55 protein-coding genes (2 of these 55 running past the window's edge) are annotated in these 55,595 nt (G+C 62.3%); 24 read left to right on the top strand and 31 right to left on the bottom strand.

Translation table 11 applies throughout. From position 1 onward, the window contains the following. Positions 1-81 carry the start of a protein meaA gene (locus K3724_RS03830; protein ID WP_259990234.1) on the bottom strand. It extends 1,887 nt beyond the left edge of the window, so 81 of the gene's 1,968 nt are visible here — the first part of the coding sequence; it begins with the start codon at positions 79-81; the stop codon falls past the left edge of the window. 205 nt (positions 82-286) lie between these two features. Between K3724_RS03830 and K3724_RS03835 the strand changes: the two genes are divergently transcribed. From K3724_RS03835 to K3724_RS03865, 7 genes are all read left to right on the top strand, one after another. Further along, positions 287-1,375 (top strand): acyltransferase, encoded by a 1,089-nt coding sequence (locus K3724_RS03835; protein WP_259990236.1) that lies wholly within the window; start codon positions 287-289, stop codon positions 1,373-1,375. Positions 1,376-1,456: 81 nt separating this feature from the next. Next, a complete protein-coding gene (locus tag K3724_RS03840) occupies positions 1,457-2,887 on the top strand; it encodes a 1-acyl-sn-glycerol-3-phosphate acyltransferase (RefSeq protein ID WP_259990238.1) in 1,431 nt (476 codons plus the stop codon). A gap of 112 nt (positions 2,888-2,999) precedes the next feature. Continuing rightward, positions 3,000-4,286, top strand: a complete 1,287-nt coding sequence (gene ccrA, locus K3724_RS03845; protein WP_027256384.1) for a crotonyl-CoA carboxylase/reductase — start codon at positions 3,000-3,002, stop codon at positions 4,284-4,286. 354 nt (positions 4,287-4,640) lie between these two features. Then, the gene (locus K3724_RS03850) at positions 4,641-5,360 is read left to right on the top strand and encodes a LuxR family transcriptional regulator (RefSeq protein ID WP_259990241.1); all 720 of its coding nucleotides are present in this window, start codon (positions 4,641-4,643) and stop codon (positions 5,358-5,360) included. A gap of 93 nt (positions 5,361-5,453) precedes the next feature. Continuing rightward, the gene (locus tag K3724_RS03855) at positions 5,454-6,095 is read left to right on the top strand and encodes an acyl-homoserine-lactone synthase (RefSeq protein ID WP_259990243.1); all 642 of its coding nucleotides are present in this window, start codon (positions 5,454-5,456) and stop codon (positions 6,093-6,095) included. Between the two features lie 63 nt (positions 6,096-6,158). Beyond that, the gene (locus K3724_RS03860; RefSeq protein WP_259990245.1) at positions 6,159-7,697 is read left to right on the top strand and encodes an ATP-dependent RecD-like DNA helicase; all 1,539 of its coding nucleotides are present in this window, start codon (positions 6,159-6,161) and stop codon (positions 7,695-7,697) included. After that, on the top strand, positions 7,694-8,431 hold the full coding sequence (locus K3724_RS03865; RefSeq protein ID WP_259990246.1) for an SDR family oxidoreductase: 738 nt from the start codon (positions 7,694-7,696) through the stop codon (positions 8,429-8,431). Before K3724_RS03860 ends, K3724_RS03865 begins: the two co-directional genes overlap by 4 nt. A gap of 178 nt (positions 8,432-8,609) precedes the next feature. Here K3724_RS03865 and K3724_RS03870 read toward each other — a convergent pair whose 3' ends face one another. The 21 genes from K3724_RS03870 to K3724_RS03970 all read right to left on the bottom strand — a co-directional run bounded on the left by K3724_RS03870 (position 8,610) and on the right by K3724_RS03970 (position 26,435). Continuing rightward, on the bottom strand, positions 8,610-9,395 hold the full coding sequence (locus K3724_RS03870) for a TIGR02186 family protein (RefSeq protein ID WP_259990248.1): 786 nt from the start codon (positions 9,393-9,395) through the stop codon (positions 8,610-8,612). A 2-nt stretch (positions 9,396-9,397) separates the two neighbouring features. Continuing rightward, positions 9,398-10,321 carry a sulfite exporter TauE/SafE family protein gene (locus tag K3724_RS03875; RefSeq protein ID WP_259990250.1) on the bottom strand — a complete coding sequence of 308 codons (924 nt, stop codon included), beginning with the start codon at positions 10,319-10,321 and terminating at the stop codon, positions 9,398-9,400. Between the two features lie 286 nt (positions 10,322-10,607). Then, on the bottom strand, positions 10,608-11,573 hold the full coding sequence (locus K3724_RS03880; RefSeq protein ID WP_129369911.1) for an ABC transporter permease: 966 nt from the start codon (positions 11,571-11,573) through the stop codon (positions 10,608-10,610). Further along, positions 11,573-12,667 carry an ABC transporter permease gene (locus K3724_RS03885; RefSeq protein WP_259990252.1) on the bottom strand — a complete coding sequence of 365 codons (1,095 nt, stop codon included), beginning with the start codon at positions 12,665-12,667 and terminating at the stop codon, positions 11,573-11,575. The genes K3724_RS03880 and K3724_RS03885 overlap by 1 nt, the downstream gene beginning before the upstream one ends. After that, complete coding sequence (locus tag K3724_RS03890; protein WP_259990254.1) at positions 12,668-14,197, bottom strand: ABC transporter ATP-binding protein; 1,530 nt, start codon at positions 14,195-14,197, stop codon at positions 12,668-12,670. Next, positions 14,194-14,547: a nuclear transport factor 2 family protein gene (locus K3724_RS03895; protein ID WP_259990256.1), complete on the bottom strand. Its 354-nt coding sequence runs from the start codon at positions 14,545-14,547 to the stop codon at positions 14,194-14,196. Before K3724_RS03895 ends, K3724_RS03890 begins: the two co-directional genes overlap by 4 nt. A gap of 17 nt (positions 14,548-14,564) precedes the next feature. Continuing rightward, positions 14,565-15,560 carry a BMP family protein gene (locus K3724_RS03900; RefSeq protein WP_259990258.1) on the bottom strand — a complete coding sequence of 332 codons (996 nt, stop codon included), beginning with the start codon at positions 15,558-15,560 and terminating at the stop codon, positions 14,565-14,567. Positions 15,561-15,715: 155 nt separating this feature from the next. Further along, positions 15,716-16,141 (bottom strand): GNAT family N-acetyltransferase, encoded by a 426-nt coding sequence (locus tag K3724_RS03905; RefSeq protein ID WP_259990260.1) that lies wholly within the window; start codon positions 16,139-16,141, stop codon positions 15,716-15,718. After that, positions 16,134-16,730: a tRNA (adenosine(37)-N6)-threonylcarbamoyltransferase complex dimerization subunit type 1 TsaB gene (gene tsaB / locus K3724_RS03910; RefSeq protein WP_259990262.1), complete on the bottom strand. Its 597-nt coding sequence runs from the start codon at positions 16,728-16,730 to the stop codon at positions 16,134-16,136. The genes K3724_RS03905 and tsaB overlap by 8 nt, the downstream gene beginning before the upstream one ends. Before the next feature lie 21 nt (positions 16,731-16,751). Beyond that, the gene (locus K3724_RS03915) at positions 16,752-17,318 is read right to left on the bottom strand and encodes a NifU family protein (RefSeq protein ID WP_259990264.1); all 567 of its coding nucleotides are present in this window, start codon (positions 17,316-17,318) and stop codon (positions 16,752-16,754) included. Positions 17,319-17,387: 69 nt separating this feature from the next. Further along, positions 17,388-17,987 carry a 2-hydroxychromene-2-carboxylate isomerase gene (locus tag K3724_RS03920; protein ID WP_259990266.1) on the bottom strand — a complete coding sequence of 200 codons (600 nt, stop codon included), beginning with the start codon at positions 17,985-17,987 and terminating at the stop codon, positions 17,388-17,390. Between the two features lie 27 nt (positions 17,988-18,014). Then, the gene (locus K3724_RS03925; protein ID WP_259990268.1) at positions 18,015-18,470 is read right to left on the bottom strand and encodes a universal stress protein; all 456 of its coding nucleotides are present in this window, start codon (positions 18,468-18,470) and stop codon (positions 18,015-18,017) included. 316 nt (positions 18,471-18,786) lie between these two features. Continuing rightward, positions 18,787-19,650: a branched-chain amino acid aminotransferase gene (locus tag K3724_RS03930; RefSeq protein WP_259990269.1), complete on the bottom strand. Its 864-nt coding sequence runs from the start codon at positions 19,648-19,650 to the stop codon at positions 18,787-18,789. Positions 19,651-19,992: 342 nt separating this feature from the next. Continuing rightward, positions 19,993-20,754: a Phenylacetic acid catabolic protein gene (locus K3724_RS03935; RefSeq protein WP_259990271.1), complete on the bottom strand. Its 762-nt coding sequence runs from the start codon at positions 20,752-20,754 to the stop codon at positions 19,993-19,995. 24 nt (positions 20,755-20,778) lie between these two features. Next, the gene (locus K3724_RS03940) at positions 20,779-21,852 is read right to left on the bottom strand and encodes a 2Fe-2S iron-sulfur cluster-binding protein (RefSeq protein WP_259990273.1); all 1,074 of its coding nucleotides are present in this window, start codon (positions 21,850-21,852) and stop codon (positions 20,779-20,781) included. 10 nt (positions 21,853-21,862) lie between these two features. After that, complete coding sequence (gene paaD, locus K3724_RS03945; protein WP_102853985.1) at positions 21,863-22,336, bottom strand: 1,2-phenylacetyl-CoA epoxidase subunit PaaD; 474 nt, start codon at positions 22,334-22,336, stop codon at positions 21,863-21,865. A gap of 122 nt (positions 22,337-22,458) precedes the next feature. Beyond that, entirely contained in the window at positions 22,459-23,232 is a 774-nt protein-coding gene (gene paaC, locus K3724_RS03950) for a 1,2-phenylacetyl-CoA epoxidase subunit PaaC (protein WP_102853986.1), read from the bottom strand. After that, positions 23,232-23,516, bottom strand: a complete 285-nt coding sequence (gene paaB, locus K3724_RS03955; protein WP_014879084.1) for a 1,2-phenylacetyl-CoA epoxidase subunit PaaB — start codon at positions 23,514-23,516, stop codon at positions 23,232-23,234. The genes paaC and paaB overlap by 1 nt, the downstream gene beginning before the upstream one ends. Before the next feature lie 73 nt (positions 23,517-23,589). Beyond that, positions 23,590-24,567, bottom strand: a complete 978-nt coding sequence (gene paaA, locus K3724_RS03960) for a 1,2-phenylacetyl-CoA epoxidase subunit PaaA (protein WP_014879085.1) — start codon at positions 24,565-24,567, stop codon at positions 23,590-23,592. A 23-nt stretch (positions 24,568-24,590) separates the two neighbouring features. Beyond that, positions 24,591-25,793 carry a 3-oxoadipyl-CoA thiolase gene (gene pcaF, locus K3724_RS03965; protein WP_259990300.1) on the bottom strand — a complete coding sequence of 401 codons (1,203 nt, stop codon included), beginning with the start codon at positions 25,791-25,793 and terminating at the stop codon, positions 24,591-24,593. Between the two features lie 174 nt (positions 25,794-25,967). Next, positions 25,968-26,435: a GNAT family N-acetyltransferase gene (locus K3724_RS03970; RefSeq protein WP_311200200.1), complete on the bottom strand. Its 468-nt coding sequence runs from the start codon at positions 26,433-26,435 to the stop codon at positions 25,968-25,970. A gap of 193 nt (positions 26,436-26,628) precedes the next feature. Here K3724_RS03970 and K3724_RS03975 point away from each other — a divergent pair, with 193 nt between their 5' ends. Together K3724_RS03975 and K3724_RS03980 are read left to right on the top strand one after the other, a co-directional pair. Beyond that, positions 26,629-28,254 carry a sulfatase-like hydrolase/transferase gene (locus K3724_RS03975; protein ID WP_259990303.1) on the top strand — a complete coding sequence of 542 codons (1,626 nt, stop codon included), beginning with the start codon at positions 26,629-26,631 and terminating at the stop codon, positions 28,252-28,254. Between the two features lie 131 nt (positions 28,255-28,385). After that, positions 28,386-29,036 carry a GntR family transcriptional regulator gene (locus K3724_RS03980; protein WP_259990305.1) on the top strand — a complete coding sequence of 217 codons (651 nt, stop codon included), beginning with the start codon at positions 28,386-28,388 and terminating at the stop codon, positions 29,034-29,036. 74 nt (positions 29,037-29,110) lie between these two features. Here the strand turns inward: K3724_RS03980 and K3724_RS03985 are convergent, their stop codons facing one another. Next, complete coding sequence (locus K3724_RS03985) at positions 29,111-29,821, bottom strand: type 1 glutamine amidotransferase (protein ID WP_259990307.1); 711 nt, start codon at positions 29,819-29,821, stop codon at positions 29,111-29,113. Between the two features lie 80 nt (positions 29,822-29,901). Between K3724_RS03985 and K3724_RS03990 the strand changes: the two genes are divergently transcribed. Continuing rightward, entirely contained in the window at positions 29,902-31,161 is a 1,260-nt protein-coding gene (locus K3724_RS03990) for a cytochrome P450 (protein WP_259990309.1), read from the top strand. A gap of 108 nt (positions 31,162-31,269) precedes the next feature. Beyond that, the gene (locus K3724_RS03995; RefSeq protein WP_259990312.1) at positions 31,270-32,559 is read left to right on the top strand and encodes a glutamine synthetase family protein; all 1,290 of its coding nucleotides are present in this window, start codon (positions 31,270-31,272) and stop codon (positions 32,557-32,559) included. Positions 32,560-32,757: 198 nt separating this feature from the next. Here the strand turns inward: K3724_RS03995 and K3724_RS04000 are convergent, their stop codons facing one another. Both K3724_RS04000 and K3724_RS04005 read right to left on the bottom strand, forming a co-directional pair. Further along, entirely contained in the window at positions 32,758-34,113 is a 1,356-nt protein-coding gene (locus tag K3724_RS04000) for an aspartate aminotransferase family protein (protein ID WP_259990314.1), read from the bottom strand. Between the two features lie 47 nt (positions 34,114-34,160). After that, on the bottom strand, positions 34,161-34,940 hold the full coding sequence (locus K3724_RS04005) for an IclR family transcriptional regulator (RefSeq protein ID WP_259990316.1): 780 nt from the start codon (positions 34,938-34,940) through the stop codon (positions 34,161-34,163). A gap of 173 nt (positions 34,941-35,113) precedes the next feature. Here K3724_RS04005 and K3724_RS04010 point away from each other — a divergent pair, with 173 nt between their 5' ends. The 6 genes from K3724_RS04010 to K3724_RS04035 all read left to right on the top strand — a co-directional run bounded on the left by K3724_RS04010 (position 35,114) and on the right by K3724_RS04035 (position 43,327). Continuing rightward, positions 35,114-36,061 carry a tripartite tricarboxylate transporter substrate binding protein gene (locus K3724_RS04010; protein ID WP_259990318.1) on the top strand — a complete coding sequence of 316 codons (948 nt, stop codon included), beginning with the start codon at positions 35,114-35,116 and terminating at the stop codon, positions 36,059-36,061. A gap of 72 nt (positions 36,062-36,133) precedes the next feature. Then, positions 36,134-36,664: a tripartite tricarboxylate transporter TctB family protein gene (locus K3724_RS04015; protein ID WP_259990320.1), complete on the top strand. Its 531-nt coding sequence runs from the start codon at positions 36,134-36,136 to the stop codon at positions 36,662-36,664. Between the two features lie 9 nt (positions 36,665-36,673). Further along, complete coding sequence (locus K3724_RS04020; protein WP_259990322.1) at positions 36,674-38,293, top strand: tripartite tricarboxylate transporter permease; 1,620 nt, start codon at positions 36,674-36,676, stop codon at positions 38,291-38,293. Beyond that, positions 38,200-39,642: an aldehyde dehydrogenase gene (locus tag K3724_RS04025; protein WP_259992551.1), complete on the top strand. Its 1,443-nt coding sequence runs from the start codon at positions 38,200-38,202 to the stop codon at positions 39,640-39,642. Before K3724_RS04020 ends, K3724_RS04025 begins: the two co-directional genes overlap by 94 nt. Positions 39,643-39,769: 127 nt before the next feature. Further along, positions 39,770-40,993: a Tm-1-like ATP-binding domain-containing protein gene (locus K3724_RS04030; RefSeq protein WP_259990324.1), complete on the top strand. Its 1,224-nt coding sequence runs from the start codon at positions 39,770-39,772 to the stop codon at positions 40,991-40,993. A gap of 243 nt (positions 40,994-41,236) precedes the next feature. After that, positions 41,237-43,327: a 3-hydroxyacyl-CoA dehydrogenase NAD-binding domain-containing protein gene (locus K3724_RS04035; protein WP_259990325.1), complete on the top strand. Its 2,091-nt coding sequence runs from the start codon at positions 41,237-41,239 to the stop codon at positions 43,325-43,327. Positions 43,328-43,511: 184 nt separating this feature from the next. Here the strand turns inward: K3724_RS04035 and rpe are convergent, their stop codons facing one another. Further along, the gene (rpe, locus tag K3724_RS04040) at positions 43,512-44,201 is read right to left on the bottom strand and encodes a ribulose-phosphate 3-epimerase (RefSeq protein ID WP_259990327.1); all 690 of its coding nucleotides are present in this window, start codon (positions 44,199-44,201) and stop codon (positions 43,512-43,514) included. A 215-nt stretch (positions 44,202-44,416) separates the two neighbouring features. On the opposite strand from rpe, the gene phnC reads away from it, so the two are divergent. The 5 genes from phnC to K3724_RS04065 all read left to right on the top strand — a co-directional run bounded on the left by phnC (position 44,417) and on the right by K3724_RS04065 (position 49,199). Next, on the top strand, positions 44,417-45,235 hold the full coding sequence (phnC, locus tag K3724_RS04045; protein ID WP_259990329.1) for a phosphonate ABC transporter ATP-binding protein: 819 nt from the start codon (positions 44,417-44,419) through the stop codon (positions 45,233-45,235). Positions 45,236-45,301: 66 nt separating this feature from the next. Then, on the top strand, positions 45,302-46,204 hold the full coding sequence (phnD, locus tag K3724_RS04050; RefSeq protein WP_259990331.1) for a phosphonate ABC transporter substrate-binding protein: 903 nt from the start codon (positions 45,302-45,304) through the stop codon (positions 46,202-46,204). A 115-nt stretch (positions 46,205-46,319) separates the two neighbouring features. Further along, positions 46,320-47,189, top strand: a complete 870-nt coding sequence (phnE, locus tag K3724_RS04055) for a phosphonate ABC transporter, permease protein PhnE (protein WP_259990334.1) — start codon at positions 46,320-46,322, stop codon at positions 47,187-47,189. After that, positions 47,186-48,559 carry a phosphonate ABC transporter, permease protein PhnE gene (gene phnE / locus K3724_RS04060; RefSeq protein WP_259990336.1) on the top strand — a complete coding sequence of 458 codons (1,374 nt, stop codon included), beginning with the start codon at positions 47,186-47,188 and terminating at the stop codon, positions 48,557-48,559. The genes phnE (K3724_RS04055) and phnE (K3724_RS04060) overlap by 4 nt, the downstream gene beginning before the upstream one ends. Positions 48,560-48,584: 25 nt before the next feature. Beyond that, on the top strand, positions 48,585-49,199 hold the full coding sequence (locus K3724_RS04065; RefSeq protein ID WP_259990338.1) for a chloramphenicol acetyltransferase: 615 nt from the start codon (positions 48,585-48,587) through the stop codon (positions 49,197-49,199). A gap of 221 nt (positions 49,200-49,420) precedes the next feature. Here K3724_RS04065 and K3724_RS04070 read toward each other — a convergent pair whose 3' ends face one another. From K3724_RS04070 to K3724_RS04080, 3 genes are all read right to left on the bottom strand, one after another. Further along, the gene (locus tag K3724_RS04070; RefSeq protein ID WP_259992552.1) at positions 49,421-50,494 is read right to left on the bottom strand and encodes an Mrp/NBP35 family ATP-binding protein; all 1,074 of its coding nucleotides are present in this window, start codon (positions 50,492-50,494) and stop codon (positions 49,421-49,423) included. 278 nt (positions 50,495-50,772) lie between these two features. Then, positions 50,773-51,801, bottom strand: coding sequence for a type I glyceraldehyde-3-phosphate dehydrogenase (gap, locus tag K3724_RS04075; protein WP_259990340.1), 1,029 nt, complete (start codon positions 51,799-51,801; stop codon positions 50,773-50,775). Beyond that, a complete protein-coding gene (locus K3724_RS04080) occupies positions 51,798-51,938 on the bottom strand; it encodes a hypothetical protein (protein WP_259990342.1) in 141 nt (46 codons plus the stop codon). Before K3724_RS04080 ends, gap begins: the two co-directional genes overlap by 4 nt. 6 nt (positions 51,939-51,944) lie before the next feature. Here K3724_RS04080 and K3724_RS04085 point away from each other — a divergent pair, with 6 nt between their 5' ends. After that, entirely contained in the window at positions 51,945-52,949 is a 1,005-nt protein-coding gene (locus tag K3724_RS04085) for a LacI family DNA-binding transcriptional regulator (RefSeq protein WP_259990344.1), read from the top strand. A 147-nt stretch (positions 52,950-53,096) separates the two neighbouring features. Continuing rightward, the gene (locus K3724_RS04090) at positions 53,097-53,312 is read left to right on the top strand and encodes a hypothetical protein (protein WP_259990346.1); all 216 of its coding nucleotides are present in this window, start codon (positions 53,097-53,099) and stop codon (positions 53,310-53,312) included. A 69-nt stretch (positions 53,313-53,381) separates the two neighbouring features. Here K3724_RS04090 and K3724_RS04095 read toward each other — a convergent pair whose 3' ends face one another. Continuing rightward, positions 53,382-54,527: an iron-containing alcohol dehydrogenase gene (locus K3724_RS04095; protein WP_259990347.1), complete on the bottom strand. Its 1,146-nt coding sequence runs from the start codon at positions 54,525-54,527 to the stop codon at positions 53,382-53,384. Between the two features lie 64 nt (positions 54,528-54,591). Beyond that, positions 54,592-55,595, bottom strand: partial view of an aldehyde dehydrogenase family protein gene (locus tag K3724_RS04100; RefSeq protein ID WP_259990349.1) — the 3' portion only. The gene runs 379 nt beyond the window's last position; the window shows 1,004 of its 1,383 coding nt (coding positions 380-1,383); its start codon lies beyond the right edge, outside the window; it ends in the stop codon at positions 54,592-54,594.

Consider the following 55,595-nt stretch of genomic DNA (forward strand, 5'->3'; position numbering starts at 1 on the left):
CAGCGCGTTGGACGCCGATGCCGTGGAGTGGCCGGCATAGGTGCGGATCAGCCAGGGGCGGTCTTTTTGCATCTGCGGCATGTCGGGCCTCGCGAGTCAGTGTGATGGTAATTTTATTTCGTCACGCAGATGTAAACTGCAATTTTCGACCCGTGTCAATTCGCTGCGTTGCGGCATTGCCCTTAGCGGTACCACTTTTCCCAATTTCTCCAAAAGGTAGATTGCGGCAAAGCCGCCTCCCGCATAGGGTCCGCGGTATTTATGTACAATTTTCATTGAGGGCATTATGGCTGAAACCAGCAGGCTGAGCGAATTTGACGGGTTGCGCGCCATTGCCTTGCTGTCTGTCGTTCTGTTCCACTACTTTCAGCGTTTTCCAGAATTCTACCCCTACGGAGACAGTCTTCTGCCCGTGACGGGATACGGCTACCTTGGTGTCCACCTGTTCTTTGTCATTTCCGGTTTCGTCATTTCGGTCTCGCTCAGGTCCGGAAGCGGCTTGCACGTGTTTCTGCTCAAGCGCCTGCTGCGGCTGTGGCCGCCTCTTGCGGTCTGCGCGGTCATCACTTTTATAGCCATGCACCTCATCGACAGCGCATACAGCAACTCTGTGCAGACCGGATTCAGCGGCTTTGCGGCATCGCTAAGCTTTATTCCCCCAGCCTTTTGGCGGTTCAATTTCGGCTTCGACGGCTACATTGACGGGGTGTACTGGACATTGACCTGTGAAGTGCTGTTTTACCTCTGGGCGGCGGTTTTGTTTGCAGTCTTCGGGCCCCGCCGGTTTGCTGAACGTGCAGCCCTGGTGCTTTTGGCCGGGCAATCTGTCTTGTTAGCGGCAGAAGTCGTTTTTCCGGATCTTGTGCCTTCACAGCTGAACATGCTGATGCTCGTGGGCTACGCGCATTTATTTGCGGCCGGTGTCCTTTTTGCCCGGGTATACAGCCATGGCGCCTGCACCCGTACCCTTGCGCTGCTGGGGGCAAGTGTTGCGGTGGCGCTGGGCATGGCGCAGGACGCAGGAGAGGCCGCAATTCTGACGCTGATCTACCTGATCGTTGCCGCCTGCGCCTGGCGCCTGCCTGCGGCGCGGCTGCTGGGATGGCGCCCCTTGTCCTGGATCGGGCTGGTCAGTTATTCGGTTTATCTGCTGCACAACAATATCGGCATCACGCTGTTGTCCCTGTTACCCCCGGGCCTGCCCGGCGCGGTGTATTTTGCCAGCGCTGCGGGGGTGCTGGGCGGGATAGTGCTGCTTTCCTGGGGTGTCTTCACCTGGGTCGAGAAGCCCTCGCAATCTCTTGCCAGGCGATTGGGCGCGTGGTTCCGGGAACCCAGACCGGCAGGTCTGCCGGACGGCCTGCAACAGGAGTAATGCGCGATAGCATTGCGGCAGGTCCGGCGCCCGCCCTCAATTTCCCTTGTAACGCCCTGCGGCCTGCGCAACTGTCCTGATATGACGCAAACCGTGGAAATTCCGCTGTGGTTATTCATGCTGGTCGTGGGCTTCGCCGCGGTGACTTTTGCCTCGCATTTTCTGTTTCCCTCGGTGCGCTGGTTTTTCCGGCGGCGTCTGGAGCGTGCCGTGGCGCGGCTGAACCAGCGGCTCGAACGCCCGATTGAGCCGTTCAAGCTGGCCCGGCGCCACGACATGATCCAGCGGCTGATCCATGATCCGCAGGTGGCCCAGGCGGCGGCGGATCACGCGGCCGCAGAAGGCATCCCCGAAAACGTGGCGTTTGAACAGGTGCGCCGCTATGCCCGCGAGATCGTGCCCGGATTTTCCGCTTTTGCCTATTTCGGCCTCGCCATCCGCGCGGCGCGGCTGTTGTCCAATGCGGTCTACAGGGTGCGGCTGGGCCATCAGGACGAGGCGGCGCTGCGCGCCATCGACCCGAATGCAACGGTGGTCTTTGTGATGAACCACCGTTCGAACATGGACTATGTGCTGGTCACTTATCTGGCGGCGGATCGCACTGCGCTGTCTTATGCGGTGGGGGAATGGGCGCGGGTCTGGCCGCTGTCACGCCTGATCCGGGCGATGGGCGCCTATTTCATCCGCCGCCGTTCGCGCAATGATCTCTACCGCAAGGTGCTGGCCTCCTATGTGCGGCTGGCAACCCGCGGCGGATCCACCCAGGCGATGTTCCCCGAAGGGGGCCTTAGCCTGGACGGTGCCATTGCTGCGCCCAAACTGGGCCTGCTGAAGTATATTGTCGAAGGCTATGACCCGGAGGGGCGCGATGTGGTCTTTGTGCCGGTGGCGTTGAATTACGACCGGGTGCTGGAAGACAGGATCCTGACCTCTGCTGCCAAGGATGGCGACCGCAGGTTCCGGGCCCGGATCGGCCTGGTGGCGCTGCGGCTGCTGCGGCTGTTGTGGCTGTGGATGACCGGGCGTTACCACCGTTCGGGCTATGCCGGAGTGAACTTTGGCCGCCCCCTCAGCCTGGCCGCGTTTGGTGCCGGGCGGCAAGGGGACATGACCAAGCCGCTGGGTCGTGAGCTGATGGCACGGATCAGCGCCATTGTTCCGGTTCTGCCGGTGCCGCTGATTGCCGCCATTCTGCAGCAGCACGGTCCCCTTAGCCGTGCCGCCGTTGAGCATCAGCTGGCGGATCTGATTGCGGCGATGCCGCTGGCCCATGTCCACATGCCGCGGGAAAACCTGGGCTATGCCGCGGACGCAGGGCTGCGGCAGCTGGTGCGGCGCGGTCTTGTCACCGAGGACAACGGGCGGTTCAGCCCGGTTGCGGCGCGGCGCGATCTGCTGGCCTTCTATGCCAATTCCATCCGCCACCTGTTGCCTCGAAACGGCTCGAACGCGGATGGCGGCGATGGTTTTTCTGCACCTGCCAAGGACAATGCTGCATCTGCAGGGTCATAAAATTACCCATACTTGCCAAAAGAGGTTGCAATATTACCTTCTCAATCCTATCCCTCAGGTAACCGCTGCGATTCTGCACCGCGGCAATTGACAGGATGCAAAGGAGGCCATCATGGCATTGGATACCCAGACTGACGTCATGTCGTACGAGGCGCCCGAGAAAGATCTCTATGAGATGGGCGAAATGCCCCCGATGGGATATGTGCCCAAGAAGATGTACGCATGGGCGATCCGCAAGGAGCGCCACGGCGAGCCGAACACTGCGATGGAGCAGGAAGTGGTCGACGTGCCCGAGCTGGACAGCAACGAAGTGCTGGTTCTGGTGATGGCGGCGGGCGTCAACTACAATGGTGTCTGGGCCTCCCTCGGCACGCCGATCTCGCCCTTTGACGGCCACAAGGCGCCTTATCACATTGCCGGCTCCGATGCTGCCGGCATCGTTTGGGCCGTTGGTTCCAAAGTCACCCGCTGGAAAGTCGGCGACGAGGTGGTGATCCACTGCAACCAGGACGACGGCGACGACGAGGAATGCAACGGCGGCGATCCGATGTTCTCGACCAGCCAGCGGATCTGGGGCTATGAGACTCCGGATGGTTCGTTTGCTCAGTTCACCAACGTGCAGGCCCAGCAGCTGATGCCGCGCCCCAAGCACCTGACCTGGGAAGAAAGCGCCTGCTACACGCTGACGCTGGCCACCGCCTACCGGATGCTGTTCGGCCACGAACCGCATGACCTGAAGCCGGGCCAGAACGTTCTGGTCTGGGGCGCTTCGGGCGGCCTGGGGTCCTATGCGATCCAGCTGATCAACACGGCGGGCGCCAACGCCATCGGCGTGATCTCGGATGAAAGCAAGCGCGACTTTGTCATGGGCCTGGGCGCCAAGGGCGTTCTGAACCGCAAGGACTTCAACTGCTGGGGGCAGATGCCCACAGTGAACACCCCCGAATACGCTGCCTGGTTCAAGGAAGCGCGTAAATTCGGCAAAGCGATCTGGGACATCACCGGCAAAGGCGTAAACGTCGACATGGTGTTCGAGCATCCCGGCGAGAGCACTTTTCCTGTCTCGACTTTCGTCTGCAAAAAGGGTGGCATGGTTGTGATCTGCGCGGGCACCACCGGCTATAACCTGACCTTTGACGTGCGCTACATGTGGATGCATCAGAAACGTTTGCAGGGCTCGCATTTTGCCCATCTCAAGCAGGCCGCGTCTGCAAACAAACTGATGGTCGAGCGCCGCCTGGATCCCTGCATGTCCGAAGTCTTTACCTGGAACGATCTGCCGGAGGCGCATATGAAGATGCGGCGCAACGAGCATCTGCCCGGCAACATGTCGGTACTGGTTCAGGCGCCAAAGACCGGCCTGCGCACCCTTCAGGATGTGCTCGACGCCAAAGGCTGATTTGCCGGCGCTTCCAAGATGGACTGAAATCTCCCCGCGAATCATATCTGTGCTTCGCGGGTTTTTTTGTAATTTTATCTTTTTCAGGAAGTTAACTGCTGCGCCCTCCCTATTTCTGGGGAGGCGCGGTTCGGAGGCCGCGTAATTAAGTTGTTGGTGTTGCGCTCCCGGCGCAATTCCCGCGCAATCGGATGCCTTGCAGCAGTAAACTGCCCAAACCCTTGAGGTTGTCATTGACCGCACAAAGCCCCGCACTGCAAAAGAACAACAGTTGTCTGCAACGAACCCCGAGACAGCCTTGCTGGTTGTGAATAGCCGGATCGGGCAGGCTCTGGACTGAACTGGTATACGGCAATGGCACATAAGGCAGAGTTGGACCGCATTCTGGAGGCGCTTGACGCCACCAAGACCCTTGACGGGCTGCAATCGATTATTGACCAGGTGCGCGGCGTGTTCGGGGTTGATCATGCCATGTATCATTGGGTCGACAGCGCCGGCGACCACTACCATTTCGGCACCTATCCGCAGGCTTGGGTCGAGCGCTACCAGGAAATGGCCTATGTGCGGGTCGATCCGGTGGTGGCCGGCTGCTATCAGCGGTTCCACCCGGTTGACTGGAAGCGGCTGGACTGGTCGCCGAAACCGGCTCGCGAATTCCTGAAAGACGCGCTGGAGCATGGGGTCGGCAATCAGGGTTACTCCATTCCGATCCGCGGGCCGAACGGGCAATTTGCGGTGTTTACCGTCAGCCATAATTGCGACGACGAGACCTGGGAAAAGCTCACGGAACGCTGCAGCCGCGATATGATCCTGATGGCACATTATTTCAACCGGAAGGCGCTTGAGTTCGAGCCGAGCCGCAGCCCGGAGCAGGCTCAGCCGCTGTCGCCGCGTGAAGTGGACGCACTGACATTGCTGGCCATCGGTTACAGCCGTGCACAGGTGGCAAAAACCCTGTCAATCTCTGAGCACACGCTGCGTGTCTATATTGAAAGTGCCCGGTTCAAGCTTGGCGCAATCAATACGACGCACGCCATTGCCCGGGCCATGACACTCGGTTTTATTGTAGTTTAACGTCAGAGTGTGGCGGCCATTGTAAATACACTCTGAAATTGCATTATGCAGGCGTAATCTGTCCCCACTGATCTACCAGAAGGGGACTAATCAATGCTTCGCTATATCTACGGCCATGATCTTCACAACCATGCAGACCTTGCACACTCTATGTTCCGCGACCGTGCGGATCAATTCCAGGCCCGGCTGGGCTGGGAGGTGCAGGTGGACTGCAAGGGTGAGGAGCGCGACCGCTACGACCAGCTGGATCCGCTCTATGTGATCTGGGAAATGCCGGATGGCAGCCATGGCGGCTCGATGCGGTTTCTTCCGACCACTGGCCCGGTGATGGTCAATGACGTCTTTCTTGATCTGGCCGGCGGGGTGCCGATCTGCAGCCCGCTGATCTGGGAATGCACCCGGTTCTGCCTGTCCCGCGACGCGGGCGGCAATGTGGCGGGGGCGCTGACCCTGGGCGGGGTTGAGATCATGCGCAATTTTTCCGTCGCGCATTTCGCCGGGGTCTTTGACCGCCGCATGGTGCGGATCTACCGCAGCCTCGGCTTCAGCCCGGACATCATCGGCACCCAGGGCGAAGGCCGTGAACGGATCTGCCTCGGCTTGTGGGAATACACGCCCGAGGTCTATCTGAACGTTGCCTCCAAGGCCGGGATTGCCCCCGATCTGTCGCAGCTCTGGTTCGATCGGTCCTTTGGCAGTGCCGGTGCGGCAGCGCCCATGGCTCTCACTGGCTGATTGAGTCGAAATCCGGGGCCGGATCCTCTGGCGGACCCGGTCCCGCGGCTGTAGGGTCGCGCAATGACAGCTCTGCCCGTACAGTTCTCCGACGACCAGGCCACCGCTTTTGACAGCGTGACCGAGCTCCTGCGCAAGGCAGGGGTGGATCTTGATGACGGGTTGCTGCACCCGCCCCGCGGTGACGCCGGGGTGATGGCAGTGATCGGCAAGGCAGGATCGGGCAAGACGCTGCTGCTGGCCGAATTGTACAAGGCGCTGGAGCAGGCCGGGGTCGAGGTCGTCTCGGGCGACTATGAAAGCCGCAAGAAAAGCGACGACCGCCGCACCCTGGCGATCCTGGCGCCAACCAACAAGGCCGCCAGCGTGCTGCGCCTGCGCGGCGTGCCGGCCACCACAATTCACCGCATTCTTTACACACCGGTCTATGACCCGGAATACGAACGCATCGCCGAATGGCTGGCGGGGCAGGGGGACAAGCCCGAGATTGAAGGGCTGACCGAGGAAGCCCTGGCCCGCGCGGCTGCGTTCTTTGAGAAAAACAAATCAATCCCCGGCGCCCTGGCCGCCGCGGGCCTGCGCGGCTCGGATTTCATCACCGGCTGGAAACGGCGTGAGGAGCCGCTGGACATCGGCTTTGTTGACGAAGCCTCGATGCTGGACGACCGCCAGTTCGAGGACCTGAAGGAGATTTTTCCCAATCTGGTGCTGTTTGGCGACCCGGCGCAGCTGGCCCCGGTCAATCAGTCAGGCTCAATGGTGTTTGATACCCTGCCGGAGCCGCAGCGCCTGATCCTGAACCGCATCCACCGGCAAGAGGCTGGCAATCCGATCCTGGATCTTGCCCACGCATTGGCCGACCCGGAGCTGCGGTTCGAGGATTTTGAGCGGATGATCGAAGACACCGCCCGGCGCGACGACCGTGTGGTTTGGGGCCAGCGGGTTGAGGTTGACCTGATGGCGCGCTCACCGGTGCTGGTATGGCGCAACAATACAAGAATCCGGCTGATCAATGCCTTCCGGAATGTCCACGGCGCTCCGGAGGATGCGCTGATCGCCGGAGAGCCATTGATCTGCGACGGTATCGAACTGCCGATGAAACACCGCAAGAAACGCTTGGACTTGGAGGCACGCGGGCTGATCAAGGGCGCCCAGGTGATCTTTCTCGGGGCCGGCCGTAAACCCGGATTCTCCCGCTTGCATGTGATGGGGGCCGAGGATCCGCAGGTCTCTGCGGCCTCTATCGTGAAAATCGAAATGCCGGATGAGGAAGAGCCGTTCATTCCCTACGCCGCCCGTATGGGCGCTACTTTCCTGCATGGTGCGGCGGTGACCATTCACAAGGCGCAAGGCTCGCAATGGGACACCACTCAGGTGTTTGCTCCGGATATCTATGCCGCCGCCCGCATGGGCCGGGTCGAAGCAGGCCAGCCGCTGTGGAAGCGCCTCGCCTATGTGGCGATCACCCGGGCGCAGGAGCGGCTGATCTGGGTGGTGCGCAACCGATTGGCCAAACCGTCGGGCCCATTGCAGGTGGATGACCTGAAGGCGGTGCCAGCCGCCGCGCTGACGCTGGAAACGCAGGAGAATACCCCGGCATGAGCAAGTCCATCCTGATCACCGGCGCCAGCTCAGGCATCGGCCGCGCCGTGGCAGAATTGTTCCTCGCCGAAGGCTGGCAGGCTGGTCTGATTGCACGGCGGGCGGACAAGCTGCAGGAGGTGGCGCAGGGCCACTCAGGCGCCCATGTGCTGCCTGCCGATGTCACTGACCCGGCGGCTGTGGATCATGCGGTGAACAGCTTTGCCATGGCGGCGGGGCGGCTGGATGTTCTGTTCAACAACGCAGGCATTTTCACCCCGTCCGGCACCATTGATGAAATCCCGTTGGAAGATTGGTTTGCCTCCGTCAATGTGAACCTCACCGGCATGTACCTGACGGCCCGTGCGGCCTTCCGCCAGATGCGGCAGCAATCGCCGCAGGGCGGGCGGATCATCAACAACGGCTCAATCGCCGCCCATGTGCCGCGGCCCCATTCGGCGCCTTATGCGGTCACCAAGGCAGCGATCACTGGCCTCACCAAAAGCCTGTCGCTGGATGGGCGCCCTTTTGATATTGCCTGCGGACAGATCGACATCGGCAACACCCGGACCCCGATGGTCGAAGACCTGAGCCAGCGTCATGCCGACGCCAACCCTGGTGCAGAACCGATGCATACATTTGCGGTGAAGGATGCAGCAAACTCAGTGCTGCATATGGCGAATTTGCCGCTAGAGGCAAATGTTCAGTTCATGACGGTGATGGCGACCAAGATGCCCTATATCGGCCGCGGCTGAACTCTCCCGTCCGTCACCGGCGCATTAGATATGCGCCGCTCCCGTTGGGCGTGGCGCTGCGCTGGCGCGCAGCGTGCCTCCGGCGGGAGTATTTTCGCAAAGGAGAAACAGGGGGGTTCATCTTTCCCAAGTACTCCGGGGTGAATTGGCCGCGAGGCCAAGAGGGGCAGCGCCCCTTTTACCGGTTCCGAAGCAGGCTGAAAGCGGCTGAGGCGCCCCAGCCGGAGGCAATTGCAATGGCCAGTGCCATCAGGCCATAAAGAAACGGCTGCTCGCGGGACATCGAAAACAGGAACCGTTCCAGCCCCACTTTACGCACATCGATTGTGGTCTCGTAACTGGAGACAACCTCGCCGCCGCGGGTTAGAAAGATGCGGGTCTGGTAGTCGCCCTCAGTCAGGTCCGCCGGCATCTCGATAGCGGTGCGGAACAGGGTCTGCTCATCCACTGCGACAGTGTTTTCCCGCAGCGAATAGAGCCCGTTGTCCTCGCGGATGCGCACCACCGCGTCAGCAAAGGACTGGGCGCCGCGGATGTGCATCGCCGCACCGACCGAACGGATAGCCCGTTCGATGGACACCCGGAAACGCAAATCTTCGGTATCCGTCAGCACCTGGTCAAACGGTGCGCTGGTGGCCACCGCATAGAACGCCGGGGCCGAGTCCACCAGCACGCTGTCCACATTGACCCAGATCCCCAGCTTCTTTTCCTTGCGGCGCACCATCACCGCCGGGGCAGGGCCGGACACTGTGACAATCACTTCCAGCGGATCCTCCGACGGGATCGGGGTTTCGCGTTTCACCGCGCCGAAGATCAGAATCTCCGAACCATCGAAAGTGGCGGTGATCGCGACCCGGTCCTGGCTGAGGCCCAGAACAACTTCTTCCTTGGCGGCCTGGGCGGCAGACTGCGGCAGCAGTGCCAGGGCGGCAGCTGTGAGGGCGGACATAAGCAGCTTGCGCATGATCAGTGGCCTCCCGCAGCGCCGAGCGAGTACAGCTCAGCCGGTTGCAGCAGCAGCTCAAGCCCCAGCTTGGCGCAGACGATGATCACCATCAGCGCCAGCAGGATCCGCAGCTGTTCGGCCTTGAGATAGACACCGATGCGGGTGCCGATCTGGGCGCCGATCACGCCGCCGACCAGCAGCAGCACTGCCAGAACGATGTCCACCGTATAGTTGGTGGTGGCATGCAGCATGGTAGTGAAAGCGGTGACCGTGATGATCTGGAACAGCGAGGTGCCGACAACCACTTTGGTCGGCATGCCAAGGATGTAGATCATCGCAGGCACCATGATGAAACCGCCGCCGACACCCATGATGGCGGCCAGAATACCGACGCAAATGCCGACCAGCACCGGCGGGATCACTGAAATGTACAGGCCCGAGGTGCGGAACCGCATCTTGAACGGCAGGGCATGTACCCAGCTGCGCTGGCGCCGTGCTGCAGGGGCCGCGCCGCCCGCTTTCTTGGACTTGCGGATGGCGTTCAGGCTTTCGACGAACATCAACCCGCCGACCACACCCAGGAAGACGACATAGCAAAGCTTGACCAGCAGATCGACCTGGCCAAGCGCCTTGAGGTAGTTGAACACCACCACCCCAAGCGCCGCGCCCATCAGGCCGCCGGCCTGCAGCACAAGCCCCATCTTGATATCGACCGTGCGCCTTCGAAAATGCGCCAGCACGCCGGAAAAGGACGAGGCGACAATCTGGTTCGCTTCCGTAGCCACCGCCACGGCCGGCGGGATGCCGATGAAAAACAACAGCGGCGTCATCAGAAAGCCGCCGCCGACTCCGAACATGCCCGAGAGAACCCCGACCATTCCCCCGAGGCCCAGGAGAAGGAAGGCATTGACCGAGACCTCAGCTATGGGAAGGTATATCTGCATGGTCCTTGTTAAACCGCAGTTCGTTCAGAAATCAATGATCTATGCCGCTCTGCAGCGTGCAGGACTGATTTGACGCATCAAACTGGACTTATCGTTGGGTTTGCGGAACGGGGGCAGGCGGGACGCTCCCGCGCCCGCAGGAGATGGCTGCGCCATCCCCTTGGCGGCCTTGGGCCGGGCACCGCACTGCGTGCGCTGCAACAGGGGTCTGCTGTGACGCCTCTGATGGGCAGAAAGGGAAACACCCGGCGCGGGGCCGGGTGTTTCAGCAGGGCAGACGCAGGGCTTAACGCTCTTTGACGTAAGGCTCGCCGCCAGCGCGGGGCGGGATTGCCTTGCCGACAAAACCTGCAAGAATCACCACCGTCAGCACGTAAGGCAGTGCGTCCATCGCCTGCACTGGAATGGTGATGCCGCCCAGTTCGATGTTCTGGAACCGCAGCGCGACGGCCTGCAAAAGGCCGAACAGCAGGCAGGCGCCCATCGCGTGCCAGGGCCGCCACTTGGCAAAGATCAGCGCCGCCAGCGCAATGAACCCGCGGCCCGCTGTCATGTCCTTGACAAAGCCTGCCTGCAACGCGGTGGCCAGATAAGCACCGGCAATGCCGCACAACAGGCCGCAGATCATCACTGCGGCATACCGCAGGCCAACTACGGAAACACCTGCAGTATCCACCGCCGCCGGGTTTTCCCCCACCGCACGCAAGCGCAGGCCAAAGCGGGTGCGGAACAGCACCCACCAAGTGGCAGGCACCGCCAGAAAGGCGATGTAGACCAGGATCGAATGGCCAGACAGCAGCTCGGAATAAACCGGCCCCAGTCCCGGCACGCCGGACAGGCTGTCGGCAAACGGCAAGGAGACCGGGCCAAACCGGCCGCCGCTGATCAGCGAAGGTGTGCGGCCGCCTTGCTGGAACCAGTCCTGTGCGATCAGCACGGTCATGCCTGCCGCGAGAAAGTTGATCGCCACGCCGGAAATCAGCTGATTGCCGCGGAAGGTGATCGACGCCACCCCGTGCAGGCCCGCCAGCACCAGCGAAGATCCGATACCGGCAAGCAGCCCCAGCCAGACATTGCCGGTGACGGCAGCGACAGCGGCGGAAAAGAAGGCCGCCATCAGCATCTTGCCTTCCAGGCCGATGTCGAAGATGCCCGCGCGTTCGGAAAAGAGGCCCGCGAGACAGGCCAGCAACAGCGGCGTCGCCAGACGGACGGTGGAGTCCAGCAGTTGGATGATCGTCAGGAAATCCATCAGCTCCGCCCCTTCCGCACCGCCAGAAAGATCTTTTCAAGCGGCATCCGCACCATGTTGTCCAGCGCGCCGGTGAACAGGATCACCAAGGCCTGGATCACCACGATCAGCTCGCGCGGGATTGAGGTCCAGAGCGCCAGCTCGGCGCCGCCCTGATACAGGAACCCGAACAGGATCGCCGCCAGGAATACGCCGAACGGATGGTTGCGGCCCATCAGTGCCACCGCAATGCCGATGAAACCGGCGCCTTCGGTGGCGTTCAGCACCAGCCGTTCGGCCTCGCCCATCACGTTGTTGACCGCCATCATGCCGGCCATCGCGCCGGAGATCAGCATCGCGATCATGACAGTCCGGACCGAGGAGATGCCGGCATAACGCGCTCCGGGTTCCGATTTGCCAAGCGAGCGGATTTCATAGCCCAACGGAGTGCGCCAGATCAGCAGCCAGATAAACAGGCAGGCGCCGACAGCAACCAGCAGGCTGACATTGGCCGGCGCCGATTTGGAAAAGCTGATGCCGACCGGGGCCAGCAGCTCATGCAAAGACGGCAGATGCACAGCTTCGGGAAACCGCGCGGTGGCCGGGTCCATCGAGCCTTGGGGGCGCAGCACGTTGACCAGCACATAATTCAGCACCGCCGCGGCGATGAAGTTGAACATGATGGTGGTGATCACGATATGGCTGCCGCGTTTGGCCTGCAGGTAGGCAGGGATTGCGGCCCATGCGGCGCCGAAAATCCCGGCACCCAAGGCGGCAAAAACCAGCGCCAGCGACCAATGCGGCCAGGGGATCAGCAGGCAGACCAGCGCCACGCCAAGCCCGCCCAGCATCGCCTGGCCCTCGCCGCCGATGTTGAACAGGCCGGCATGGGCAGCAACCGCCACGGCAAGGCCTGTGAACATGAAATTTGTGGCGTAATACAGCGTGTAGCCCCAGCCATAGGTCGAGCCTAGGGCGCCATCAACCATCAGTTTGACCGCGGCGACCGGGTCTTCGCCGATCCCGAGGATTACCAGGGCTGACAGGATCGCGGCCAGCAAAAGACTGATCAGCGGGATCAGGACCACATCGGCCCATTTCGGCATCTTTTCCATTTACGCGGCCTCCCCCGCGACACCGGCCATCAACAGGCCCAGCTCTTTCTCGTCGGTCTGATCGGCGGGGCGTTCCCCCATGATCACGCCGTCGAACATCACCGCAACCCGGTCCGCCAGCGACAGGATTTCCTCCAGCTCAACCGAGACCAGCAGGATCGCCTTGCCTTGATCGCGCAGCTCGACGATCTGTTTGTGAATGAATTCGATGGCGCCGATATCGACACCGCGGGTCGGCTGGCCGATCAGCAACAGCTCGGGGTTCCGCTCAATCTCGCGCGCGACGACGATTTTCTGCTGGTTGCCGCCGGAAAAGCTTTTGGCGGCCAGCCAGGGATCCGGCGGGCGCACGTCGAACTTCTCCATCTTGGCTTCGGTATCCGCCCGCAGGGCGGCGTTATCCATCAGCAAACCATTCCTGTAAGCCGGATCGCGGTGATAGCCAAAGGCCACGTTCTCCCAGGCGTGGAAGTCCATGATGAGGCCCTCGCGCTGGCGGTCCTCCGGCACATGACCGATATGGGCGTCCCGCCGCGCACGGGCGTCTGCGCCCTGGCCGCGCAGCGGCAAGGGGCTGCCATGCAGTTTTATGCTGCCGCTGCCTGCGCGCATGCCGCCCAGAACCTCCAGCAACTCTGACTGGCCATTGCCAGCCACGCCTGCGATGCCGACAATCTCGCCCGCGCGCACGGTCAGGTTAATCCCCTTGACGCGTTCAACGCCGGCCTCATCCACCACCCGCAGGTTCTCAATCTCCAGGATCGGGGCACCGGGCCGGGCAGGCACCTTGTCCACCCGCAACAGCACCTTGCGGCCGACCATCAGCTCGGCCAGATGTTCGGGGCTGGTCTCAGCCGTTTTGACGGTGGCGGTCATCTGGCCGCGCCGCATCACCGAAACGGTGTCGGTATACTCCATGATCTCCCGCAGCTTGTGGGTGATCAGGATGATGGTTTTGCCTTCGGCGCGCAGCCGGTCGAGGATACGGAACAGCTGGTCGGCCTCGGAGGGTGTCAGCACGCCGGTCGGCTCGTCCAGGATCAGGATCTCGGCCTTGCGGTACAGTGCCTTGAGTATCTCAACCCGCTGCTGCATGCCGACACCGATCTCGTCAATGCGGGCATCTGGGTCCACAAACAGCTCGTATTCCGCCTCCAGCGCCTTCAGCTCCTTGCGGGCGCGGCGCAGCGAAGGCATCAGCATGCCGCTGTCCTCGGCGCCCAGCACGATGTTTTCCAGCACGGTGAAGTTCTCCACCAGTTTGAAATGCTGGAACACCATGCCGATGCCGGCAGCAATCGCCGCCTGGCTGTCGGGGATCGCGGTGCGTTGCCCCTTGATCCAAACCTCGCCTTTGTCGGCCTTGTAGAATCCATAGAGGATCGACATCAGCGTTGATTTTCCCGCACCGTTTTCCCCGATGATCCCGTGAATGGTGCCGGGGGCGACGCTGATCGAGATGTCCTTGTTCGCCTGGACCGGGCCAAAGGCCTTGGAAATACCTTTGAGTTCAATGGCGGGGGCGGTCAATCGGGCTCTCCCATGCCTGTAAATCCAATCAGCCGCACCACCTTGCCGTCCTCAAGATCAGCAAAATACTGGCCGCGCACCATGCGCTGGCCGTCCTTTTCGAAATCCACCGTGGCGCGCACGTGGCCATGGTGTTCCGAGACGGCAACCACCTTGGCCGCGCCACCGGGCATCATCGCGCTGAACTGCGCGACATATTCCAGATAGGCATCACGGCCTTCGATTGGGGCAGGAGAGTTGGGATCGGAGTAGTAAAAACGAGGCCCGATGGCCGCGTCCGTTTTTGCAGCGCGGCCTTCAGGCGTTGGGTCGCCCCAGGCCGCAAACAGAGTGTGAAGTGAATCCGTCATGGCCTGGGGCTTTCTCTTTAGAAGCTCAGCGCGGGGCAGCTGTCATCCGACATGTAATCGTGCACCTTGATCTCGCCCGAGGCGATTTTGGCGGCAGCTTCATCCACGGCGGATTGCATCTCGGCAGAGACCAGGGAGGCGTTGTGCTCGTCCATGGCATAGCCGACACCGCCGTTGGCCAGGCCCATGACAGAGAAGCCGGTTTCCATGTCCGTGCCGTCGGTGAAGGCCTCAAACACGGCGTTACCGACCTTTTTGGTCATCGAGGTCAGCACCTTGCCCGGATGCAGGTGGTTCTGGTTGCTGTCCACGCCGATCGACAGGATACCTTCGTCAGCTGCGGTCTGCAGCACGCCGACGCCAGTGCCGCCTGCCGCGGCATAGACCACGTCAGCGCCCTGGCTGATCTGCGCCTTGGTCAGCTCGGATCCCTTCACCGGGTCGTTCCAGGCCGCCGGCGTGGTGCCGGTCATGTTGGAGATCACGTTGGCGTCCGGATTGGCCGCCTTGACCCCTTCGGCATAGCCGCAGGCGAACTTGCGGATCAGCGGAATGTCCATGCCGCCGATAAAGCCGACAGTGTTCGATTTCGACGCCATCGCCGCCATCATGCCAACCAGATAGGAACCTTCGTGCTCGTTGAACACAACCGAGCGCACGTTGTCGCCTTCAACCACCATGTCGATGATGGTGAATTTGGTGTCAGGATAATCCGCAGCCACCTGGCCCAGGGCATCGGCAAAGGCAAAACCGACCATCACAATCGGGTTGGCGCCGGCCTCGGCAAAGCGGCGCAGCGCCTGCTCGCGCTGGGCTTCGGACTGCAGCTCGATCTCGCGGTAGTTTCCGCCGGTCTCATCGGCCCAGCGCTGGGCGCCGCCATGGGCCGCCTCGTTAAAGCTTTTGTCGAACTTTCCGCCCAGGTCGAAGATCAGCGCAGGCTCGGCCAGCGCGGCACCTGCGGTCAGGGCCAGCGACGCGGCTGCGCCCATCAGCGATTTCATCAGGGTCATCAGGTTAACTCCCACTGTCATTATTGTTGGATGCAGCGGGGGTTTTCCGCTGCCCGGCCCCGTTCAGGCCTTAAAGGGTGCGGCAATTTAGCCTGCAGGTCGGGGAGGGGGTCAACCGCTTTTTGACCAAATGGTGCGGAATCCGCGCAACTGGCCTAAGGTAACGCTTTCCGCATCAGGATCGCGTCCGCTGCGGCGGCACCCTGGCGGGGGTAGTAGCCCTTCCGGCGGCCGCACTCCGCGAATCCGCCGGCCCGGTAAAGTGCCTGCGCTGGGGCATTGTCCTCGGCCACCTCCAGGAAGGCTTCGGCGGCACCTCGATCCAGGACGGCTGTTTCCCACTCGGCCATGCAGCGCCGCGCCAATCCCTGGCGCTGATGCGCAGGATCGGTGGCAATTGTCAGCAGTTCCGCCTCATCGGCAATTACCCGCACCAGGGCAAAACAGCGGGCATCGCCGGCGGCGAAAACCAGCGGGCTGTCCAGCAGTGCGGCAAACTCTGCCGCGTTCCAAGGGCGGGACCGGGTAAAGGCCGCGGCATGGGTCGCGGCCATCTTCTTTGGTGTCAGCGGTTCACTCATCAATCAGCGCAGGCGGAACATCACTGGAAGGCGCCGCATCTGCAGCGCGCAGGTACAGCGGTGCAGGCGGCTCAGTCACGGTGCGGAACTGTGCAGCGGCAATGCGTGCAACAGCTTCGGCAATCCCCGCCGGGCTTGCCTCGGGCGCAAAGGCCAGCCCGGCACCGCGGGCGGCATCTTCAGCCTCCTGGCGCGGCATCAGACGCGGTGCCTCGCCGGGCAATGCGGCATAGATCTGATCGCGCGGGGCGGGCACGGCGGGCAGGGTGCCTTCGGCAGCGCGGGCCTCAAACCCGTCGACGCCCACCGCCGGCACCTCCAGCCCCAGCGCCAGCCCGCGGGCGGCGGAAACGGCAATGCGGATGCCGGTGAAATTGCCGGGGCCGATGCCAACGCCAATCGCATCCAGATCCTGCCAGGTGGCACCGCCTTCGGCCAGCACCTCCTCCAGCAGCAGCATCAGCCGCTCAGCCTGGCCGCGGGTCATTTCCTCGAGCCGGGAGGCCAGCACCACATCGCCGCGCAGCAAAGCGGCCGCACAATGCGCGGCCGATGTGTCAAAACCCAGAACCAGCGGTTCGGACGTCATGGTTTGCCCTTTCGCAGCCAGTCAGACAGCAACCGGGCGCACCTCGGTGACTTCCGGGATGTAATGGCGCAACAGGTTCTCGATACCCATCTTCAGGGTCAGGGTCGAAGACGGGCAGCCGGCGCAGGCGCCCTGCATATGCAGATAGACCACACCGCGGTCAAAGCCGTGGAAGGTGATGTCGCCACCGTCCTGAGCCACCGCCGGGCGCACCCGGCTGTCCAGCAGCTCCTTGATCTGGTTGACGATCTCGGCATCCTCGCCGGAATGCTCGGCATGGCCGGAGGCTGGGTCGGCCGAGCCGTCCGCCATCACCGGCTGGCCGGATTGGAAATGCTCCATCACCGCGCCCAGGATAGCGGGCTTGATGTGGTCCCACTCAACGCTGTCCGCCTTGGTCACGGTCACAAAGTCATTGCCGAAAAAGACGCCGGTCACGCCGTCTACCGCAAAGATACGCGAGGCCAGCGGCGATTTGCCTGCGGCATCAGCACTTGGGAAATCAGCGGTGCCTGCTTCCAGAACGGTCTGGCCCGGCAGGAATTTCAGCGTCGCCGGGTTGGGCGTGGATTCAGTCTGAATGAACATGTCGGGTCTCCGTTAAGCGTGCCCCCGATATGCGCCCTGCGGCCCGCCAAGTCAAGATTTGGAACTATTCTAAATCGTTCGGGCTGCGGCGTGATCCAAAGCCTGTTCCAGCCGGTCGTCGCCCCAGAACAGTTCTGTGCCGCTGGTGAAGCTGGGCGCGCCGAAAATGCCTGCGGAGCTGGCCGCCTCGGTCTGTGCGCGCAGTGCCGATTTGATTTCAGGCGATTGCGCGCGGTCCAGCAGGTCCGCATCCAGTCCAGCTTTGTGCAAACAGTCCAGCAGAACGGGTTCGGCGGAGATATCGGCCCCGTCGCCGAACTGGGCCAGATACACGGCCTGTGCAAAAGCTTCGGTCCGGTCCTGCTCCGATGCGGCCAGCGCCAGCCGTGCAGCCATCAGTCCGTTTTGCGGAAACGGATCGGGGTGGCGGAACCGCAGACCGCGGGCTGCGCAGATCCGCTGCATGTCGCGCCACATATAGCGCCCTTTGGCCGGGTAGAGGTTGAACGGCGACGTGTCCCAGCCCTGGGCGGCAAAGATAGGACCCAGCAGAAACGGCTTCCAGATAACAGCAATGCCGCGCGCTTTGGCGGCGCTGCTGATCCTCATCGCGCTGAGATAGGAGTAGGTGGAGGCAAATTCGAACCAGAAAGCGACACTGCGTTCCATTGGCTTTACCCCCCCAAAAAAAAACTGTCAGGTAATGGCTTCCAGTTTTTCTTTCGACAGATCGCCTGGCACGATGGTGATCGGCACCGGCAGGGCGCCGGATGTTTTGGTCAGCTGAGTGACCAGCGGTCCCGGCCCTTTGCGCCCGGTGCCGGCACCCAGTACCAGCACGCCGATTTCCGCGTCGTCCTCAATGTACTTCAGAATTTCGGGCACCGGTTCGCCTTCGCGGATCACCAGATCGGGGTCGACGCCTTGGCGGTCGCGCATCCATTTGGCAAAGACCTCGAAATGGGCGTGGATCCGCTCGCGCGCCTCTTCCCGCATCACTTCGCCGACTCCGATCCAATGGTTGAACTCATCCGGCGGGATGACTGACAGGATGGTCACGCCCGCACCGGTATGCGCCGCCCGCATCGCGGCAAAGCGCATCGCGTTCAGGCATTCGCGGCTGTCATCCAGGACCACTAGGAATTTGCGCATCTTCGCTCTCTCGTTGTTCCGCAGCGGATCATGAACCAAGCGGGCGCATCAGGCAATAGAGCCACAACTGCCTGGCCGTTGCGTTCATCTGGCTCTAGGCATACCGCCAGTCAGGCTTGAGGGGGCGCTCCCGCTCCCGCAGGAGTTTCCGGCTGTGCCGGAACCCCCTTGGCGGCATTGGGCCGGGCGCCGCGCAGATGCGCGGCGCGGCACCGTGCGCAGGCACGGTGCAATGCCCAACCGCATCGCGGGCTTTTGCAAAAAAAGGCCGCAGGCGGACGGGAGCCTTGGCCGGCAGCGCTGTGCGCGCAGAACGTTACCGCTGGCCGGACGCCCAGTCCCAGTACATATCGCGCACCAGCTTGGCTACGGGACCGGCCTGATACTGGCACGCGTCAAAGGCGGTGACTGGGGTGATCTTGCTCATATTGCCGGAGAGAAAGACCTCGTCGGCCTCTTCGAAGTCCTGATAGCCTAGCACGCACTCATGTACCTTGATACCGTCTGCGCGCATGTGGCCGATGTGGCGGGCGCGGGTGATGCCGGCCAGAAACGTGCCGTTTGGGATCGGAGTGAACACCTCGCCATCGCGCACCATGAAGACATTGCTGGTCGCGGTTTCCGCCACATTGCCCATCGCATCCAGCGCCAGCGCATTGGAGAACCCTTTGCTGCGTGCCTCCCGCAGCATCCGGGCGTTGTTGGGGTACAGGCAGCCGGCCTTGGCATTCACCACCGCGTTTTCCAGGACGGGACGGCGGAAGCGGGTGCGGGTGAGCGTTGCCGCAGCAGCTTCCGGCGCCATCGGGATTTCCTCCAGACTGACCGCAAAGCAGGTGCTGTCCGCCTTGGGCGCGATCAGGGTTTCATCCCCGTCGGCCGCCCAGTACATGGGCCGGATATAGACCGCAACACCAGCCGCAAACCCCTCCAACCCTTCGCGGACTACCTCCACCATCTGCTCTGCCGAAAGCGTAGGCGTCATCATCAGCGCCTGGGCCGAAGCATTGGTGCGGGCGCAGTGCAGGTCCAGATCCGGGGTCACCCCGTCAAAGAACCGGGCGCCGTCAAACACCGAAGACCCCAGCCACATCGCATGATCCGCGGCCCGCATCACCGCCAGGTTGCCGTCATGCCATTTGCCGTCAAAATAGGTCCGGATAGTGCTGCCCGCTGCCATTTCATTGCCCTCGCTTTACGTGGCGAAACCTAGGCAGAGTTGGTGCGGCCGTCCAGACGGGCTTGCGGTCCAGACGGGTGGAATAGCGACCTTGAGATGCGCAAGTATCATGTTTTTCAGTGCCTTATGCGGCGGGCGTCGCGGATCTGACGTGGCGTCTTGTAGGTCAGTATTGCTGCCCATTTGTTTCGCGCGCGAAACATTCGGACAGTAATGCTGACCTGATCAACTCTTGCGTGTGCTGCCGGCAGGGTCCTGCGCGCCGCAAGGCGCGCCCGGCCCAACCGGGCAAGCGCATCTTGATGCGCGCAGGCCCGGACGGGAGTGCCTGGCTCCGGTTTGCTACGCAGCCGGTTTCAGCCCGGTCTTGCCAAGAATGGCCCCAGCGTCCTGCTGCCATCGGGCTTTCAGCCCGGCATTCGGGGTGCGGCGCAGACCCATGGCCTTGAGCCCTTCGAACTTCTCCGATGCTTCCTGGCCAAAGCTTGCGGCCACGCGCGGCCACCAGTAATCTGCCAGCTCCTGCAGGGCATCAGTACCTTGCGCCTCCACCAGCACCATCAGGCCTTCTTCGGCCAGTTCAGCATGGTGTGCCTCGACGGGCAGAATAGCGCGGAAGGCTTCGGCCAGCGGCTGGTAGGAGACATGGGACAGCTCCTCCAGCTGCAGTGCCACCGCACGGCCCATCAAGAGGTTCATCATCACCGCATCCGCCCAGCCTTCCAGCGGGTAGTTGAACACGGCCAGCCGCATGTCGTGCTTGGTCCGGCTCTGGCCGATATCCGCGCCGCGTTCCAGCCGGGCAGTCCAGGGGTGGTGGTCGGCATAACGCTCAATATCCGCGCCGAAGTCACCCATAATGCGCAGGACTTTTTCGGCGCTGTCGCTTTTCTCCAGCACGATCTTGGCGGCGGCGATGCGGGCCTTGATGCCCGGACCTTCGTTGATGATGTCGGCAAAGCCCGCGGCGCCCGCCAATTCGCTGTCAACAAAGGTTGCCATCATCTTCATCAGTTCGGCGCGGTAGCGCGGCGGCACGTTGGAAGGGTTGCTGAGCACGCCGCCCTGAGCCAAGTAGTTCTCAATACTCATGTCATCAGTCATGATCCGTTCTCCCTTGGGCAGGCGTTACTGGTCGTAATCGACCACGACGTTGTCAGTGACCGGATAGGCCTGGCAGGACAGCACATAGCCCTTCTCTACCTCGTAATCCTCCAACGCATGGTTGGCGACCATCTCGACTTCACCCTCCAGCACCTTGCAGCGGCAGGTGGAGCAAACGCCGGCCTTGCAGGCATAGGGCGCATCCATTGCGTTTTCCAACGCTGCATCCAGCAGGGTCATGTCCTTGCCCATCTCGACGGTCTGGGTGGCGCCGTCCAAGGTGATCGCAGCCTTGGTCTGATTGGCGCTGCTGGCAGCATCACTTGCGGCGGCCTTGCGTTTGGCGCGGCCCGGCTGGGCAGAGGCGAACAGCTCAAACTTGATCTGGCTGTCGTCCAGACCGGCAGTGCGCAGCGCGGCGGCGATGCCCAGCATCATCGGTTCCGGGCCGCAGATGAAGGCGGTGCCGACCGATTTGATATCTATCCAACGCTCAAACAGCTGGGCGCATTTCTCCTCGGTCACCAGACCGGTGAACAGGTCGATTTCCTGCGCGTCCGATTCCAGCACATGGATCACGTTGAAGCGGCCCATGTAGAGGTTCTTGAGATCCTCCAGCTCCTCGCGGAACATGATCGTGTTCACGCCCTTGTTGGCGTAGACCAGTGTGAAGGAGGCGTTCGGCTCTGCCGCCAGCGTGGTCTTGAGGATCGACAGTACCGGGGTAATGCCGGAACCGCCGGCAAAGCCCAGGTAGTGCTTCTCGGCCGCCTCATTAAGCGGGGTGAAGAAACTGCCCATCGGCGCCATCGCCTGCAGGGTGTCGCCGGCCTTCAGGTCGGTGTTGGCCCAGGTTGAAAACGCGCCGCCGTCGACGCGCTTGATGCCGACCTGCAGGATGCCCTCATCGCGTCCGGCACAGATCGAGTAGCTGCGGCGCAACTCCTCGCCGTCGAAGTCGCGGCGGAAGGTCAGGTACTGGCCTTGGGTGAAATCGAATTCTTCTGCCGCGCCGCCCGCGGGCTTCAGGGTGACAACCACCGCATCGCGGATGGTTTTACGGACGTCGGTGACTTCAAGGTCGTGAAAGCGCGCCATCAGGGTCTCCTCAGATGCACTTGAAATAATCAAAGGGTTCAAGGCAGTCCTGGCAGCGCCAGTGGGCCTTGCAGGGGGTCGAGCCGAACTGGCTGACCTTGGTGACATGTGTACTGCCGCAGTTGGGGCATTTTTCCGGGCCGCCTGCGGCCTGGGGCGGGGCGATGCCGTAGTCCTCCAGCTTGGCGCGGCCCTTGTCGGACAGCCAATCGGTGGTCCAGGCGGGGGAGATCTGGGTTTCCAGTCTCAGATCGGTAACACCGTGGCCGCGCAGGGCGGTTTCGATATCCAGGGCAATCACTGCAGTTGCCGGGCAGCCGGAGTAGGTCGGGGTGACGCTGACCACGAGGGTTTCCCCTTCCCAAGCGACATCGCGGATGATGCCCAGATCCACCAGCGAGATCACCGGGATCTCCGGATCGGGCACAGCGTCGAGCCACTCCCAGATCTGGTTGATGCTTGGCTGAGTTGTCACTTGGCTCATGCGGTTTATCCTTGCTATGCACCGCCCGGACGATAGGCCGGGCAGCCCCCGACCTCCCCCACGGGAGGGGGCTTCACCCCCACCCGAGGCCGGGGGCCGCCCTCAGTTCTTTGGCCGTGGCCTTACCACTTGGCGCCGGGATAGGCGCGCTGCAGCCATTGCATCTGGGTCAGCAGATGGCCCAGGTGCTCGGTATGCATCGCGCCGGTGCGGCCGCCCTTATGGGCAAAACGGCTTTCCGGGATGGTCAGCGTTGCGTCGCCCAGGATGCGGGTGATCAGCGCGTCGTATTCCTCACGCAGGGAGGCCGGGTCGGGTGCGATGCCCGCTTTGACCATTTCCGCGTCCACGCTGTCGGACTGGAACATCTCACCCGCGTAGGGCCAGAGATAGTCCAGTGCTTCCTGCATGCGGCGGTGGCTTTCCTCAGTACCGTCGCCCAGGCCCACCACGGTATCGGCGGAACGTTCCAGGTGATAAGCCACTTCTTTCGAGGCCTTCTCGGCAATCGCGGCGACGCGTTCGTCAGAGGATTTCATCAGCCGGCCCAGCTGGATCGAATGCCAGGCATCGAACAGGAACTGGCGCATCAGCGTGCGGCCAAAGTCGCCGTTCGGCACTTCCACCAGCAGCACGTTGCGGAAATCCCAAGCATCGCGCAGGAAAGCCAGATCGTCGGCGGATTTGCCGTCTCCCTGCACCTCAGCCGCGAGGCCGAGCCACATCTGGGTCTGGCCGATCATGTCCAGCGCGGTGTTGGCCAGTGCGATGTCCTCTTCCAGCACCGGCGCATGGCCGCACCATTCGCTGACCCGGTGGCCGAGGATCAGGGTGTTGTCACCCATCCGCAGCAGAAACTGGGTGAATGCCTCATCTTTGTTAAGCGGGCGGGTCATTACATTGCCCCCACTTCTTCGGGGATGTCGAAGAAGGTCGGGTGGCGATAGACCTTGGACTCGGACGGCTCATAAAGCGGGCCCTTGTCGCTGGGAGACGACGCGGCGATGTGGTTGGCCTCAACCACCCAGATCGACACGCCTTCGTTGCGGCGGGTATAGACGTCGCGGGCGTTCTTGATCGCCATCTCGGCGTCCGGCGCGTGCAGGGAGCCGACGTGGCGGTGGCTCATCCCGTGCTGGCCACGGATGAAGACTTCCCAGAGGGGCCATTCGTTTTTCATGTCTTAAATCCTCCTGGCTGAGGGGGCGCCGCCGCAGTGTTCGAAAACGGGCAGAGCGCCGGAATGCTTGGGGTTATTCGGCAGCGTGCTTTTGCGCGGCCTTCTTTTTGGCATGCGCCAACAGCCCGTCGCGGACCCATTCGCCGTCGTCCCAGGCCTTGTTGCGGGCGGCAAGGCGGTCCACGTTGCAGGGGCCGTTGCCCTTGATCACGTCAAAGAACTCGTTCCAGTCCGGGTCGGTGTAGTCATAATGGCCGCGCTCCTCGTTCCACTTCAGATCCGGGTCGGGAACGGTGAGGCCAAGGTATTCGGCCTGCGGCACGGTCTGGTCGACAAACTTCTGGCGCAGCTCGTCGTTGGTGTTCATCTTGATCTTCCAGGCCATCGACTGGGCGGAATGGACCGAGTCCTTGTCGGACGGGCCGAACATCATCAGCGACGGGTACCACAGGCGGTTCAGCGCATCCTGGGCCATCTTCTTTTGCGCCGGAGTGCCTTCGGCCATCTTGCGGATGGCGTCATAGCCCTGGCGCTGGTGAAAGCTTTCTTCCTTGCACACCCGGATCATCGCGCGCGAATAGGGGCCGAAGGAGGTCCGCTGCAGCGGCACCTGGTTCATGATCGCCGCACCGTCAACCAGCCAGCCGACCGCACCGATGTCGGCCCAGTTCAGCGTCGGATAGTTGAAGATCGACGAATACTTCATGCGCCCGTCCAGCAGCATCTCGGTCATCTCGTCGCGCGACACGCCCAGCGTTTCCGCCGCACAGTACAGATACAGACCGTGGCCTGCCTCATCCTGAACCTTGGCAAGCAGGATCGCCTTGCGCTCCAGCGTCGGCGCGCGGGTGATCCAGTTGCCTTCGGGCAGCTGGCCGACGATTTCCGAATGCGCGTGCTGGCCGATCTGGCGGATCAGCGTCTTGCGGTAGCCTTCGGGCATCCAGTCCTTGGGCTCGATCTTCTCGCCCGCGTCGATGCGCGCCTGAAAGGCCGCCAGCTGTTCCGGATCGTCCTGGGTCGCTTCGGATTTGACCATCTGAGCATACATGTCTGGGACCTCCCTTGGGTTTGTTACACGCGTTCGAGGATCAGGGCGGTGCCCTGTCCGACGCCGACGCACATGGTGCAAAGCGCATAACGCCCGCCGGTGCGTTGCAATTGATAGGCGGCAGTCAGCACCAGCCGCGCGCCGGACATGCCAAGCGGGTGGCCCAGTGCAATTGCACCGCCGTTGGGATTAACATGGGGCGCGTCGTCCTGAAGGCCAAGTTCGCGCAGCGTGGCGAGGCCCTGGGAGGCAAACGCCTCGTTCAGTTCGATCACGTCCATCTGGTCGATGGTCAGGCCGGTGCGGGCCAGCACCTTGCGGGTCGCAGGCACCGGGCCGATGCCCATGATACGCGGCTCAACCCCGGCGGCGGCCATGCCGACGATGCGCGCCATCGGTTTCAACCCGTTTTTCGCGGCCGCGGCTTCATTTGCCATCAGGATCGCCGCAGCACCGTCATTGACGCCGGAGGCGTTGCCTGCGGTGACGGTCTTGTCCGGTCCGTTGACGCCCTTGAGGCCCGAGAGCTTTTCAGCCGAGGTGCCGGGGCGCGGGTGTTCGTCGGTGTCCACCACCAGGGCTTCACCCTTGCGCTGGGGGATCGTCACCGGGGTGATTTCGTCGTTGAAAAGGCCCGCCTCATGCGCTGCGGCCCAGCGGGCCTGGCTGCGGGCAGCAAAGGCGTCCTGATCGTCGCGGGAGATGCCGTAATCCGCCGCGACGTTGTCGGCAGTCTGCGGCATGGAATCAGTGCCGTACATCTCGTGCATTTTCTTGTTCACGAAACGCCAGCCGATGGTGGTGTCATAAACCTCATTGGCGCGGGTGAAGGCGGAGGTTGCCTTGGGCATCACAAAGGGTGCGCGCGACATGCTCTCAACACCGCCGGCGATGGCCATGTCATAATCACCCGCCTTGATACCGCGCGATGCCATGCCGACCGCATCCATGCCGGAGGCGCAGAGGCGGTTGATGGTGGTGCCGGGCACGGTGGCAGGCAGGCCTGCCAGCAGGGCGGCCATGCGGGCGACATTGCGGTTGCTTTCGCCGGCTTGGTTGGCGTCGCCCAGGATCACGTCATCCAAGGTACCCCAGTCCGCATCCGGGTTGCGCGCCGCCAGGGCGGCAATCGGCAGGGCGGCAAGGTCATCGGTCCGCACCTGGCTCAGCGCGCCGCCGTAGCGGCCGATCGGGGTGCGGGTGGCATCGCAGATGAAAGCATCCATGGGTGTTCGCGTCTCCTGTGGCGGCGGCAGGGATAAGCCGACCGTTGGGTCGGTGATACGCCGGAAGATGATTCGCGGCAAGTTAAATGTAACGGAAAAATTCCAAGAGCTGAAATTGTGTAACGAGTCCTGCTGACTTCAATCCTTCGCCGGTACATGCGCTGTGATCCGGTTTTAAAAATCAATGCAGTGCAGGACGTCGTTGGGGTAGCGTCTGTCCTGAACCTGAAAATGGGTGAGGCCCGATTTTTCAAAGCCGTGGTTGAGATAAAAGGCGATGGCGCCTTTGTTTTCTGAGTTGGTGGCCAGCCACGGGGCGTCCCAGCCGTTGGTGCGGCACGCCTCTATCCCCGCAGCAAGCAGGGATTGTCCCAGGCCCTTACCCTGGTGCCGGGGCTGCACGTAGAGAGTGGAGATCTCAGTTTCTGAGCTGCTGCTGCCTGGGCACGGGTTGCCGTGTGACACCCGGATATAGCCGTCTATTCCTTCCCTGTTTTCTGAAACCAGCAGCGTTTCTGCAGGGCGGTTCACAAGATCAAGAAAGTGTTCGCGGGTGAATTGGCCAAGCGCATAGTCCGCAAAGAAGCTGCTGATGCCTTGGCGCAGATATGTGCCAATCCACACTTCGATGGACAGGGCCACAAGACAGGAGGCGTCTTCGCTCCGGGCGGTGCGGATGGTTCCGGGATCGGGTGTATCGGTCATGTTATGTCTTGCCTTTGGAAAAACTGCGGGCGGGGAGTGCGCCGCGGGCGGGGCTTGGCTGTTGAGGTAATTCATCCTCGCCATTTTGCTTCACGTGTTCAATAATTCCGGAACTTAACGGGAGGTGCCGATGAACATTCTTTACATCATGTTCGACCAGTTGCGGTTCGATTATCTAAGCTGCGCTGGCCATCCGCATCTGCACACGCCCAACATTGATGGGCTGGCGGCCAGGGGCGTGCGCTTTACCCGCGCCTATGTGCAATCGCCCACCTGCGGTTCGTCCCGGATGTCGAGCTATACCGGGCGCTACCCTTCCAGCCATGGGGTGCAGTTCAACAGCTACCCCCTGCGGGTGGGGGAATGGACCATGGGCGACCATCTGCGCAAGGCGGGCATGGGCTGCCACCTGATCGGCAAGACGCATATGGTGGCTGATGCGGAAGGGATGCAGCGGCTGGGGCTGGCGCCGGACAGCGTGATCGGCGTGCGCCAGTCGGAATGCGGGTTTGACCCGTGGGTGCGGGATGACGGGCTGTGGGCAGAAGGGCCGGACGGGTTCTATGACCAAAAACGCAGCCCCTATAATGAGTACCTGAAAGGGAAGGGCTATCCGGGCGATAACCCCTGGAACGACTTTGCCAACGCCGGGGTGGAAGGCAATGAAGTCGCCTCCGGCTGGTTCATGATCAATGCGGACAAGCCCGCGAATATCGCCGAAGAAGACAGTGAAACCCCATGGCTGACAACTCAGGCGATGGCGTTTATTGATCAGGCCAACGGCCCTTGGTGTGCGCATCTCAGCTATATCAAACCGCATTGGCCCTATATCGTGCCCGCGCCGTATCACAGTATGTACGGGCCAGAGCATGTGCTGCCGGTGGTGCGCTCGGACAGTGAACGCGCGGATGCCCACCCGGTGTTTGACGGCATTATGAACAACCGGATTGGCAAGACCTTCAGCCGGGATGAGGTGCGAAACAAGGTGATCCCCGCCTACATGGGGCTGATCAAACAGGCCGACGACCAGATGGGCCGCTTGTTTGCCTGGCTGCAAGATACCGGGCGGATGCAGGACACGATGATCGTGGTGACCTCGGACCATGGCGATTATCTGGGTGATCATTGGCTGGGCGAGAAGAACCTGTTCCATGACCCCTCCATCAAGGTGCCGCTGGTCATCTATGACCCGCGGGCAGATGCGGATGCTGCACGTGGAACAACCTGCGATGAACTGGTGGAGGCGATCGACCTGTTGCCGACCTTCTTGGAGGCGTCGGGCGGCGATCCGGCGCCGCATATCCTGGAGGGGCGCTCGCTGATGCCGTTCCTGCGCGGTGAAACCCCGGCCTGGCGGGAGTATGCAATTGCCGAGTTCGACTATTCCACCATGCCGCTGTGCGAAAAGCTGGGGCTGGAGCCCAAGGATGCGCGGCTGTTCATGGTGACGGACAAGCGCTGGAAGTTCATGCATGCCGAAGGCGGGCTGCGGCCGATGCTGTTCGACTTGGAAAGCGACCCGGAGGAATTGGTGGACCTGGCCAAGGGAGATGCGCATCAGGAGATCATTGATCTGATGTATGACCGGCTGCTGGAATGGGGTCTCAGGATGTCGCAGCGGATCACCCTGTCGGATGGGCAGATCAAGGCGCGCCGTGGGAAATCAGGGCGCAAGGGCATTCTGCTGGGCGTCTATAAGGCGGATGAGGCGGCGCCGGAGCTGACAGAGAAATACCGCGGGCCGGTGCCGCAATAACTGCGCTGCACATTCACCTTTGCACAAATACTCCGGGGGAGCCCGCAGGGCGGGGGCAGGGCCCCCCATTGCGCGTTGCCATGCAAGGAGCGCAGGCATAAATTGGCCGCAAACGCATCAAAGGCGGCGCAATGGCAGGTCAGACAGAGCAGGTTCTGAACGCAATCCTTCAGGACATCGAGGCGGGCCGGCTGGTGCCCGGCGCGCCGCTGGAGGAGAGCGAGCTGGTGGAGCGTCACAGTGTCTCCCGCACGCCGGTGCGAGAAGCCTTTATCCAGCTGGAAGCAATTGGGCTGATCAAACGGCTGCCGCGCAAGGGCGCGGTGCTGTTCAAGCCGACGCTGGAGGAGTTTCTGGCAATTCTGGAAGTCCATGCCCGGCTTGAGGGCCAGGCGGCGGCGCTGGCAGCACGGCGGCTGTCTCCGGTTCAGGCCAGGGAGCTGGAGGCGGCGGTTGCGGCATGTGAAAAGCATGCAGCGGAAAAGGGCGATGGTGATCCGGCAGGCTATTACCAGCTGAACCTGCGGTTTCATGCCTGTGTGGCCGAAGGATCGGGCAACCCCTTTCTGGTCGAGATGATCAAAACCAATGCACGCAAGCTGATGGCGTATTACCGGGCGCGCTACCGTTACCCCGGCGCCATTGCCCAATCCGCCAAGGAACACCGGGAGATTGCTGTGCTGATCACTGCCCATGACTGTGAGGGAGCGGAGGCGGCGATGATTTCCCATGTTCAGTTCGATCAGGTCACGGTGATGGACCTGCTCGCCGCATTGGGCTGACATTTGAGTTGAACGGGACCTGGCGGTCCCGTGCCTCCGGCGGGGGTATTTTTGACCAGAAAGAAGCCGGCGGGTCAGGGTTGCCGGGCTTGCTCGAAGAAGCGGGCGAGGCTCTCGGCAAAGGCTTGCTGGTCTGAGCGCCCGGTAAGGCTGTCCAGCGCGCGGGCGTGTGCTTCGGGGCCGAGGGTCTGCTGCATTTCTTCGGTCAGCGCTGTCATGAAGCTGCGGGACATTTCCGGGTGGTGCTGGGTGGTGAAGATGTGGCGTCCCAGGGTGAAGCCAGTGTTCATGCCATTCCATTCACTGAGCGGGGTTGCGTCTTGCGGCAGTGTGCGGACGCATTCGCAGTGGGAGCCGTAAAGCTTCACCTCATCCGGCAACGGTGCGGCCCAGTCCGGGCGGTTCAGCAATTTGTTGCGGGTCAGCCCGTGCACCCAGCCGTCTGGGTTGAGATCCAGGCCGCCGCCAAGGGCCAGCGCGATGGCCTGATGGCCGAAGCAGGCGCCGAACAGCGGAAACCGGCGGGTGTGGGCGTCGCGGATCAAGTCCAGCAGCTGCGCCACCCAGGGGGCACCGGAGCGGACCGAGGCCGGGCTGCCGGTGATCATTGCGCCGCCAAAAGCAAACAGGTCCTGCGGGAAATCTCCGTCTTTCACGGCAAACACCGAAGTACGCCAGTCTGGCCGGGCTATCCGGATCAGATCGGTGAATTTTTCCCCGTCCTTTGGATGCCTTTGGGCAAATTCGCTTTCGTCGGTGTTGGTCATCAGAATGGCCAAATGCATGAGAGCGCTCGCAAGATTATTATTTACATATTTAAGGTCACCATTAATATACATCCGTAAGCAAGTTAGGGAAGCCCGCAATGACAGTTTGGACCCCCACCGATGACGGCTATGCGGATCTGAGCAGCCATGACGTCTTTGCCGATGGTGCGCCGCACAACACCTTTGCGCGGCTGCGGCGCGAGGACCCGCTGCATTGGACCGAATATGCGGGCGGCAAGAATTTCTGGTCGGTCACCCGCTATGAAGACATCACGGTGATGAACAAGAACACCGAGGTGTTCTCCTCGGCCCGCGGGATCCGGATGGAGGACCAATCCTACGAGGAATACCTGGCGCGGCGCACCTTTCAGGAAACCGATCCGCCGGATCATTCCAAGGTGCGGATGAAATTGCTGAAGGCGTTCTCAAAAACCACCATGGCGCAGTATGAGCAGGATATCCGCGACCTTTGTGCGGAGATTCTGGATCAGGCGCTGGCCAAAGGGGAATTTGACGCCACCAAGGAGATTGCCCGGCAGCTGCCGATGCGGATGCTGGGCCGGGTGGTGGGCCTGCCGGAAGAAGACCTGCCCTGGCTGGTGGAAAAAGGCGACGCGCTGATTGCCAATACCGATCCGGATTTCACCTCGCATGTGCTGGACAAGATGCAGACGGACGAATTCCGGATGATGCCCTTCAACTCTCCCGCCGGGGCGGAGCTGTACGTCTATGCCAAAGAGCTGATGGAGGCAAAAGCGCGCAAGGGGGATACATCCGGTGTGCTGGATCTGATCCTGGAACCGGCCAAGGATGGTTCGGTCATTACTGAGACCGAGTTCCGCAATTTCTTCTGCCTGCTGGTTGCGGCGGGCAATGACACCACGCGGTATTCGATTGCCGCCGGCATTCAGGCGATGTGCCATCAGCCGGAGCTGCTGGCGCAGATGCAGGCGGGCGGCGCGGTATGGGAGACGGCGGCAGATGAGATCATCCGCTGGGCCACGCCCGCGCTGTACTTCCGCCGCACCGCGACGCGGGATGTGGAGATGCATGGCAAGACCATCCGGCAAGGCGACAAGGTGCTGTATTGGTTTGCTTCGGCGAACCGGGATGACGGGTATTTCGAAGATCCATTTCACGTGAATCTTCACCGCAGCCCGAACCGGCATCTGTCGTTCGGCCAGTTCGGTCCGCATGTCTGCCTCGGCATGTGGCTGGCGCGGCTGGAGGTGACGGTGCTGTTTCAGGAATTGGCCAAACGGATCACCCATATCGAGGCGGCGGGGCCGCATAAGTTCCTGCGTTCAAACTTTGTCGGCGGACTCAAGTCGCTGCCGGTGCGGGTGGAGGCTGGATAATGCCTAGGCCTGCGCGCAGGAAAGACTCTGCGAAAACCGTTAAATATGTTAAGAAATAAGATGCGGTGCACGATGCCGACGACTGTTCAACTGGGAAGGGCTTGAGCCATGAAAACCCGCCTGCGCGCGATGTTTTGCGATCACCTCAGCATCATGCGGGGGAAATACCTGCCTAACTCCAAGATCGGCGATGACTCGACCCGGTTCTGCCGGTCGGTCTTTGGCACCCATTATGACAGGGACCTGCTGGATGCGCCGGGGGCGATGGTCAAACAGGGTCTGCCGGATATGGAGCTGAAGTGGTTGCATGACGACATCCGGGACAGTTGGCATGCCTCGACCAAAGTGGTGCTGGGGGATTTGTATGATGATGAGGGTCAGCCGCTGCCGCTGTGTCCGCGCTGGGCGTTGAAGCGGGCGGTCGCGGATTGGCAAAAACACGGGCTGACGCCGAAAGTCGGGATCGAGCTGGAGGCCTTTGCCCTGCAGGCGGATGACCGCGGGCGGCTGATGCCCTATGATGCGCCGGGCGGGGTGGTCTATGGCACCGGGCCGTTTGCCGATCCGTTGCGGTTCAACGACCGGATCTGGGCGATGGCTGATGATATGGGTTTTTCGCTCGACATGATCACTGCCGAATTCGACAGCCCGCAGTTTGAATACACACTGACATTTGATGATGCGGTGAAGGCGGTGGATGACATCGTGCTGTTCCGCCTGATGGCGCGGGAGGTGGCGCTGGAATACGGCATTATCCTGACCTTTATGCCGAAACCGGTGGCCGAGGCTGGCGGCTCGGGTATGCATATCAACTTCTCCTTTGCCGATGAGGCGGGCGGCAATGCGCTGTCTTCAGGGCCGCGGGGCGGGCCGGAGCATATGAATGATCTGGCCCGCGGCTGTCTGGCGGGGCTGTTGCATCACCACAAGGGGCTTGCGGGACTGATTGCGCCAACCGCCAACAGCTATATGCGGCTGCAGCCGGGATCGCTGTCGGGGTATTGGCAGAACTGGGGCGGCGATCATCGCAATGTGACCACGCGGATCAGTTCCGAAGGCGGCTCCAAGGCGCGGCTGGAGCACCGGATGGCGGATGCGTCGGCCAATCCCTACACGGCGGTGGCGGCGGTGCTTCATGCTGCACGGTTAGGGGTGGAAAACAGCCATCAGCTGCCGCCGATGGAAACTGGCGACGGCTTTGACCGGACTGACGCACGCGACGGCACGGCGGCTGATCTGAAAGGGGCAGTGAGTGATCTGGAGAAGGACACCGTTCTGGCAGAGGCTGTCGGGCCGGAGCTGGTCGCCAACCACGTCTTCATGAAACGCAAAGAAGTGCGCAAGACCCGTGATCTGGAAGGCGATGGGATGCGTGATTTCTACGTGCATTTCATCTGATATTCGCAGCGGGATCCCTGCAAGGGACATGGAAACGGGCGCGGCTGCGGCAGCTGCGCCCGTTTCCGTATCCCGCAACCGCGCCGCGTCAGCGGCGCCGCCGAAGGCGCGGGCCCGAAGCATATGCTTCGGGCCCGCCATGGTATTTGGTGGCGCCCGGACCTGGCGGTCCGGGCGGGGAAGCGTCTGGCGCGGGTGTCAGCTCACCGCCGCCAGGCCTGCGTCCAGGGCGGAGAGGATGGTTGCGGCCTCAGCCTCGCTCAGCACCAGCGGCGGTGACAGGATGATGTTGGGGCCGGAGACCCGTACCATCGCGCCGGCCTCATAGGCCGCTTCCTGCAGCGTGCCGGTGGTTTTCTTGTCAGCCGGCGCCTTGGTGCTGCGGTCTGCCACCAGCTCAAGTGCACTCATCAGCCCGTGGCCGCCGCGTACGTCGCCGATCAGCTCGTATTTCTGCTGCAGGTCCAGCAGCCCCTGATGGATCTGGGTGCCGCGGGCGGCAGCGTTTTCGGGCACGTTCAGGCGCAGGGTTTCGGCAAGGCAGGCCAGCGCTGCTGCAGCGCCTACAGGATGGCCAGAGTAAGTGTAGCCATGGCCGATGGCGGCCTTTCCGCTGGTGTCCTTTTCGAAGGTCTCCGTCATGTGGTCCGCGATCATCACGGCACCAAAAGGGAAGTAACCGTTGGTGATCGCCTTGGCCGTTGCCATCATATCCGGTTGCACACCCCAGAGTCGCGAACCGGTCCAGGAACCAGTGCGGCCGAAGGCGGTGATCACCTCATCTGCAATCAGCAGAATACCGTTTTTGGAGCAGATCTCGCGAACGCCCGGCATGAAGCTGGCATGCGGCGGGATCACCCCGCCGGCGCCCAGGATGGGCTCCATGATGAAGGCTGCGATGGTGCCGGCGCCTTGGAAGGCAATCTCATCCTCCAGCGCCTGCAGGCAGAGCTGGGCGAGGCGTTCGGGGTCGGTCTCGTTGAACGGATTGCGGTATGTATAGGGCGCGGGGATCTGGAAGCAGCCGGGCAGCAGCGGTTCGTACTGGGTGCGGAAATTGGCGTTTCCGTTCACCGAGGCGCCGCCCATGTGGGTGCCGTGGTACCCTTTTTTCAGGCTCAGGAACTTGGTGCGGCCCTCCTCGCCGCGGATCTTGTGGTACTGGCGTGCCAGCCGCAGGGCGGTTTCCACCGAATCCGATCCGCCTGAGGTGAAGAAGGCGCGGGTGAGGCCATCGGGCACGAAGAACTTGCGAAGCTCCTCGGCCAGCTGGATCACCTGGTCGTTGGTGGTGCCGCGGAAGGTGGAGTAATAGGGCAGCACGTCCAGCTGCGCGGCAATCGCGTCTTTCACGGGCCGGCAGGAAAAGCCGAGGTTCACGTTCCACAGGCCCCCGACCGCGTCCACCACCTCATGCCCGTCGATATCGGTGATTTTCACCCCTTGGGCCGAGGTGATGATGGCAGGCGGGTTGGCCAGGCTGTCGCCGGGATGCGCCATCGGATGCCAGAGGGATTTGGCGTTGTGCTCTTTCAGGAAGTTGGAGTCTTTCATGGGGTCAGCTCCTGGATGCGGCCCGCGCCGGGCCGGAGAGGGGGAAGTCAGGCGGCACCGTCCTGCGGATATTCCGCAGGCGCCGAGCCGCCGATGCGATGGGTAAGGGTGGCGCCCGCGCGGCGCAGGGCGGCGGGGATCCGTTGTTTCTGTTCAGTGGTCATGCGGGACACCGGCGCGGCCACGGCGAGCGCGCCGATCACTTGGCGGTCGGGGCCAAAGACCGGCACCGCGTGGGAATGCACATCCGCCTCGAACCCGCCGATGGACTGGGCCATTCCAGTGCTGCGGACATCTGCCAGCTGGGCGCGGATGTCCTGCGGATCGGTGATCGTCTCAGGTGTGTGGGCCTGCAACGGCTGTGCCAGTGCCGCGTCAGCAAAGCCGGGGTCGGCATAGGCCAGCACTGCCATGCCGGAACTGGTGCCGTGAAAGGTCAGCACTTCGGCGTCCTCCATCATCACCTTGGTTGCGTGGCGCGGGGAATAGGCATGCGACAGCGAATTCAGCTGGCTTCCCTGCAACAGCGACAGGTGGGTGGTTTCGCCGGTCTCGTCGCTCAGATCGCGCAGCACACGGCGCGAGACCGAAAGTATCGGAACCGCCGCCTCGCGCAGGGCGGCCAGGCGCAGAACCTGGGGGCCAAGCCGGTACATGCGGTCGCCGTCGGTCTGTTCGACAAAACCTGATTCCTGCAGCTCGCTCATCAGCCGAAAGACGGTGGCCTTGTTCATACCGGACAGGCGAGTGAGGTCGCTGAGCCCGATCCCGGTCCGGCCGTGATTGAAATATGTCAGTAATGACAAGGCTTTGGATACCGTTCCCATGGGCCTGTCCGTTCTCCCTGTTTGGTCTTGGCAGGTGGTGCCTTTGGAAAAAGACGCACCTTTGATGCAATTTTGTTGACAGATAAGCGGGCTGCCTGTCAATCTAAATTCAAACCAACGGTTCAAATAACGAACCATCGGCAACGGCCGGGAAGAAAACTGGGAGGAAAACGATGAAACTCAAGACCCTCATGAAAGGTGCAGCCGCAGCGGCGGCACTGGGGCTGGGCGCGGTTGCCGCGCAGGCCGAATATCCGGAGAAGCCTGTAAACTTTATCGTGCCGTGGCCGCCGGGTGATCTGGAGGATGTCCTGACGCGGATGATCGCCGAGGATTTTCAGAACGAATACGGCGTTGCGGCTGCTGTGGTGAACAAACCGGGCGGCGGCGGCGGGCCGTTCCCCGGTGCCATCGAAGTCGCCAATGCACCGAGCGATGGTTATACCATCGGCTCCTTCGTGATCGGCGTACCAGTGATGGGCCATCAGATCGACATCCCGCCGCTGACGCCTGAGAAATTCGACCCGCTGGGGATATTCCTGACCTATCCCTTTGTGATCGCCACATCTGGCGATGCGCCCTACAGCACGATGGAAGAGCTGGCCGCCTATGCCAAGGAAAACGATGTGGCGCTGGGGCATTTCGGCGATGTGCTGACCCCGACCCAAGTGACCAAGGCTTACGCCAAGAACGCCGGGTTTGAGTGGGGATCGGATGCGGCTTTCGATGCGCTGGATTGCAACACGCTGGCCTCGGGCGATGCGGATGTGATCAACACCACCCTGCAGCTGGTGCTGCCCTGCCTGGATCAGGTCAAGGTGCTGGTCTCGATCACGGATCAGCGCATCCCGCTGGTGCCTGACGCGCCCACCATCGGCGAGCTGGACGAGAGCTTGAACATCGCGCTGTGGAACGGTCTGTTCGTGACCAAAGACACTCCGCAGGATGTGCGCGACAAAATCATCGCGGTTGCGGAAAAAACCGTGATGAGCGAACGCGCCCAGAATGTCGCCAAGGAGACCGGCGCGCTGGTTTATTGGCAAAGCGCTGATGACAGTGCCGCACGGGTCGCCAACGACATCGGCACCATGGCCCGCATCAGCGGTCTGCTGTCGGAGTAATCCTCCCCCACTGCATCGGGGTCCTGAGGGATCCCGATGCTTCTTTACACGCGCGGACAATGAACAACTCACATGCCTTCGGAACGTGAACACCGCTTTGCCGGACCACGGCGCGGACAGCTGGTTTTTGCCTTGTTTCTGGTGGCGGCTGCGCTGCTGCTGCTGGTCCTGATCACAGAGCAGACCGCCTGGGTCAACAAAACCAAGCTGTTTGCCCAGCCCCGGTTCTGGCCAGCTGTCGCCATTGGCGGCATGGTGCTGATGGGCGGGCTGCACCTGTACAAACTGCCCTGGCGGCGGGTCAGCCGCTATGACCTGCGGGAGGTCAAGCGCTGGGCGCAGGTATTGGAGTTTGCCGGCTGGTTCATGGGGTATGTGCTGCTGGTGCCGATCATCGGCTATCTGCCCGTGACGCTGGCCTTCATGCCGCTTCTCAGCTGGCGGATGGGCTATCGCAGCCGCTTCATGCTGTGGATCAGTGCCGTCTTTGCTGTGGTCGTGGTTGTGCTGTTCAAAGCTGTTCTGTCGGTCAAGATTCCGGGGGCAGTGCTGTATGAGTATCTGCCGGGGCCGGTCCGCAGTTTCTTCATTCTCTATCTCTGAGTACCCGTCATGGACCTTATCCTTTCTGCCATTGAGATCCTGATGCGCTGGGACGTGGCGCTGGCGCTGCTGGCGGGTTCTGTCGGCGGCGTGCTGATCGGCGCCATCCCCGGTGTCGGCCCGGCGGTGGCGATTGCGATCCTGCTGCCTGCGACGTTCTCGATGGATCCGATTGTGGGCCTGACGGTGCTGTTGGGGATTTACGGCTCGTCTATGTATGGCGGCGCCATTCCGGCGATCCTGATCAATACCCCCGGCACTGCGGTCAACGCGCTGACCACCTATGACGGCTATCCGATGACGGCGCGGGGCGAGCCGCAGCGGGCTTTGAGCCTTGCCTATTCCGCCAGCTTCTTTGGCGGTATCTTCTCGGTCATCTGCCTGATCCTGTTTGCCCCGGTGCTGGCCAAAATCGCACCCATGTTCGGCTCGCGCGAGATTTTCATGGCCGCCCTTCTGGGCCTCATCCTGGTGGTTGTCGCCCATCGCGGCCAGGCGCTGATTGCCGGCGCCCTGGCCTGTTTCGGGATTTTCCTGCAGACCATCGGGCTGGAGCCGGTGAAATACACCCAGCGCTATACCTTCGGGCAGGACTTTCTGGGGGGCGGCATCAACCTGATCGTGGTGGTGCTGGGGCTGTTTGCAATCTCGCAGGCCTTTGTGCTGCTGACGGACGAAGACGAAAAGGTCCGCATGACCCGCCTGCGCGGCGGCATGTTCCAGGGCCTGCGCGAGCTGACGCGCCATCCTCGGGTTGCAGGGGTTTCGGCAACTTTCGGCGTGCTGATGGGCATGGTACCCGGCGTCGGCGAATTCACTGCCCAGTTCATGTCCTACACCTATGCGCAGAAAACTTCGAAACGGCCGCAGGACTTTGGCAACGGCTCCTCCGAGGGGCTGATCGCGGCAGAGACCGCCAACAATGCGGTGCCGGCCGCCGCCATGGTGCCATTGCTGGCGCTGGGCATTCCGGGTGAGGCGCTGACGGCGATGATGCTGTCGGTCTTTTATGTGCACAACGTGGTGCCGGGGCCGGGACTGTTTCAGAACGACATGGATTTTGTGGTGGCACTGTACCTCGCATTGCTGCTGCTGAATGTCCTGGTTCTTGTCTTCCTGCTCTTTGCTACCAAGTCGCTGATCCAGGTGGTGCGCATCCCCAACCGGTTCCTGGGCGTCTGCATCCTGACGCTCAGCTTTGTCGGCGTCTACAGCTTGCGCAATTCCGCCACCGACTGCGTGATGGCGGCTGCGTTTGGTATCCTTGGCTATGTGCTGAAACGCCTGTCGCTGCCTGCGGTGCCGATCATCCTGGGTATGGTTCTGGGCGGCATCATGGAAGTGAAACTGCGCGCGGCCATGGCGCGGGTAAAAGAACCCTTTGATTTCATTGATCGCCCGGTGGCGTTCATCCTGTTTCTACTCATCATCATCGTTCTGGCGGTCCACATCCTGCGGGTGCTGAAGGACCATAAGGAACTGAAGGAGGCCGAATGGCAGACCAACAGCGCATCGACAAGCTTCGGCAGCTTGATGTGGCGCCGCAAAAACTCTTTCTTGAAGGATCATGGAAAGAAGGTTCGGGCCAGACACTCGAAGTTGCTTCGCCGGTTGACGGATCTGTTCTGACCACGCTGCAGGGCGCCTCTGCAACGGATGTCGAAAACGCTGTGGCTTCGGCGCGGCGGGCATATGAGGATCGCCGCTGGGCGGGACAGAGCCCAGCCGCACGGAAAAAAGTACTGCACAGGATAGCTGACCGGATAGACGCCGAGGCGGTGGAACTGGCGGTGCTGGGCGTGCGCGACAACGGCACCGAGTACAACATGGCCCTGAAGGCCGAGCCGGGATCGGCCGCGGGCACTTTCCGCTATTATGCCGAGGCGCTGGACAAGGTGCCGGGCGAGATCGCGCCGACTGCGCCGGATGTGCTGGGGCTGGTGCAGCGGATGCCGGTTGGCGTGGTGGGCGCCATCGTGCCCTGGAACTTCCCGCTGATGATTGGTGCGTGGAAGCTGGCGCCGGCGCTGGCGATGGGCAATTCGGTGGTGCTGAAACCGGCTGAAACCGCCTCGCTGACGCTGCTGCGGCTGGCAGAAATCTGCTCGGAATGCGGCCTGCCGGATGGGGTGCTGAACGTGGTAACCGGTTCCGGTGCCGAAACCGGGGCGGCGCTGGCCGCCTCGATGGATGTCGATGTGCTGGCCTTCACAGGTTCGGGCGCCACCGGGCGCAAACTGCTGGAGGCCTCGGCGCGTTCCAACCTCAAACGCTGCTATCTGGAACTGGGCGGCAAGTCCCCGAATATCGTCTTTGCGGATGCGCCGGATCTGGCCAAGGCGGCCAAAGTGTCTGCCGCTGGCATCTTTCGTAACTCCGGGCAGGTTTGTATCGCGGGGTCCCGCCTGCTGGTCGAGGCGTCGGTTCATGACGCGTTTGTGGAAATGCTGCAGGCCGAGGCCGAAGCGCTGCAGGTGGGCGATCCGCTGGACCTCAGCAGCCAGATCGGGGCGGTGAATTCGGAAGACCAGCTGCGCCGCAACCTGTCTTTCATGGACATGGCGCGGTCCGAGGGCGGACAGGTGGTGACCGGCGGAAAGCGCATTTTGGAGGAAACCGGCGGTACATATATGTCGCCGGCGATTGTCACCCAAGTGGCGCAGGACCACGCGCTGTTTCAGCGCGAGGTGTTCGGGCCGGTGCTGGCAGTGACAAGGTTCGAGAGTGAGGACGAGGCGCTGAGCCTTGCCAACGCCACCGACTTTGGCCTGGCGGCTGGTGTCTGGACCGCAAACCTGTCCCGCGCGCACAGGATGGTGGCGGGCATCCGGGCCGGTGTGGTGCATGTGAACACTTATGGCGGCTCGGACAACACCGTGCCCTTGGGCGGTGTCGGGCAGTCCGGCAATGGCCATGATAAGTCGTTGCATGCGCTGGACAAATACATCGATCTGAAAACCGCTTGGATTCAGTTGTGAAGCGGGTTTTGCGCCGCAAAACCCGCGGCCTCCGGCGGGAGTATTTTTGCAAAGATGAAAGGCCGCGCGCGTGCCGATGGCCGTCGCTGCGAAGCCTTTAAGACGGGAGAAAAAGCCTGTGGCAGACATGACCATACTAGTCGCCGGAACGTACGACACCAAAGACGATGAACTGAGCTATCTGGCGGAAGTGATCCGCGGGCAGGGCGGCAAGGTGCTGACGATGGATGTGAGCGTTCTGGGCGATCCCAGCCAGCCCGCGGATGTCAGCAAGCAGGAGGTGGCCGCGGCCGGCGGCAGCTCGATCGAGGTGGCGATTGGCTCGGGGGATGAAAACACCGCCATGCAGATCATGGGTGCAGGTGCCGCGGCTATGGCGCTGGATCTGTACCGGCAGGGGCGCATTGACGGGGTGATTGTGCTGGGCGGTACCATGGGCACTGATCTGGCGCTGGATATGTGTGCGGCGCTGCCCGTGGGGGTGCCCAAATACATCGTCTCAACTGTCGCATTTTCACCGCTGATGCCGCCCGAGCGGATCCCGGCGGATGTGCAGATGATCCTTTGGGCGGGTGGGCTCTATGGGCTGAACTCGATTTGCAAGGCGTCCCTGTCGCAGGCCGCAGGTGCGGTGCTGGGCGCGGCGCGGTCGGTGGAGCCGCCAAAACGGGACAGGCCGCTGATCGGCATGACGTCGTTTGGCAAGACTGTGCTGCGCTATATGGTAACACTGAAACCTGCGCTGGAAGCGCGCGGGTTTGAGGTTGCGGTGTTTCACGCCACCGGAATGGGCGGGCGGGCGTTTGAAAGCCTGGCCGCTGAGGGCGCCTTTGCCGCGGTGATGGATTTTGCGCCGCAGGAAGTGTCGAACCACTTGTTCGGCGGGTTGTCGGCGGGAGCGGACCGGATGACCAATGCCGGGCGCTCAGGCACGCCGCAGCTGGTGGCGCCGGGCTGTTATGACCTGGTGGATTTTGTCGGCTGGCAGGAGGTGCCAACGCAGTTGAAGGGGCGGGAAACACATGCCCACAACCGGCTGCTCACCTCCGCGATGCTGGATGCTGCCGAGCGGCGGCAGGTGGCGCAGGTGATGTGCGGCAAACTGGCAACGGCAGAGGCGCCGGTGGCGGTTCTGCTGCCTGCGGGCGGTTGCAACGAGTGGGACCGCCCTGGCGCCCCTCTGCATGATGGGGAAGGGCTGGCGGCGTTCTGTGATGAAATGCGCGCCTCCTGCCCGGAAAATGCGGTGCTGCATGAACTGGACTGCCATATCAATGATGCTGCGTTTTCCGGCAAAGCTTTGGAAATTCTGGACGGCTGGATTTCCAGCGGTGTGGTGAAGACTGGCTGAACAGCGAATTTCCTTACACCCTTGGTTGTACCTCTTGGAGAGATGTTTCAAGAAGTTTTCAATTCGCCAATCTTCTGTTACGTAATGGGCGGCATGTCCGGCTTTGGCAGCGCCCGGGCGTTTCAGACGCGGGGTTTGCCGGCCATTGGCGGCATTGGGGCTTGGCGCCGGTTTGGCTGCCGTGCCTAATCGGATGAGAGCCGGGCGCAGCTGCTGCCGCACCGGGAAAAAGAGGATGACCGGATGAGTGAAACCATAGCGTATGAGCGTGTAGGCGATGTTGCTGTTCTGAAGGCGCAGAATCCGCCAGTGAACGCGCTGGGTGCTGAGGTGCGCAAAGGGTTGCTGGCCGGGATCGAACGCGCGGAACAGGACGGTGCCAAGGCGGTACTGATCTATGGCGAGGGCCGGACCTATTTTGCCGGTGCAGATATCCGCGAGTTCGGCAAGCCGCCGCAGGAGCCGCAGCTGCCCGGCCTGTGCAGCCGGATCGAGGCCTCGCCGCTGATCGTGGTCTCTGTAATGCATGGCACGGCATTGGGCGGCGGGCTGGAGGTGGCCTTGTCCTCGCATTACCGGATTGCGGTGCCGTCCGCCAGGATGGGCCTGCCTGAGGTCAACCTGGGCATTCTGCCCGGAGCGGGCGGCACCCAGCGGCTGCCGCGTTTGGCCGGAACCGAAGCGGCGCTGGAGATGATCACCAGCGGCCGTCATTTCGGCGCCGCGGAGGCGCTGGAAAAGGGCATTATCGACAAAATCGAAGAGGGGGATCTGCGGGGGATCGGCCTGGCTTATGTGCAAGAGCTGCTGGAGCAGGGCGCCCCGCGCCGGGCCGTTGGGGAAATGCCCGCGCCGGAAGCGGTGGACTTTGATGCGGCCTATGCAGCCACGCTGAAAAAGGGGCGCGGCCAGCTGTCGCCGGCCACGGCTGTGCGCGCGGTGCAGGCAGCGGCTGAGGCGGAGAGCTTTGAGGCGGGCCTCAAGCGTGAGCGTGCGCTGTTCATGGAGCTGATGGGCTCTGATCAGCGGCAGGGGCTGATCCATGCTTTCTTCTCGGAGCGCGCGGTCAGCAAACTGCCGGAGCTGGAGAGCGTTGCGCCGCGCGAGGTGGCCTTGATGGGGGTGATCGGCGGCGGCACCATGGGGGCGGGAATCGCCACCGCAGCGCTGCTGGCGGATTTGCCGGTGGTGCTGATAGAGATGACCGATGACGCCACGGCTGCGGCACGGGGCCGGATTGAAGGCAACCTGAAAGGGGCCTTGAAGCGCGGCAAGATCACTGAGGCGCAATATGATCGGCTGACCGGCGAGGCGCTGACTGTGGCGACGGATTATGCTGCGCTGACGCAAGCGGATCTGGTGGTTGAAGCGGTGTTTGAGGACATGGGTGTCAAGCGCGAGGTCTTTGGCAAGCTGGATGCCCATTGCAAACCCGGCGCAGTGCTGGCGACAAATACGTCTTATTTGGATGTGGACGAGATTGCCGCTTCGACCTCCCGGCCGCAGGATGTGATCGGTCTGCATTTCTTCTCGCCCGCGCATGTGATGAAGCTGCTGGAAGTTGTGGTGGCAAAGGATACCGCGCCAGAGGTGCTGGCGACTGGTTTTGCCCTTGGCAAGCGGCTGAAGAAGGTCGCGGTGCGATCGGGCATTTGCGACGGGTTCATCGGCAACCGGATCATGAACGCCTACCGCAAAGCGGCGGAATATCTGGTGCTGGATGGCGCCTCGCCTTATCAGGTGGACGCGGTTGTAACCGGGTTTGGTTTCCCGATGGGGCCTTTTGCAATGGGCGATCTGGCCGGGCTGGACATCAACTGGGCCGCCCGCAAGCGCCGCGCCCCGAGCCGCGATCCGCGCGAACGGGTGCCGCGATTCTACGAAATGCTCTGCGAGGGCGGCGATTTCGGCCAGAAGACCGGTAAAGGCTTCTATATCTACAAGGAAGGCACGCGCGGCGGCGTTCCGAACCTGGAAGTGGCCGGACTGATTACCCGGGATCAGGAAGAGCAGAATATCACCCCGCGGGACTTCCCGGACGCCGAGGTTTTGCGGCGCTATATGTGCGCCATGGTCAACGAGGCCGCCAAGGTGGTGGGCGAGGGTATTGCCCGCCGTCCGCTGGATGTGGATATGGTGATGCTGTTCGGCTACGGCTTCCCGCGCTTCTGGGGCGGGCCGCTGAAATGGGCGGATCTGCAGGGTCTGGACGGCATTCTGGCCGATATCAGGGCTTACGCGGCAGAGGATGATTTTTTCTGGCAGCCCGCGCCGCTGCTGGAGCAGCTGGTGGCGGACGGGAAAACCTTCGATGATCTGAATAAGGGCGGCTAAGCGGGGGCGGGCGCCCTTCCGGCCCGTCGAGGGCCATCAGGGCGCGGCCCGGCTGTGCCGGGCTGGACGCGCAAACGCTGGCCGTATCACGAAATAGCGCCGCGCGGAACGCGCGGCGCTTGGCCCAACAAGAGCGGTGCATCTTTGATGCGCCTGGTGATTGACGGGAGAACCTCAGTGCGTTTTAGGTCCAGGTACCTTCGGTCGCGGTGCGGATCTTGCGGATGTTCTCGCCGTAAACCGTGGGATCGTTGACCGAACCGCCTTTGAATACGGCGGAGCCGGCAACCAGCACGTCGGCCCCTGCCTCAGTGACCAGCGGCGCGGTGGCGGGATCTACACCGCCGTCGATTTCGATATGCACCGGGCGGTCGCCGATCATCGAACGCAGGCTGCGGATCTTGGCGGTCATGTCGATGAACTTCTGGCCGCCAAAGCCGGGGTTTACGGTCATAACACAGATCAGGTCGGTCAGGTCCAGAAGATGCGCAACCGCTTCCGCCGGGGTGCCGGGGTTCAATGCGACGCCTGCCTTCATTCCGGCCCCGCGGATCGCCTGCAGGGTGCGGTGGATATGCGGGCCGGCCTCGATATGGGCGGTCAGCACATCGGCGCCGGCGTCGGCATAGGCGTCAATATAGGGATCAACCGGCGCGATCATCAGATGCACGTCCATCACTGTTTTCACATGCGGACGGAACGCCTTTACCGCCTGCGGGCCAAAGGTGAGGTTCGGCACGAAATGCCCGTCCATCACATCCACATGCACCCAATCGGCGCCCTGGGCTTCAATCGCCCGGATCTCCTGGCCGAAGTTGGCGAAATCGGCGGAGAGGATAGAGGGCGCGATCTTGATCTTGCGGTCAAAGGACATCTGGCAGCTTCCTTTTGCAAAGGGAATTGAGGAGTCGATGGCCGTATAGACCGTCCCGGCCCCTGTGGACAGGGGCAGAATGCGCAGCAGGCCCGTTACCCAGTGCCGCACGCCTGCGGGTTGCATGGGGCGGCGTTACAAAACTTTCACGGCGGTGACACATGAGGTTTGAGCAAGCGCATTAGGCAGGTCCCGAACGAAGAGGGAGCGCCCCGGTGCTGCGCATAGACAAACTGACAAAACGGTTCGGTGGCAAGTTAGCGGTGGATACCGCCACGCTGGACATCGACAAGCCCTGCATGATCGGCATTATCGGTCGATCGGGTGCGGGCAAATCCACCCTGCTGCGGATGCTCAATCGGCTGGAAGATGCCAGCGAAGGCCGTATTCTGTATGAGGGCCGTGAAATCACTGGCCTGAAGGGCAAAGAGAAACGGGCCTGGCAGTCCGACTGCGCGATGATCTTTCAGCAGTTCAACCTGGTGCCGCGGATGGATGTGGTGTCCAACGTGCTGCACGGAACGCTGAACCGCCGCAACGCGATGGCGACGCTGTTCAACCTGTACCCGATGGCGGATATTCATGCGGCAATTGAAATTCTCGGCCGGCTTGGCATTGCCGAACATGCCGCCAAGCGCGCCGAGGCGCTGTCAGGCGGCCAGCAGCAGCGGGTGGCGATTGCCCGGGCGCTGATGCAGGATCCGAAGATCATCCTGGCGGATGAGCCGATTGCCTCGCTCGACCCGATGAACGCCCAGACCGTTATGGAAGCGCTGCGCCGCATTCACGAGGAAGACGGCCGCACGGTGATTGCCAATCTGCACACGCTGGACACTGCACGGCGGTACTGCGACCGGGTGGTCGGCATGCGCGACGGGCGCATTGTGTTCGACGGGCTGCCCGAGCAGCTGACCACCGGCGTTGCCCGCGAGATTTACGGCGCCGGGGATGAGTTTTCCGAAGCTGCAACCTCAACCGAGATCGAGACTTTGGAACGGGCGGATGCAATGCGCGCCGCCATTCCCGCCGAGTAACCCCGAACTTCTTTTACCGACCCCGCGGGCTGCTCGTCGGGGATTGACCAACCGGAGAGACATGAGATGAAGAAACTGCTTGCTGCCGTTCTGGCAACCACCGCGCTGACGACCCCCGTTGCGGCAGAGGAAATCAAGGAATTCCGCATCGGCATTCTGGGCGGTGAGAACGCACAGGACCGTCTGAGCAAGCAGGAATGCCTGCGTGAACAGACCGAAGAGCTGCTGGGCGTTGAAACCAAATTGTTTGCCCCCGCCGACTATAACGGTGTGATCCAGGGCCTGCTGGGCGGCACCATCGACATGGCCTGGCTGGGCGCGTCGGGCTATGCCAAGACCTATCTGTCCAACCCCGAAGCGGTTGAGCCGGTTCTGGTCAAGGTTAATGCGGACGGCGGTTTTGGCTACTACTCGGTTGGCTTTGCCCGCAAGGACAGCGGCGTTGCTTCGCTGGAAGACCTGAAGGGCAAAACTTTTGGCTTTGGCGATCCGAACTCCACCTCGGGCTATCTGATCCCGTCGATCGAAATCCCGCAAGTGACGGGCGCCACCATGGACTCTGGCGATTACTTTGGCGAAGTGAAATTCACTGGCGGGCATGAACAGACCATTGTTGCCGTGGCCAATGGCGACGTTGCTGGCGGTGTCAGCTGGGCCGATGGTCTGGGCGAATGGGAAGACGGCTACAACTCCGGCGCTCTGCGCCGTGCGGTGGATGCAGGTCTGGTAGACATGAATGATCTGGTCGAGATCTGGAAATCCGCGCCGATCCCCGAAGGCCCGTTTGTGCTGCGCACCGAATTGCCTGCGGATGTGAAGGTCAAGATGACCGGTCTGCTGGCTTCGATGAACTCAATCGATCCGGATTGCATGTACAATGTGCTGGGCGGTGAATCAAAAGGCCTGATGCCGATCACCCATGACGCCTATGAGGTGATCATCGAAGCCCGTAAACTGAAATCCCAGTAATTTCAGTACCGTACCTTTGATACTGTGCTCTGCGGGGGTTCGGGCCTGGCTCGGAACCCCGCAATTTCCTTGATGGCATATGCTCCGGCCATCCCTTCAGGACCAGGACCCCTACATGGCAGATCTGACAGCCGCCCGGCCGGGCATCGAGGATATCCGGCAGCAATACACCGCCCACACCCAGCGCAAGCGGCTGTACGGCGGCATTCTTCTGGCCATTTTTGTGGCGCTGATGGTTGCAGGTTTCCGCACCGCGGATGCGCGCAATGCCGGCTCCTTTGCCGATGGGTTCACCCGCATCTTCGACTACCCGACCGAGGTTCTGGCAGAAGCGTCCCAGAAGGCAGCCCAGCTGCCCGGCCATGCGGTGCACTTCTTTCCGGCACTGGTGGAGACGCTGAATATCGCCGCGGCATCAACGCTGGCGGGCGCGGTGTTCGGCACCCTGCTGTCGCTTTTGTCGACCCGCGGCATGGCGCCCTGGCCTGCGCTTATCCCGCTGTTCCGCCGCATCAGCGACATTTGCCGCGCGATCCCGGAAATCGTCATTGCGCTGGTGCTGATCTTTGTCCTTGGCGGCGGCCCGGTGCCTGCGATGATCGCCATTGCCATCCACACCGCTGGTGCGCTGGGCAAACTGTTTTCCGAGGTGAACGAAAACGCCTCATTGAAACCTGTGGAAGGTCTGTCATCGGTCGGCGCCACCTGGGCGCAGCGGATGACGCTGGGGGTGATCCCGCAGGTCGGGCCGAACTACGTCAGCTACGCGCTGTTGCGGTTTGAGATCAATATCCGGGCCTCGGCCATTCTTGGTTTTGTCGGGGCGGGCGGCATCGGCTACGAGCTGAAGAACGCCATGTCCTGGGGGCAGGGGCGGTACGACGAGGCCGCCGCCATCTTCCTGCTGCTGTTCATCACCATCGTGGCCGTCGACCAGCTGTCCGGCATCCTGCGTGACCGTCTGACCCATGGAGCGAAAGCATGACTACTTTCGATACCACCCTCACCCCGGCAGAGCTGAAGCTGGATATCTCCAAGCTGTTCCTGAAGAAGCGGCTGCTGGGTTTCGCTCTGCCCGCCGCGGTGCTGGTCTATCTGGCCTATGTCTTTGTGGCTTTTGATGTCCTGGGGCTGTGGGATAAAGCGAGCCTGGAGAACGCGAGAACCCTGGTCAGCGACAGCTATAGCTACAAGACCCATGTGACCCGCGACAACCGAAACGGTGCGGTTTCGGTGTCCATCGAAGGGGAGCGCAAAGGCGCCTATCCCGATGGAACAGCACCGGATTGGGTTGCCCTGGGGGAGACCACGGTGATTGACCTGGAGGACGGCCATACCGTCAGCTTTGGCCCGGAAACCATCGAATACGCAATCCCCGGCTATGGCACTGTGCGCGCCACCCCCAGCCGCAGCGCAGGTGTTCAGGCCGAACTGCCGGCAGGCGATGTGCCGGAGTGGATCAGCGTCTCCAAGAACCGGCTGGCGGTTAAAACCGGGGCCGGGCGCCTGACCGTCACCCGCAACCGGGCCGAAGTGTTCCGCTATTTCACGGGCTGGGAGCTGTTCTTTTTTACCCTCGACAGCCCTTATTACGGCATGGGGGCAGGGGAGCTTCTGCAGCGTGCAGCCACCGGTGAGGCAGGCGCGATTTTCCAGGAGTTCTGGACCAACAAGATGTGGCGCCATCAGGATGTGGCCTGGGCAATTGCCGAAACCCTGCTGATGGCGTTCCTTGGCACCATTGGCGCCGGTATCATTGCACTGCCTTTGGCCTTTGCCGCGACCCGCAATTTCATGCCGTTCCGGGCCTTGCGCTTTGCCATGCGCCGGCTGTTCGATTTCTTCCGCGGCGTGGATTCGCTGATCTGGACCGTGGTCCTGGCCCGCGCCTTTGGCCCCGGCCCCCTGACCGGTGCGCTGGCGATCCTGGTCACGGATACTGGCACTTTCGGCAAGATCTTCTCAGAAGCGCTGGAAAACGTTGATCAGAAACAGATTGAGGGCGTCGCCTCCACCGGCGCAAAACCGTTGCAGCGCTACCGGTTCGGAGTGATCCCGCAGATTACTCCGGTATTGCTGAGCCAGCTCCTGTATTTCCTGGAATCCAACACCCGCTCAGCCACCATTATCGGTGCCATCACCGGCGGCGGCATCGGCCTGCTGCTGACCCAGGCGATCATCACCCAAAAGGACTGGGAGGAGGTGGCCTATTACATCACCCTGATCATCGTGATGGTAATGCTGATGGATTGGTTCTCGGGCTGGCTGCGGCGGAAGCTGATCACAGGCGGCAGCGGCCCGGCCAGACGCAAGGCATCCAAGGCGCAAGAGGGCAGCGCCTTCTTGCTGCCTTGATCCCGGAAATTTCAGAGGAAAGACCATGGCCCGTTTGCAGGCAGAAGCCCCGTTCCTTCACCCGGAATGCCAGATCGCAGACAGCCGGTTCGGGCGCTATGTGGAGATCGGCGCCGGCAGCCGGGTCGCGAATTCAGCGGTTGGCGATTACAGCTATTGCGACCGTATCTGTGATATCGCCAATGCAGAGATCGGCAAGTTTGCCAATATCGCCAGTCTTGTACGGATCGGCGCGACCGATCATCCGATGGAAAAAGCCTCGCTGCATCACTTCCATTACCGGTCCGGCGACTATTGGAACGATGCGGATCATGATGCAGAGTGGTTCTCCCGCCGCGCCGGGCGCACGGCCTTTATCGGCCATGACACTTGGATCGGCCATGCCGCAATTATCAAACCGGAGGTGACCATCGGCCATGGTGCGGTTGTGGCCTCGGGCGCTGTTGTGACCAAGGATGTGGCGCCTTATACGATTGTCGGCGGCAACACCGCGAAAGTGATCCGCCGCCGCTATACCGAAGCTGTCGCCGGGCAGATGATGGATCTGGCCTGGTGGGACTGGGACCACGAAGCCCTGCGCGTTGCACTGCCGGATTTTCGAACATTGCGGGCGGAGGCGTTTCTGGAGAAATATGCCTGATCCAGCGGGCGGGAGGCTCCCGCCTGTTCCTGCGCATTCATAGAATGCGCCTCACAGTTGGGCGTGGCGCCGCTGCGCGGCGAAAGGCCTGCCGAGACGCGCCTGATGAGCAAGCCTGCCCTTCAAACGCCTTGTTCATTGTGCTGCCTGTCATCCCCGCCTCAAGGGTAAACGGCGCAGCGGGCCGCCGCTTTGCGGCCCTTGACCCACGGGCGGCAGGTTTATGCGGCGCCTGCGTCCACCAGCTGGGTGGCGATATCAAGGAACACTTTGGCCTGGGCGCTGCCGGGCTGCGCTGCCACAATCGGCGTGCCGTTGTCGCCGGCCAGGCGCACGTCCAAGTGCAGCGGCACCTCGCCCAGCAGCGGCACGCCCAGCTTCTTCGCCTCCTGCGCCACGCCGCCATGGCCGAAGACATGTTCTTCGTGGCCGCAATTCGAGCAGATGTGGGTCGACATGTTCTCGATCATTCCCAGCACCGGCACGTTCATCTTGCGGAACATATCGATGCCCTTGCGGGCGTCGATCAATGCAACGTCCTGCGGGGTGGAGACCACAATAGAGCCGTCTACATGGGTCTTTTGCGCCAGCGTCATCTGCACATCGCCAGTGCCGGGCGGCAGATCGACGATCAGCACGTCCAGCTCACCCCATTGCACTTGCAGCAGCATCTGCTGCAGCGCGCCCATCAGCATCGGGCCGCGCCAGATCACCGCCTGGTCTTCGCCAGTCATCAGACCCATCGACATCATGGTGACGCCATGGTTGCGTAAGGGAAGGATGGTCTTGCCGTCAGGGCTGGCAGGCCGGCCGCTGACACCCAGCATCTTGGGTTGCGACGGGCCGTAAACATCGGCGTCCAGCAGCCCCACCTTGCGCCCCTGCATTGCCAGGGCGCAGGCAATATTGGCCGAGACTGTGGATTTGCCGACCCCGCCCTTGCCGGAGGCAACCGCAAGAATCCGCGCCACACCCGGAACCTTCTGCGGCGCTGCCTGCTGTTGCGCCTGGGCGGGCTGCTTGGGCTTCAGATCCGGCGGCGCCTTTTGCGAATGGGCGGTCAGCATGGCCGAGACCTTTGCTACCCCCGGCAGTTCGGCCACCACTGCATCAGCTTTGTCGCGGACCGAGCCGTAAGCCTCGGACTTGCCTGGGTCGATTTCCAGCACAAAGCGGACGGTGCTGCCCTCGACGGTCACTGCGCGGGCGATGCCTGCGCTGACGATATCACTGCCGCTGACGGGGTCGGCGACGGATTTGAGCGCCTCAAGGACGGTTTCACGGGAGATGGTCACGCCGGTCTTGCTCCTGTAGCTGGTCATGCCTTGCGCCTGTTCTGGCGCAATTCAGCGCGGTATGCCAGCGGTTCGCTGCCCGGAGTTTGATTTGGCGCATCCTGGAGTCAGCTTATGTGCCAGCTGGCCTTGTCCATCGGGCGGCACGCAGGGGTAGCGGCAGAACGCAACAGCGCCGCGCGTCAGCGCGGCGCCAGGCCCAACGGGAGGAAGGCACCGGCAGGTGCCGGACGACGGGCGGGAGGCTCCCGTCAACAGGCGCCTGCCTATTGCCCCTGTCAGCTGGCCAGTGCGACCTCGGCGGACCTCATCACTTCGCCAATGCGGCGGCCGGTGTCCACCATACGGTTGGAGAACCCCCATTCGTTGTCGTACCAGCTGACCACCCGCACCAGACCCTCGGCGGTGACAGCCGTCTGTGCCGCAGCAAAGCAGCTGGAATGCGGATCGTGGTTGAAATCGACAGAGACCAACGGGTCTTCTTCATACGATAGAATGCCCGCCAGTCCGCTCTCTGCTGCCGTCTTCACTGCGGCATTGACGGCTTCCACGGTGGCGGTGCGTTCCGGCACAAAGCTGAGGTCCACCACAGACACATTCGCGGTGGGCACCCGGATTGCCGAGCCTTCCAACCGTCCCTTCAGATGCGGCAGCACCTCGGAGATCGCCCGGGCCGCTCCGGTGGAGGTGGGGATCATCGACAGCGAGGCCGCGCGGGCGCGGTAGAGATCCGAGTGGCTGGTGTCATGGGTCGGCTGGTCGCCGGTATAGGCGTGGATCGTGGTCATGTAGCCGGTCTTGATGCCAAATGCGCCGTCCAGCACTTGCGCCAGCGGTGCCAGGCAATTGGTGGTGCAGGAGGCGTTGGAGACGATCACGTCGTCCGCCGTCAGATCCATGTGGTTGACGCCGTAGACCACGGTGCGGTCGGCATCCTTGCCGGGGGCGGAGATCAGCACCCGCTTGGAGCCGTTTTTCAGGTGCCGCGCGGCGTCATCGCGGGCGGTGAACAGCCCGGTGCATTCATAGGCGATATCGACATCCTGCCAAGGCAGCTCTTCCGGATTGCGGATCGCGCTCAGCCGGATGCTGTGGCGGCCCACCCGGATCAGGTCATCGGCGAGAAACACCGGCGTCTTCAGGCGGCCGTGCACGCTGTCGTATTTCAGCAGATGCACCAGCGTCTCGGGGGGCGACAGGTCGTTGATGGCAACAACTTCGATGTCTTGTTGGCCGCTTTCCAGAAGCGCGCGCAGCACCCCGCGGCCAATCCGTCCAAATCCGTTGATTGCGATTTTCAGTGTCATGCCTCACCTCTGGCTGTTGGACCGGCATGGAGCCGGTAGCGATAACGGTTGCGATACCGATAACGATAACGGTTCTGGAAATCAACCCCCGTGCCGGCAGACCAGCCCTTGCGGCTGTCGGCAAAGTGCTTGACCATGGGCAGATGACCAAAAAACTGCTGCTGAAAGACGTGGCCCATCTGGCCGGCGTTAGCGAGATGACCGCCTCCCGTGCCCTGCGCGGTGCCCCGGATGTGTCCGCTAAAACCAAAGCCAAGGTTGAAGAAATTGCCCGCAGCCACGGTTATGTGCCCAATCGGATTGCAGGCTCGCTGTCCTCGCAATCGGTCAATCTGGTGGCGGTGGTTGTGCCGTCGCTGAACAGCTTTGTGTTCCCCGAGGTGCTCTCGGGCATTTCCGCCGTGCTCAAAGACAGCCAGCTGAAGCCAGTGGTCGGGGTGTCGGGGTATGATCTTGAGGAAGAAGAAGGCGTTATCCGCGAGATGCTCAGCTGGCGCCCGTCCGGCCTGATTGTCGCGGGGCTGGAGCATACTGAAACAACACGACGGATGCTGCAGCAGGCCGACTGTCCGGTAGTCGAGGTGATGGATGTGGACGGCGATCCGGTCCGCCACTGTGTTGGCATTTCGCATCTGCAGGCAGGCCGCGACATGGCAGAGCAGATTCTGGCCTGCGGTTACCGCAAGATCGGCTTTATCGGTACCAAAATGCCGCAGGACTTCCGCGCCCGGAAACGGTTTGACGGCTTCACCGACGGTTTGGCCGCACAGGGTGTCGCCCTAGGTGATATTGAGCATTATGCCGGCGAAAGCGCGATCCAGACCGGCCGCCAACTGACCGCGCAGATGCTGGCGCGCAACCCGGATCTTGATTGCATCTATTATTCCAGTGACGTGATGAGTGTTGGCGGCTTGATGCATTGCCTGGCCGCAGGCCTGTCGGTGCCGGGCGATATCGCGCTGGCCGGCTTCAACAATCTGCAGATCCTGCAGGGCATGCCGCAACAGCTGGCCACAACGGACGCCTGCCGCCGTGAGATTGGCGAGCGTGCCGCGCGGGTCATCCTGCAATCGCGCGAGGCTGGCGGTACGGACGGTCTGGTTTTTGACCGGCTGTGCCCCGCGATCAGCCTTGGGGAGACGCTCTGACAGCCTCCCGGCGGCTGAAAACGGCGGCGTTTCCGCGATCCGGGGCAGGGCAGGGATGATTTTGGCGCTTTCCTGTGGCTTTGCGTCCCGCCATGGGGCAGCCTGTAGGCAGCCAGTTCAGTCCAGCCAACCGGAGAAGGAGCCCAGATGCCCCAGTACAACGACATGTTCGAACTGTCCGTTACGGATATGGAGCTGATAGAGACCGCCCTGCAAACCACAAGGGACACTCTGTCAGAGGCCCAACCGGCAACGGGCAGCAGCGAGGACGAAACGCTGCGCCGCGTGCACGAGCTTTTGGGCCGGCTGCACAATCAGAAAATCTTCTACTACCCCAAAGACAAGGTCTACGTCAGCGGCTGACGCTGTAGCGGGATGAAACAGCGCTCCCCGCCGGGCGGAGAGCGCTGAAACCTGGCAAAGAGCCGTTGTTTACAAGGCGGCCTTGAACAGCTGGGTGAGGTTTTCCTCAGTAAGCTCAATCGGGTTGCCGCCGCAGCTGGGGTCGATGATCGCGCCTTTGACCAGATCGGGGATGGCCGCTTCGGTGACGCCCAGATCTGCCAGCTTGCAAGGGATCCCGAGGCTGTCGTTCAGTTCCTGCACAAACGTGCGGAAGCCGTCAAAACCGCCGTCGATGCCGAGGTAGGCCGACGCCATGGTGAACCGGTCCGCGATTGCAGGCGCGTTGAACTCCAGCACCGCAGGCATGCAGACCGCGTTGGTGGTGCCGTGGTGGGTGTTGAAGTGCGCTCCGATCGGGTGGCTCATGGCGTGAATGGCGCCAAGCCCCTTCATGAAGGCCGTGGCCCCCATCGCCGCGGCAGACATCATCTGGGCGCGGGCCTCAATATCGGTGCCGTCGGCGTAGGCGCGCGGCAGGTAGTCCTTGACCAGCCGCATGCCTTCCAGCGCGATGCCTTGGGACATCGGGTGGTAATGCGGGCTGCTGAACGCTTCGACGCAATGGGCAAAGGCATCCAGCCCGGTGCCTGCGGTGATGAACTTGGGCATGCCCACCGTCAGCTCGGGATCGCAGATCACAACTGCGGGCAGCACCTTGGGGTGGAAGATGATCTTCTTCTGGTGGCTGACACTGTCGGTGATCACGGACGCGCGGCCCACCTCGGATCCCGTGCCTGCGGTGGTCGGCACCGCGATGATCGGCGCGATGGCATCGGCATCGGCGCGGGTCCACCAGTCGCCGATATCCTCAAAATCCCACACAGGTCGGGTCTGGCCGGCCATAAAGGCAACCATCTTGCCCAAGTCCAGCCCGGAGCCGCCGCCAAATGCGATCACGCCGTCATGACCGCCCGCCTTATAGGCTTCGACACCGGCTTCCAGATTCTTCTCATTCGGGTTCGGATCAACCTCCGAGAACATGCCGCGGCCCAAGCCTGCGGCCTCCATGATGTCCAGGGTGGCTTGGGTGACAGGCAGATCGGCCAGCCCCTTGTCGGTGACCAGCAAGGGTTTGGTGATGCCGGCAGCGGCGCAGGCGTCACCCAGTTCGTTGATCCGGCCGGCGCCGAATTTGATTGCGGTCGGGTAGGACCAGTTTCCGTTAAGGCTCATATCGTGTTCCTTTAATGCAATGGCCCGCCCCGCGGAGGAGACGCCAGGGTGGGCAGGGCCGCCCTTAGCCGGTTACCTTTTTCAGGTGGTAAGACTTCGGGCGGGTCAGATTGTGATAGCCGATGACCGACAGCCCGCCGCCGCGGCCGGTGTCCTTGCAACCGGTCCAGCACAGGCCCGGATCCAGGTAATCGGCGCGGTTCATGAACACGGTGCCAGTCTCGATCCGGTCGCCGACCGCTTGTGCCCGCTCCAGATCACGGGTCCAGAGCGAGGCGGTGAGACCGAAGTTGCTGTCGTTCATCAGCGCAATGGCTTCGTCGTCCGACTGCACCTTCATGATGCCGACGACGGGGCCAAAGCTTTCCTCGCGCATCACCCGCATACCGTGGGTCACACCGGTCAGGATCTGCGGCGTCAGGTAGGCGCCGCCGTCATCCTCCGGCAGGGTTTCGATATGGGCCACCGCACCTGCCTCCACGGCCTCGGCGATCTGGCTGCGTACCTCACCAGCAAAGCGCACATTGGCCATTGGCCCGATGGTGGTCTCCGCCTCCAGCGGATTGCCCAGCTTGTAGCCTTTGACGATGGCAACCGCCTTCTCCAGGAAGGCATCAAAAAGGCTTTCATGCACATAGATCCGCTCGATGCCGCAGCAGCACTGGCCGGAGTTGAACATGGCGCCGTCGATCAGTGTGTCCACCGCCGCATCCAGATCGGCGTCTTCCATCACATAGCCCGGATCCTTGCCGCCCAGCTCGGTGCCGACGCCCACAAAGGTGCCTGCCGCCGCACGTTCCATCGCCTGGCCGCCGCCCACCGAGCCGGTGAAGTTCACGAAGTTGAACGCCTTCTCCGCAATCAGCGCCGAAGTGGTGTCATGGTCCAAAAAGACATTCTGGAACACATCCGCAGGCACACCCGCCGAAGCAAAAGCCTGCGCCATGCGCTCGCCTGCCAGCAGCGTCTGGGTGGCGTGCTTCAGCACTACCGCGTTGCCTGCGATCAGGGCAGGGGCCACAGTGTTGATTGCGGTCATATAGGGGTAATTCCAGGGCGCCACGACAA

Source organism: Leisingera sp. M658 (genome assembly GCF_025144145.1).
Classification (GTDB): domain Bacteria; phylum Pseudomonadota; class Alphaproteobacteria; order Rhodobacterales; family Rhodobacteraceae; genus Leisingera.

What these genes read in the sequence shown, in the direction of transcription:
- K3724_RS03835 (WP_259990236.1), top strand. Translation starts at nt 287, where the DNA reads ATGGCTGAAACCAGCAGGCTGAGCGAATTTGACGGGTTGCGCGCCATT.
- K3724_RS03840 (WP_259990238.1), top strand. Translation starts at nt 1,457, where the DNA reads ATGACGCAAACCGTGGAAATTCCGCTGTGGTTATTCATGCTGGTCGTG.
- ccrA (WP_027256384.1), top strand. Translation starts at nt 3,000, where the DNA reads ATGGCATTGGATACCCAGACTGACGTCATGTCGTACGAGGCGCCCGAG.
- K3724_RS03850 (WP_259990241.1), top strand. Translation starts at nt 4,641, where the DNA reads ATGGCACATAAGGCAGAGTTGGACCGCATTCTGGAGGCGCTTGACGCC.
- K3724_RS03855 (WP_259990243.1), top strand. Translation starts at nt 5,454, where the DNA reads ATGCTTCGCTATATCTACGGCCATGATCTTCACAACCATGCAGACCTT.
- K3724_RS03860 (WP_259990245.1), top strand. Translation starts at nt 6,159, where the DNA reads ATGACAGCTCTGCCCGTACAGTTCTCCGACGACCAGGCCACCGCTTTT.
- K3724_RS03865 (WP_259990246.1), top strand. Translation starts at nt 7,694, where the DNA reads ATGAGCAAGTCCATCCTGATCACCGGCGCCAGCTCAGGCATCGGCCGC.
- K3724_RS03870 (WP_259990248.1), bottom strand. Translation starts at nt 9,395, where the DNA reads ATGCGCAAGCTGCTTATGTCCGCCCTCACAGCTGCCGCCCTGGCACTG.
- K3724_RS03875 (WP_259990250.1), bottom strand. Translation starts at nt 10,321, where the DNA reads ATGCAGATATACCTTCCCATAGCTGAGGTCTCGGTCAATGCCTTCCTT.
- K3724_RS03880 (WP_129369911.1), bottom strand. Translation starts at nt 11,573, where the DNA reads ATGGATTTCCTGACGATCATCCAACTGCTGGACTCCACCGTCCGTCTG.
- K3724_RS03885 (WP_259990252.1), bottom strand. Translation starts at nt 12,667, where the DNA reads ATGGAAAAGATGCCGAAATGGGCCGATGTGGTCCTGATCCCGCTGATC.
- K3724_RS03895 (WP_259990256.1), bottom strand. Translation starts at nt 14,547, where the DNA reads ATGACGGATTCACTTCACACTCTGTTTGCGGCCTGGGGCGACCCAACG.
- K3724_RS03900 (WP_259990258.1), bottom strand. Translation starts at nt 15,560, where the DNA reads ATGACCCTGATGAAATCGCTGATGGGCGCAGCCGCGTCGCTGGCCCTG.
- K3724_RS03905 (WP_259990260.1), bottom strand. Translation starts at nt 16,141, where the DNA reads ATGAGTGAACCGCTGACACCAAAGAAGATGGCCGCGACCCATGCCGCG.
- tsaB (WP_259990262.1), bottom strand. Translation starts at nt 16,730, where the DNA reads ATGACGTCCGAACCGCTGGTTCTGGGTTTTGACACATCGGCCGCGCAT.
- K3724_RS03915 (WP_259990264.1), bottom strand. Translation starts at nt 17,318, where the DNA reads ATGTTCATTCAGACTGAATCCACGCCCAACCCGGCGACGCTGAAATTC.
- K3724_RS03920 (WP_259990266.1), bottom strand. Translation starts at nt 17,987, where the DNA reads ATGGAACGCAGTGTCGCTTTCTGGTTCGAATTTGCCTCCACCTACTCC.
- K3724_RS03925 (WP_259990268.1), bottom strand. Translation starts at nt 18,470, where the DNA reads ATGCGCAAATTCCTAGTGGTCCTGGATGACAGCCGCGAATGCCTGAAC.
- K3724_RS03930 (WP_259990269.1), bottom strand. Translation starts at nt 19,650, where the DNA reads ATGGCAGCGGGCAGCACTATCCGGACCTATTTTGACGGCAAATGGCAT.
- K3724_RS03935 (WP_259990271.1), bottom strand. Translation starts at nt 20,754, where the DNA reads ATGACTGATGACATGAGTATTGAGAACTACTTGGCTCAGGGCGGCGTG.
- K3724_RS03940 (WP_259990273.1), bottom strand. Translation starts at nt 21,852, where the DNA reads ATGGCGCGCTTTCACGACCTTGAAGTCACCGACGTCCGTAAAACCATC.
- paaD (WP_102853985.1), bottom strand. Translation starts at nt 22,336, where the DNA reads ATGAGCCAAGTGACAACTCAGCCAAGCATCAACCAGATCTGGGAGTGG.
- paaC (WP_102853986.1), bottom strand. Translation starts at nt 23,232, where the DNA reads ATGACCCGCCCGCTTAACAAAGATGAGGCATTCACCCAGTTTCTGCTG.
- paaB (WP_014879084.1), bottom strand. Translation starts at nt 23,516, where the DNA reads ATGAAAAACGAATGGCCCCTCTGGGAAGTCTTCATCCGTGGCCAGCAC.
- paaA (WP_014879085.1), bottom strand. Translation starts at nt 24,567, where the DNA reads ATGTATGCTCAGATGGTCAAATCCGAAGCGACCCAGGACGATCCGGAA.
- pcaF (WP_259990300.1), bottom strand. Translation starts at nt 25,793, where the DNA reads ATGGATGCTTTCATCTGCGATGCCACCCGCACCCCGATCGGCCGCTAC.
- K3724_RS03975 (WP_259990303.1), top strand. Translation starts at nt 26,629, where the DNA reads ATGAACATTCTTTACATCATGTTCGACCAGTTGCGGTTCGATTATCTA.
- K3724_RS03980 (WP_259990305.1), top strand. Translation starts at nt 28,386, where the DNA reads ATGGCAGGTCAGACAGAGCAGGTTCTGAACGCAATCCTTCAGGACATC.
- K3724_RS03985 (WP_259990307.1), bottom strand. Translation starts at nt 29,821, where the DNA reads ATGCATTTGGCCATTCTGATGACCAACACCGACGAAAGCGAATTTGCC.
- K3724_RS03990 (WP_259990309.1), top strand. Translation starts at nt 29,902, where the DNA reads ATGACAGTTTGGACCCCCACCGATGACGGCTATGCGGATCTGAGCAGC.
- K3724_RS03995 (WP_259990312.1), top strand. Translation starts at nt 31,270, where the DNA reads ATGAAAACCCGCCTGCGCGCGATGTTTTGCGATCACCTCAGCATCATG.
- K3724_RS04000 (WP_259990314.1), bottom strand. Translation starts at nt 34,113, where the DNA reads ATGAAAGACTCCAACTTCCTGAAAGAGCACAACGCCAAATCCCTCTGG.
- K3724_RS04005 (WP_259990316.1), bottom strand. Translation starts at nt 34,940, where the DNA reads ATGGGAACGGTATCCAAAGCCTTGTCATTACTGACATATTTCAATCAC.
- K3724_RS04010 (WP_259990318.1), top strand. Translation starts at nt 35,114, where the DNA reads ATGAAACTCAAGACCCTCATGAAAGGTGCAGCCGCAGCGGCGGCACTG.
- K3724_RS04015 (WP_259990320.1), top strand. Translation starts at nt 36,134, where the DNA reads ATGCCTTCGGAACGTGAACACCGCTTTGCCGGACCACGGCGCGGACAG.
- K3724_RS04020 (WP_259990322.1), top strand. Translation starts at nt 36,674, where the DNA reads ATGGACCTTATCCTTTCTGCCATTGAGATCCTGATGCGCTGGGACGTG.
- K3724_RS04030 (WP_259990324.1), top strand. Translation starts at nt 39,770, where the DNA reads ATGACCATACTAGTCGCCGGAACGTACGACACCAAAGACGATGAACTG.
- K3724_RS04035 (WP_259990325.1), top strand. Translation starts at nt 41,237, where the DNA reads ATGAGTGAAACCATAGCGTATGAGCGTGTAGGCGATGTTGCTGTTCTG.
- rpe (WP_259990327.1), bottom strand. Translation starts at nt 44,201, where the DNA reads ATGTCCTTTGACCGCAAGATCAAGATCGCGCCCTCTATCCTCTCCGCC.
- phnD (WP_259990331.1), top strand. Translation starts at nt 45,302, where the DNA reads ATGAAGAAACTGCTTGCTGCCGTTCTGGCAACCACCGCGCTGACGACC.
- phnE (WP_259990334.1), top strand. Translation starts at nt 46,320, where the DNA reads ATGGCAGATCTGACAGCCGCCCGGCCGGGCATCGAGGATATCCGGCAG.
- phnE (WP_259990336.1), top strand. Translation starts at nt 47,186, where the DNA reads ATGACTACTTTCGATACCACCCTCACCCCGGCAGAGCTGAAGCTGGAT.
- K3724_RS04065 (WP_259990338.1), top strand. Translation starts at nt 48,585, where the DNA reads ATGGCCCGTTTGCAGGCAGAAGCCCCGTTCCTTCACCCGGAATGCCAG.
- gap (WP_259990340.1), bottom strand. Translation starts at nt 51,801, where the DNA reads ATGACACTGAAAATCGCAATCAACGGATTTGGACGGATTGGCCGCGGG.
- K3724_RS04080 (WP_259990342.1), bottom strand. Translation starts at nt 51,938, where the DNA reads ATGGTCAAGCACTTTGCCGACAGCCGCAAGGGCTGGTCTGCCGGCACG.
- K3724_RS04085 (WP_259990344.1), top strand. Translation starts at nt 51,945, where the DNA reads ATGACCAAAAAACTGCTGCTGAAAGACGTGGCCCATCTGGCCGGCGTT.
- K3724_RS04090 (WP_259990346.1), top strand. Translation starts at nt 53,097, where the DNA reads ATGCCCCAGTACAACGACATGTTCGAACTGTCCGTTACGGATATGGAG.
- K3724_RS04095 (WP_259990347.1), bottom strand. Translation starts at nt 54,527, where the DNA reads ATGAGCCTTAACGGAAACTGGTCCTACCCGACCGCAATCAAATTCGGC.